Source organism: Photorhabdus bodei (assembly GCF_003287735.1).
Lineage (GTDB): Bacteria > Pseudomonadota > Gammaproteobacteria > Enterobacterales > Enterobacteriaceae > Photorhabdus > Photorhabdus kayaii.
On record NZ_NSCM01000003.1, the window covers coordinates 57672 to 115342 of the forward strand.

The 57671-nt window shown below is 42.6% G+C and carries 53 protein-coding genes and 2 tRNA genes (2 of these 55 cut by a window edge); 11 read left to right on the top strand and 44 right to left on the bottom strand.

Annotation, left to right across the window (positions count from 1 at the left end):
- From rbfA to rlmE, 11 genes are all read right to left on the bottom strand, one after another.
- Positions 1-245, bottom strand: the 5' portion of a protein-coding gene (gene rbfA / locus CKY02_RS03645) for a 30S ribosome-binding factor RbfA (RefSeq protein ID WP_049585104.1). Its footprint begins 166 nt before the window's first position; 245 of the gene's 411 nt are visible here — the first part of the coding sequence; the start codon lies at positions 243-245; its stop codon lies off the left edge, out of view.
- A 65-nt stretch (positions 246-310) separates the two neighbouring features.
- Entirely contained in the window at positions 311-3040 is a 2730-nt protein-coding gene (gene infB, locus CKY02_RS03650; RefSeq protein ID WP_112894268.1) for a translation initiation factor IF-2, read from the bottom strand.
- 24 nt (positions 3041-3064) lie between these two features.
- The gene (nusA, locus tag CKY02_RS03655) at positions 3065-4573 is read right to left on the bottom strand and encodes a transcription termination factor NusA (RefSeq protein WP_112877192.1); all 1509 of its coding nucleotides are present in this window, start codon (positions 4571-4573) and stop codon (positions 3065-3067) included.
- Positions 4574-4594: 21 nt separating this feature from the next.
- Positions 4595-5047 carry a ribosome maturation factor RimP gene (rimP, locus tag CKY02_RS03660; RefSeq protein WP_146747385.1) on the bottom strand — a complete coding sequence of 151 codons (453 nt, stop codon included), beginning with the start codon at positions 5045-5047 and terminating at the stop codon, positions 4595-4597.
- A 211-nt stretch (positions 5048-5258) separates the two neighbouring features.
- Positions 5259-5335 (bottom strand) — tRNA-Met (locus tag CKY02_RS03665).
- Positions 5336-5393: 58 nt separating this feature from the next.
- Positions 5394-5482, bottom strand: a tRNA-Leu gene (locus CKY02_RS03670).
- A gap of 57 nt (positions 5483-5539) precedes the next feature.
- On the bottom strand, positions 5540-5878 hold the full coding sequence (gene secG / locus CKY02_RS03675) for a preprotein translocase subunit SecG (RefSeq protein WP_112894270.1): 339 nt from the start codon (positions 5876-5878) through the stop codon (positions 5540-5542).
- A gap of 176 nt (positions 5879-6054) precedes the next feature.
- Positions 6055-7392 (bottom strand): phosphoglucosamine mutase, encoded by a 1338-nt coding sequence (gene glmM, locus CKY02_RS03680; protein WP_112894271.1) that lies wholly within the window; start codon positions 7390-7392, stop codon positions 6055-6057.
- Entirely contained in the window at positions 7389-8234 is an 846-nt protein-coding gene (gene folP, locus CKY02_RS03685; protein ID WP_112894272.1) for a dihydropteroate synthase, read from the bottom strand. Before folP ends, glmM begins: the two co-directional genes overlap by 4 nt.
- A gap of 83 nt (positions 8235-8317) precedes the next feature.
- Positions 8318-10279 (bottom strand): ATP-dependent zinc metalloprotease FtsH, encoded by a 1962-nt coding sequence (ftsH, locus tag CKY02_RS03690; protein ID WP_162120054.1) that lies wholly within the window; start codon positions 10277-10279, stop codon positions 8318-8320.
- A 48-nt stretch (positions 10280-10327) separates the two neighbouring features.
- Positions 10328-10957 (bottom strand): 23S rRNA (uridine(2552)-2'-O)-methyltransferase RlmE, encoded by a 630-nt coding sequence (rlmE, locus tag CKY02_RS03695; RefSeq protein ID WP_112877186.1) that lies wholly within the window; start codon positions 10955-10957, stop codon positions 10328-10330.
- 140 nt (positions 10958-11097) lie between these two features.
- Between rlmE and yhbY the strand changes: the two genes are divergently transcribed.
- Positions 11098-11391, top strand: a complete 294-nt coding sequence (gene yhbY / locus CKY02_RS03700) for a ribosome assembly RNA-binding protein YhbY (RefSeq protein WP_112877185.1) — start codon at positions 11098-11100, stop codon at positions 11389-11391.
- 132 nt (positions 11392-11523) lie between these two features.
- On the opposite strand, the gene greA is transcribed toward yhbY, so the two are convergent.
- Positions 11524-12000 (bottom strand): transcription elongation factor GreA, encoded by a 477-nt coding sequence (gene greA / locus CKY02_RS03705; RefSeq protein WP_112877184.1) that lies wholly within the window; start codon positions 11998-12000, stop codon positions 11524-11526.
- A gap of 260 nt (positions 12001-12260) precedes the next feature.
- Between greA and dacB the strand changes: the two genes are divergently transcribed.
- Positions 12261-13709 carry a serine-type D-Ala-D-Ala carboxypeptidase gene (gene dacB / locus CKY02_RS03710; RefSeq protein WP_112894274.1) on the top strand — a complete coding sequence of 483 codons (1449 nt, stop codon included), beginning with the start codon at positions 12261-12263 and terminating at the stop codon, positions 13707-13709.
- A 54-nt stretch (positions 13710-13763) separates the two neighbouring features.
- Here dacB and cgtA read toward each other — a convergent pair whose 3' ends face one another.
- The 3 genes from cgtA to rplU all read right to left on the bottom strand — a co-directional run bounded on the left by cgtA (position 13764) and on the right by rplU (position 15652).
- Positions 13764-14939: an Obg family GTPase CgtA gene (gene cgtA / locus CKY02_RS03715; RefSeq protein ID WP_112894275.1), complete on the bottom strand. Its 1176-nt coding sequence runs from the start codon at positions 14937-14939 to the stop codon at positions 13764-13766.
- Between the two features lie 127 nt (positions 14940-15066).
- The gene (gene rpmA / locus CKY02_RS03720) at positions 15067-15324 is read right to left on the bottom strand and encodes a 50S ribosomal protein L27 (protein WP_036776537.1); all 258 of its coding nucleotides are present in this window, start codon (positions 15322-15324) and stop codon (positions 15067-15069) included.
- Between the two features lie 19 nt (positions 15325-15343).
- Positions 15344-15652, bottom strand: a complete 309-nt coding sequence (gene rplU, locus CKY02_RS03725; RefSeq protein WP_011148618.1) for a 50S ribosomal protein L21 — start codon at positions 15650-15652, stop codon at positions 15344-15346.
- 251 nt (positions 15653-15903) lie between these two features.
- Here rplU and ispB point away from each other — a divergent pair, with 251 nt between their 5' ends.
- Entirely contained in the window at positions 15904-16875 is a 972-nt protein-coding gene (gene ispB / locus CKY02_RS03730; RefSeq protein WP_112894276.1) for an octaprenyl diphosphate synthase, read from the top strand.
- A gap of 21 nt (positions 16876-16896) precedes the next feature.
- On the opposite strand, the gene CKY02_RS03735 is transcribed toward ispB, so the two are convergent.
- Together CKY02_RS03735 and CKY02_RS03740 are read right to left on the bottom strand one after the other, a co-directional pair.
- Positions 16897-17277, bottom strand: coding sequence for a DNA-binding protein (locus CKY02_RS03735; protein WP_041380418.1), 381 nt, complete (start codon positions 17275-17277; stop codon positions 16897-16899).
- Positions 17278-17353: 76 nt separating this feature from the next.
- Complete coding sequence (locus tag CKY02_RS03740) at positions 17354-17701, bottom strand: DNA-binding protein (protein ID WP_112877180.1); 348 nt, start codon at positions 17699-17701, stop codon at positions 17354-17356.
- Between the two features lie 185 nt (positions 17702-17886).
- Between CKY02_RS03740 and CKY02_RS03745 the strand changes: the two genes are divergently transcribed.
- The gene (locus CKY02_RS03745; RefSeq protein WP_011148622.1) at positions 17887-18153 is read left to right on the top strand and encodes a helix-turn-helix domain-containing protein; all 267 of its coding nucleotides are present in this window, start codon (positions 17887-17889) and stop codon (positions 18151-18153) included.
- Between the two features lie 101 nt (positions 18154-18254).
- On the opposite strand, the gene mdh is transcribed toward CKY02_RS03745, so the two are convergent.
- Positions 18255-19193 carry a malate dehydrogenase gene (gene mdh / locus CKY02_RS03750; RefSeq protein WP_112894277.1) on the bottom strand — a complete coding sequence of 313 codons (939 nt, stop codon included), beginning with the start codon at positions 19191-19193 and terminating at the stop codon, positions 18255-18257.
- Between the two features lie 454 nt (positions 19194-19647).
- On the opposite strand from mdh, the gene argR reads away from it, so the two are divergent.
- Positions 19648-20118, top strand: coding sequence for a transcriptional regulator ArgR (gene argR, locus CKY02_RS03755; protein ID WP_011148624.1), 471 nt, complete (start codon positions 19648-19650; stop codon positions 20116-20118).
- A 44-nt stretch (positions 20119-20162) separates the two neighbouring features.
- Here the strand turns inward: argR and mpl are convergent, their stop codons facing one another.
- Positions 20163-21533, bottom strand: coding sequence for a UDP-N-acetylmuramate:L-alanyl-gamma-D-glutamyl-meso-diaminopimelate ligase (gene mpl, locus CKY02_RS03760; protein WP_112894278.1), 1371 nt, complete (start codon positions 21531-21533; stop codon positions 20163-20165).
- Positions 21534-21698: 165 nt separating this feature from the next.
- Here mpl and fbp point away from each other — a divergent pair, with 165 nt between their 5' ends.
- Both fbp and ppa read left to right on the top strand, forming a co-directional pair.
- Positions 21699-22703: a class 1 fructose-bisphosphatase gene (gene fbp / locus CKY02_RS03765; protein ID WP_112894279.1), complete on the top strand. Its 1005-nt coding sequence runs from the start codon at positions 21699-21701 to the stop codon at positions 22701-22703.
- A 171-nt stretch (positions 22704-22874) separates the two neighbouring features.
- Positions 22875-23405, top strand: a complete 531-nt coding sequence (ppa, locus tag CKY02_RS03770; protein ID WP_112877176.1) for an inorganic diphosphatase — start codon at positions 22875-22877, stop codon at positions 23403-23405.
- 99 nt (positions 23406-23504) lie between these two features.
- Here ppa and CKY02_RS03775 read toward each other — a convergent pair whose 3' ends face one another.
- From CKY02_RS03775 to tamA, 3 genes are read right to left on the bottom strand one after another with little or no spacing between them, the layout of a single operon-like run.
- Positions 23505-23852, bottom strand: coding sequence for a gamma-glutamylcyclotransferase family protein (locus CKY02_RS03775; protein WP_011148628.1), 348 nt, complete (start codon positions 23850-23852; stop codon positions 23505-23507).
- Between the two features lie 2 nt (positions 23853-23854).
- Positions 23855-27628: an autotransporter assembly complex protein TamB gene (gene tamB, locus CKY02_RS03780; RefSeq protein WP_112894280.1), complete on the bottom strand. Its 3774-nt coding sequence runs from the start codon at positions 27626-27628 to the stop codon at positions 23855-23857.
- A complete protein-coding gene (gene tamA, locus CKY02_RS03785) occupies positions 27625-29367 on the bottom strand; it encodes an autotransporter assembly complex protein TamA (RefSeq protein ID WP_112894281.1) in 1743 nt (580 codons plus the stop codon). The genes tamB and tamA overlap by 4 nt, the downstream gene beginning before the upstream one ends.
- A gap of 114 nt (positions 29368-29481) precedes the next feature.
- Between tamA and msrA the strand changes: the two genes are divergently transcribed.
- Together msrA and paeA are read left to right on the top strand one after the other, a co-directional pair.
- Complete coding sequence (msrA, locus tag CKY02_RS03790) at positions 29482-30129, top strand: peptide-methionine (S)-S-oxide reductase MsrA (RefSeq protein ID WP_420800719.1); 648 nt, start codon at positions 29482-29484, stop codon at positions 30127-30129.
- Between the two features lie 154 nt (positions 30130-30283).
- Entirely contained in the window at positions 30284-31615 is a 1332-nt protein-coding gene (gene paeA, locus CKY02_RS03795; protein ID WP_112894283.1) for a polyamine export protein PaeA, read from the top strand.
- Positions 31616-31725: 110 nt separating this feature from the next.
- On the opposite strand, the gene CKY02_RS03800 is transcribed toward paeA, so the two are convergent.
- Complete coding sequence (locus CKY02_RS03800) at positions 31726-31932, bottom strand: DUF1107 domain-containing protein (RefSeq protein ID WP_011148633.1); 207 nt, start codon at positions 31930-31932, stop codon at positions 31726-31728.
- A gap of 290 nt (positions 31933-32222) precedes the next feature.
- On the opposite strand from CKY02_RS03800, the gene CKY02_RS03805 reads away from it, so the two are divergent.
- The gene (locus CKY02_RS03805) at positions 32223-32777 is read left to right on the top strand and encodes a YtfJ family protein (protein ID WP_112894284.1); all 555 of its coding nucleotides are present in this window, start codon (positions 32223-32225) and stop codon (positions 32775-32777) included.
- 96 nt (positions 32778-32873) lie between these two features.
- Here the strand turns inward: CKY02_RS03805 and cysQ are convergent, their stop codons facing one another.
- The 4 genes from cysQ to CKY02_RS03825 form a co-directional block, all read right to left on the bottom strand.
- Entirely contained in the window at positions 32874-33617 is a 744-nt protein-coding gene (cysQ, locus tag CKY02_RS03810; RefSeq protein ID WP_112877170.1) for a 3'(2'),5'-bisphosphate nucleotidase CysQ, read from the bottom strand.
- Between the two features lie 260 nt (positions 33618-33877).
- On the bottom strand, positions 33878-35251 hold the full coding sequence (locus CKY02_RS03815) for an MFS transporter (protein WP_112894285.1): 1374 nt from the start codon (positions 35249-35251) through the stop codon (positions 33878-33880).
- Positions 35252-35375: 124 nt separating this feature from the next.
- On the bottom strand, positions 35376-36479 hold the full coding sequence (locus CKY02_RS03820; RefSeq protein WP_112894286.1) for a hypothetical protein: 1104 nt from the start codon (positions 36477-36479) through the stop codon (positions 35376-35378).
- A 579-nt stretch (positions 36480-37058) separates the two neighbouring features.
- A complete protein-coding gene (locus CKY02_RS03825; protein ID WP_112894287.1) occupies positions 37059-37679 on the bottom strand; it encodes a BamJ family beta-barrel-assembly machinery protein in 621 nt (206 codons plus the stop codon).
- A gap of 270 nt (positions 37680-37949) precedes the next feature.
- Between CKY02_RS03825 and CKY02_RS03830 the strand changes: the two genes are divergently transcribed.
- Positions 37950-38666: a helix-turn-helix transcriptional regulator gene (locus tag CKY02_RS03830; RefSeq protein WP_112877168.1), complete on the top strand. Its 717-nt coding sequence runs from the start codon at positions 37950-37952 to the stop codon at positions 38664-38666.
- A 36-nt stretch (positions 38667-38702) separates the two neighbouring features.
- Here the strand turns inward: CKY02_RS03830 and CKY02_RS03835 are convergent, their stop codons facing one another.
- From CKY02_RS03835 to hflX, 17 genes are all read right to left on the bottom strand, one after another.
- Entirely contained in the window at positions 38703-39998 is a 1296-nt protein-coding gene (locus CKY02_RS03835; RefSeq protein WP_112894288.1) for an ATP-grasp domain-containing protein, read from the bottom strand.
- 10 nt (positions 39999-40008) lie between these two features.
- Positions 40009-41274, bottom strand: coding sequence for an MFS transporter (locus tag CKY02_RS03840; protein WP_240001984.1), 1266 nt, complete (start codon positions 41272-41274; stop codon positions 40009-40011).
- Positions 41275-41445: 171 nt separating this feature from the next.
- On the bottom strand, positions 41446-43143 hold the full coding sequence (locus CKY02_RS03845; protein ID WP_112894290.1) for a carbamoyltransferase family protein: 1698 nt from the start codon (positions 43141-43143) through the stop codon (positions 41446-41448).
- Positions 43144-43166: 23 nt separating this feature from the next.
- Positions 43167-43970: a dimethylarginine dimethylaminohydrolase family protein gene (locus tag CKY02_RS03850; protein WP_112894291.1), complete on the bottom strand. Its 804-nt coding sequence runs from the start codon at positions 43968-43970 to the stop codon at positions 43167-43169.
- Positions 43967-45157, bottom strand: coding sequence for an argininosuccinate synthase (gene argG / locus CKY02_RS03855; protein ID WP_112877163.1), 1191 nt, complete (start codon positions 45155-45157; stop codon positions 43967-43969). The genes CKY02_RS03850 and argG overlap by 4 nt, the downstream gene beginning before the upstream one ends.
- Entirely contained in the window at positions 45147-46355 is a 1209-nt protein-coding gene (locus CKY02_RS03860) for a PLP-dependent cysteine synthase family protein (RefSeq protein WP_238399077.1), read from the bottom strand. Before CKY02_RS03860 ends, argG begins: the two co-directional genes overlap by 11 nt.
- Positions 46356-47143: 788 nt before the next feature.
- Entirely contained in the window at positions 47144-47596 is a 453-nt protein-coding gene (gene rplI / locus CKY02_RS03865) for a 50S ribosomal protein L9 (protein ID WP_112877162.1), read from the bottom strand.
- A 38-nt stretch (positions 47597-47634) separates the two neighbouring features.
- A complete protein-coding gene (gene rpsR, locus CKY02_RS03870) occupies positions 47635-47862 on the bottom strand; it encodes a 30S ribosomal protein S18 (protein ID WP_000135199.1) in 228 nt (75 codons plus the stop codon).
- Positions 47863-47866: 4 nt separating this feature from the next.
- Positions 47867-48184 (bottom strand): primosomal replication protein N, encoded by a 318-nt coding sequence (gene priB, locus CKY02_RS03875; protein WP_112894292.1) that lies wholly within the window; start codon positions 48182-48184, stop codon positions 47867-47869.
- Positions 48185-48189: 5 nt separating this feature from the next.
- The gene (gene rpsF / locus CKY02_RS03880; RefSeq protein ID WP_011148646.1) at positions 48190-48585 is read right to left on the bottom strand and encodes a 30S ribosomal protein S6; all 396 of its coding nucleotides are present in this window, start codon (positions 48583-48585) and stop codon (positions 48190-48192) included.
- Positions 48586-48762: 177 nt separating this feature from the next.
- Positions 48763-49500 (bottom strand): 23S rRNA (guanosine(2251)-2'-O)-methyltransferase RlmB, encoded by a 738-nt coding sequence (gene rlmB / locus CKY02_RS03885; protein ID WP_112894293.1) that lies wholly within the window; start codon positions 49498-49500, stop codon positions 48763-48765.
- Positions 49501-49629: 129 nt separating this feature from the next.
- The gene (gene rnr, locus CKY02_RS03890) at positions 49630-52071 is read right to left on the bottom strand and encodes a ribonuclease R (protein WP_112894378.1); all 2442 of its coding nucleotides are present in this window, start codon (positions 52069-52071) and stop codon (positions 49630-49632) included.
- 44 nt (positions 52072-52115) lie between these two features.
- Positions 52116-52541, bottom strand: a complete 426-nt coding sequence (gene nsrR, locus CKY02_RS03895) for a nitric oxide-sensing transcriptional repressor NsrR (RefSeq protein ID WP_112894294.1) — start codon at positions 52539-52541, stop codon at positions 52116-52118.
- Between the two features lie 190 nt (positions 52542-52731).
- Positions 52732-54030 carry an adenylosuccinate synthase gene (locus tag CKY02_RS03900; protein WP_112894379.1) on the bottom strand — a complete coding sequence of 433 codons (1299 nt, stop codon included), beginning with the start codon at positions 54028-54030 and terminating at the stop codon, positions 52732-52734.
- Positions 54031-54177: 147 nt separating this feature from the next.
- Positions 54178-55188: a protease modulator HflC gene (gene hflC / locus CKY02_RS03905; protein WP_112877159.1), complete on the bottom strand. Its 1011-nt coding sequence runs from the start codon at positions 55186-55188 to the stop codon at positions 54178-54180.
- Between the two features lie 5 nt (positions 55189-55193).
- Positions 55194-56414: an FtsH protease activity modulator HflK gene (gene hflK, locus CKY02_RS03910; RefSeq protein WP_112894295.1), complete on the bottom strand. Its 1221-nt coding sequence runs from the start codon at positions 56412-56414 to the stop codon at positions 55194-55196.
- Between the two features lie 105 nt (positions 56415-56519).
- Positions 56520-57671: the 3' portion of a ribosome rescue GTPase HflX gene (hflX, locus tag CKY02_RS03915; protein ID WP_112894296.1), read on the bottom strand. Its footprint extends 129 nt past the window's final position; 1152 of the gene's 1281 nt are visible here — the last part of the coding sequence; the start codon falls outside the window, past its right edge — the gene reads right to left on this strand; it ends in the stop codon at positions 56520-56522.

Genomic DNA, 57671 nt, shown 5'->3' on the forward strand with positions numbered 1-57671 from the left:
ATAAAACCAGAAGCTTCATTTAATGCCTTAATACCATTCTTTACCACATCGGAATCATGTTCTTCAGTCAACACATTCAGAAAAGTGACGAATACTTTGGCATAAGCCAAATCACGAGAAACTTCAACGCCAGAAACAGTCGCCATACCGATTCGGGGATCTTTCACTTCTCGCTGTAAAATGATGGCAATCTCTTTTTGCATTTCCTGTGCAACGCGCTGAGTACGACTGAATTCTCTTGCCATTGTTATATCTCCTGACATTTGGGGGGCAAAAGCCCCCCAATAATGAAATTAACCAGTGGTAGGAATTAAGCGATAGATCGTTTAACTTCAATAACTTCAAATACTTCGATCATGTCACCAACACGAACATCGTTGTAGTTCTTAACACCGATACCACATTCCATGCCATTACGGACTTCGTTAACGTCATCTTTAAAACGGCGAAGGGATTCCAATTCACCTTCATAAATCACTACGTTATCACGCAACACGCGAATTGGATTATTACGTTTAATAGTACCTTCGGTCACCATACAACCTGCAATCGCACCAAATTTCGGTGATTTAAACACATCACGAACTTCTGCTAGTCCCATGATCTGCTGTTTATATTCAGGTGCCAGCATACCACTCATTGCCTGTTTAACCTCATCAATCAGGCTATAGATAACAGAGTAATAACGCAGATCCAAACTTTCATTTTCAACAACTCGGCGTGCAGAAGCATCGGCGCGAACATTGAAGCCTAGAATAATTGCATTAGAAGCAGCAGCCAGTGTTGCATCAGTTTCAGTAATACCACCTACGCCAGAGCCGATGATTTTCACTTTCACTTCATCAGTAGACAATTGTTCCAATGCTTCGCGGATCGCTTCACATGATCCCTGAACGTCAGATTTCAGAACAATATTCAATTCAGAAACTTCCCCTTCTTCCATGTTAGCAAACATGTTTTCCAGTTTAGATTTCTGCTGGCGAGCCAGTTTGACCTCACGGAATTTACCCTGACGATACAGAGCAACTTCACGAGCTTTCTTCTCATCACGTACAACCGTTGCTTCATCACCAGCCGCAGGTACGTTGGATAGGCCAAGGATTTCCACTGGAATAGATGGCCCCGCGGAGAACACTTCACGACCTAGCTCGTCACGCATTGCCCGAACTCGTCCATATTCAAAGCCACAAAGTACTATATCACCTTTGTTCAAAGTACCTTCCTGAACCAGCACTGTCGCAACCGGACCACGGCCTTTATCCAAGAATGATTCGATAACAACGCCGCTTGCCATACCAGAACGGACTGCTTTTAGTTCAAGAACTTCAGCTTGAAGTAAGATTGCGTCCAGCAATTCATCAATACCAATACCCGCTTTAGCGGATACATTGATAAACTGAGTTTCACCACCCCATTCTTCAGGCTGAACACCGTGCTGAGAAAGCTCACTCTTCACGCGATCCGGATCAGCTTCTGGTTTGTCGATCTTGTTAACCGCAACAACTACAGGCACATTCGCTGCTTTTGCATGCTGAATAGCTTCGATAGTCTGAGGCATCACACCATCATCAGCAGCAACAACCAGGACCACGATGTCGGTAGCTTTTGCACCGCGTGCACGCATTGAAGTAAATGCAGCATGCCCTGGGGTATCCAGGAAAGTAATCATGCCACTTTCAGTTTCAACATGGTAAGCACCGATATGCTGAGTAATACCACCCGCCTCACCAGAAGCAACTTTCGTAGAACGAATATAATCCAGCAGAGAAGTTTTACCGTGGTCAACGTGACCCATGATGGTCACAACCGGCGCACGCGATTCAGCAACAGCTTCACCTATATCGCGGTCGCTCATCAGCGCTTCTTCCAGCTCATTCTCACGACGCAGGATAACTTTATGACCCATTTCTTCAGCGACCAGCTGTGCGGTTTCCTGATCGATCACCTGGTTGATGGTTGCCATTGCACCCATTTTCATCATGGCTTTGATGACCTGAGAACCTTTGACAGCCATTTTATTCGCCAATTCAGCAACTGTAATAGTTTCACCGATCACAACATCACGGTTAACAGCAGCTACAGGCTTATTGAAGCTTTGTTGCAATGTACTGGTTTTACGTTGCTTGCCTTTTGTACGACCAACTGCACGGGCTTCTTCACGATCTGCTTTAGATTCAGAATGTTTATTATTTTTCTTCTGGCGAGTAGCCTTACCACTACGACTGCGGGCACGACGATCACCTTCAACTTTAGCATCATTTTCGTCTTCTGCTGCACGGGCATGACGGGAGGTAGTGACATGATAATCATCGCTATCAATGGAATCTGAATCACTTGACCACTTATCCTGATTCTCTTCAGCCATACGACGAGCTTCCTCAGCAACGCGTTTAGCTTCTTCCTCTACCTTACGACGCATCTCTTCTTCTGCTTTACGCTTAAGATCGGCAGCTTCTGCTTCACGGCGTGCTTTTTCACTTTGAGTTGTTTTATCAGTCTGTGCTGGTTTTTGTTTATGTTCGGTATGTTGATTGGTCACTTTTTCATTTTCCGCTGCCGGGCGCTTAGCTTTTTCAGCTGCTTCACGTTTGGCCTTGTCTTCTGCCTCACGTTTAGCCTGCTCTTCAGCGAGTTTCTTCGCTGCTGTTTCGGCTTCGCGTTGCGCTTTTTCTTCTGCTTCGCGCCGTGCTTGCTCTTCCGCTTCACGCTTCGCCTGATCTTCCGCTTTAGCCTGTTCAACTGCATCACGGTTCACATATGTACGCTTTTTGCGGACCTCAACGGCTACCGGTTTGCTTTTACCATCGGTGCCTGAAACATTCAACGTACTACGTGTCTTACGCTGCAATGTTAATTTATCGGGTTTACCAGCTGAACCACCTTGTTCGCGGTTCAAATGTGCCAGTAAAGCTTCTTTTTCTTTCTGGGAGACAAAATCAGTTTCGGTTTTTTTAATCCCTGCATCAGCAAATTGCTGTACCAGGCGATCAACCGAAGTCTGTATCTCTTCTGCCAGTGATTTTACGGTTACATCTGTCATGCTGTTCCTTCCTGCTACGGTTTATTACGCATCATCGCCAAACCAACAGATATTTCGGGCAGCCATGATGAGCTCGCCTGTTTTCTCATCATTCAAACCTTCAATATCAGATAGGTCGTCGATACCCTGCTCGGCAAGATCTTCCAGCGTATAGATGCCACGGGCAGCCAGGTCAAATGCCAGAGTACGATTCATACCAGTCAGATTTAACAACTCTTCAGTTGGTTGTTTATCACTGAGGCTTTCTTTCTGAGCCAGTTCCAGAGTAGTTAAAGCAGCTTTCGCACGTTCACGCAGGACTTCGATAGTTTCCTCATCAAGGCCTTCAATTTCCAAAAGTTCCTTAATTGGTACATAGGCCAATTCTTCCAGAGTTGAGAACCCTTCTTCGACTAGAACGGTAGCAAATTCTTCATCAATATCGAGATGCTTAGTGAATGTATCAATAGAAGCATGAGCTTCTGCCTGATGTTTTGCTTGTAACTCTTCAGCAGTCATGACATTTAATTCCCATTTGTCATCACCACGGTGTTTTTTCAACAACTGCGCAGCCAGGCGCACATTTTGACCATTACGGCCGATAGCCTGCGCTAAATTGTTGCTTTCAACGGCAACATCCATCGTACACTTGTCTTCGTCGACAACAATAGATGCAACATCAGCCGGAGCCATAGCATTAATGACAAACTGAACAGGATTATCATCCCACAGTACGATATCGATTCGTTCGCCGCCCAGTTCACTGGAAACAGCCTGTACTCGCGCACCACGCATGCCAACGCAAGCACCTACCGGATCGATACGCTTGTCATTCGTTTTTACTGCAATCTTAGCGCGAGAGCCCGGATCTCGGGCAGCAGCTTTAATTTCAATTAGCTCCTCACCAATTTCCGGAACCTCAATACGGAACAGTTCAACCAGCATTTCCGGGCGGGAACGACTGACAAACAGTTGCGCACCTCGTGCTTCAGGACGAACATCATACAGTACACCACGCACGCGGTCACCTGGGCGGAAATTTTCCCTTGGTAACATATCTTCGCGAAGGATAACGGCTTCAGCATTATTGCCCAAATCAAGAGTGATATTCTCACGATTGACTTTCTTAACTACACTGGTGATGATCTCACCTTGCTGTTCGCGGAACTGGTCAACAACCATAGCGCGCTCAGCCTCACGTACTTTTTGTACAATAACCTGTTTAGCGGTTTGCGTTGTAATACGATCAAACGTTACTGATTCAATTTGATCTTCGGTATAGCTACCCAAATCGATTTCAGGCTCTTCAAATCTAGCCGCTTCCAGCGTAATTTCACGAGTCGGCTGAGTCACTTCTTCAACAACTAACCAACGGCGGAAAGTGTCAAAATCGCCAGATTTACGGTCAATGCTGACACGAACATCAATATCTTGTTCATATTTTTTCTTGGTGGCTGTGGCCAATGCTGTTTCCAGCGCCTCGAAGATCTTTTCGCGTGGAAGGGATTTTTCGTTGGAAACCGCTTCCACAACAGCCAGAATTTCTTTATTCATCCTAGTTGCCTCATCCGAACTTTAAAAGTGGGGTACCAGGTTCGCTTTCTGGATGTTGCTCAGTGCGAACACTTCATCTTTTCCATCCACCGTAACCGTGATAATTTCGCCGTCGACAGTTTTGATAATGCCCAGCCATTTCCGACGGTTTTGCATTGCTATACGTAAAACCAGACTGACTTCCTCACCAATAAAACGCTGGTAATGTTCAACCGTGAACAATGGACGCTCTAAGCCAGGTGAAGAAATTTCCAGGTTATAAAGCACTGAGATAGGATCTTCGACATCCAATACCGCACTGACCTGGTGGCTAACATCAGCACAATCATCAACAGTGATACCATTCTCACTATCAATATAAATCCGCAATGTAGAAACACGTGCACGAATAAACTCCAAGCCGACTAACTCAAAGCCTAAAGCTTCAACTGGTGCTGAAATCATCGCTGTTAATTTTTGCTCTAATGTGGACAAGCCCACCCCCAAGACATAAAAAAAGGGCTAATTAGCCCAGTAGTTCTGTTGTCAAATAACAAAAAACCCCGAAATTCGGGGCTTTATGCAACTGGACCCTATTTGCTGCCAGTGGCTTCAACCACTCACTTCATGCCCCTTTAAATCAGAACCAATATTTCAAATATTGCTGAATTATTTCGTTCAAAAAGGTGCATCTTAATTCAAGAAGTGGTTGCGGGAGCCGGATTTGAACCGACGACCTTCGGGTTATGAGCCCGACGAGCTACCATGCTGCTCCATCCCGCGTTCGAAAACGTGGCAAATATTACGCCGATAGCTGCAAAAACGCAAGCTATCCGAATAATGGTACCGAGGACGGGACTTGAACCCGTAAGCCCTAGTGTGGGCACTACCACCTCAAGGTAGCGTGTCTACCAATTTCACCACCTCGGCACTACTATGAGGCTATCGCTGATTAAACAACCCCATTTCAATTCTTTCTTGTGACGATTACTGCGGAATATCACTATTTGGTGCTGCCGGGGCCGTCGGAGTCTCCATCGGTTTCTCAGCTTTAGCAGGCTCGCCAATGTTCTCCCATTTACTGCTTACACCCGTTTGGTTACTGGTCATATTTCCAAGCACCAAACTAATAATAAAAAACAGAGTGGCGAAAAGCGCAGTCATACGAGTCATAAAGTTACCAGAGCCCGATGAACCAAACAGCGTTGCAGAGGCACCCGCACCAAAGGAAGCACCCATATCAGCACCTTTACCCTGCTGTAGCATAACCAAGGCAATTAGCCCTATAGCAACTAGCAAGAAAACAACTAAAAGAGCTTCATACATATGTCGTACCTATGTCCTCGTGGGGTTTACCACGGTTTACGTGGCTACCTTATACTGCATCACCCACTCAAACAGGCTAATCACCTGACCGAGTGGGTCTGAATACTAACCAAACCACATCTGATACGCAAGGTTAATTTCAATAATCAGAATTACTTGAAGAAAAAAACAACAAATTAACCAGCGTGTTTCACTGCATCAGCAATACGATGGGCCAAAGCAGTGACTTGTACATCATCTTCACCCTCTACCATGACACGAATCAATGGCTCAGTACCAGATTTACGTAACAATACCCGTCCACGGCCATTTAATTCAGCTTCAACAGATTTAGTCGTATTCATTACGCTTTCCGATTTAAGTGGATCGTGTGAACTGGAGAAACGAACATTTACCAGCACCTGCGGCAAAAGTTTCATACCACTACACAGATCGTGCAAACTCATATGGTTACGTACCATAGCACTCAGAATCTGAAGGCCAGCAACAATGCCGTCACCCGTAGTTGTTTTATCCAGTAAGATAACATGACCAGAGTTTTCGGCCCCTAAACGCCAGCCTTCTTCCTGCAATTTTTCCAGCACATAACGGTCACCCACTTTAGCACGCAAAAATGGGATACCAAGCTGCTTCAATGCTAACTCCAATCCCATATTACTCATCAGCGTACCAACAACGCCACCACGCAGTTGTCCTTGTCTCAATGCTTCACGGGCAATAATATAAAGGATCTGGTCGCCATCAACTTTCTGTCCCAAATGGTCAACCATAATAACGCGATCACCATCACCATCAAATGCCAAACCAACATCTGCTTTCTCTTCTACAACACGTTGTTGCAACAAACGAACATCGGTAGCACCGCACTTTTCATTAATATTGATACCGTTTGGTTCACAGCCAATCGTCACAACATCAGCCCCTAGTTCTCTGAGTACATTTGGAGCAATGTGGTAAGTCGCACCGTTAGCGCAATCAAGTACAATTTTCAATCCATTAAGACTTTGCTCACTTGGAAATGTACCTTTACAGAATTCGATATAACGACCAGCAGCATCAACAATACGATTTGCGCGCCCTAACTCTGCGGATTCCACACAAGTCAGTGGCTTTTCCATTTCAGCCTCAATCGCTTCTTCCACATCATCCGGCAGTTTCGTACCATCAATAGAGAAGAATTTAATACCGTTATCATAATAAGGATTATGAGAAGCAGAGATAACAATTCCAGCTTCAGCACGGAAAGTTCGGGTCAGATAAGCAACAGCAGGTGTTGGCATAGGACCAGTGAACGAAGCAGATAAACCAGCCGCAGCTAAACCTGCTTCTAAAGAAGATTCCAGCATATAGCCAGAAATACGGGTATCTTTACCGATAATGATCTTACGAGAACCATGACGAGCCAGTACCTTACCCGCAGCCCAACCAAGCTTTAACACAAAATCTGGCGTAATTGGGCTATCGCCCACTTTGCCACGGATACCATCAGTACCAAAATATTTTCGGTTACTCATAATTTCTTTTCTTCCTTTGCTGAAAGTGTTGCTCCGACAATGTGCATTGCCTGCACGGTTTCTTTGACATCATGTACCCGGATAATTTGCACTCCTTGCATAGCAGCGATAACTGCGCAAGCTACACTACCGATAACCCTTTCTTGTGGTGGCACATGAAGCAACTGACCTATCATAGATTTACGTGACATTCCTGCTAGCACAGGTAAACCAAATTGATGAAATTGGTTTAAATGTGCCAGTAACTGATAATTATGCGTCAAGTTCTTGCCAAAACCGAAGCCAGGATCAAGAACAAGTTTATCTTTTGTTATCCCTGCCATCACACAACGTTTAATTTGCTCAGTAAAAAATTGGTTCACTTCTATTAACAAATTTTCATAATGTGGAGCATCCTGCATAGTACGTGGTTGGCCTTTCATATGCATCAAGCAAACGGGTAAGCCAGATTTAGCTACGCTTTCCAAAGCACCAGGCTCTTGTAATGCACGAATATCGTTAATCAAATGGGCACCAGCTTTTGCTGACTCACTCATCACCAATGCTTTCGAGGTATCAACAGAAATCCAGATATTAAATCGTTGAGCTAAAGCCTCAACAACCGGAACAACACGATCCACTTCTTCTTGTTCACTAACTTCATCAGCTCCCGGACGGGTAGATTCCCCACCGATATCAATGATCGCAGCGCCTTCATTAATCATCTTCTCAGCATGTTGTAAGGCCATATCCAGAGTATTATGAGCCCCACCATCAGAAAATGAATCTGGAGTCACATTCAAAATACCCATTACTTGTGGGCGGGAAAGATCGAGAACATTGTCTCTGGCTCTGAGTTTCATGTTCGGTTACCTTCAATGTCAAAACCCCAGGACTTACCTGGGGTTTCATGAATATCAAATCAGACTACGAAACAATGGAACAATTACTGATCTTTATTTCCTGACTGCCCTACTTGCTCACCACCTTGCGCCAACGTATTGATATCATCAGTTGGTTTTGCAGCCTGTGGAGGAGGTGTATTACCTGTTGAGCGACTGTTATTACTGCTGCCGCTATCACTTTCCCATCCTGCTGGTGGACGAATATTTGTACGATTCATTAAGTCATCAATCTGGGGAGCATCAATAGTCTCGTACTTCATCAATGCATCTTTCATCGAATGCAGAATATCAAGGTTGTCCATCAGAATCTGACGAGCACGTTGATAGTTATGATCGATAATTGCCTTAACTTCCTGATCAATAAGACGAGCAGTTTCATCAGACATATGTTTAGCTTTAGCAACTGAACGGCCAAGGAACACTTCCCCTTCTTCCTCTGCATAGAGTAATGGGCCAAGTTTTTCCGAGAACCCCCACTGAGTTACCATGTTACGGGCAATTGATGTCGCCACTTTGATATCGTTAGATGCACCAGTAGAAACGCTGTCTGGGCCATAAATAATCTCTTCCGCCAGACGACCTCCATATAAGGTTGAAATCTGGCTTTCCAACTTCTGGCGACTAGCGCTGATCTGATCGCCTTCCGGTAGGAAAAAAGTCACACCCAAAGCGCGACCACGCGGAATAATGGTAACTTTATGAACAGGATCATGCTCAGGAACCAGACGGCCAATAATGGCATGGCCTGCTTCATGATAAGCAGTTGATTCTTTTTGCTCTTCCGTCATCACCATAGAGCGGCGTTCTGCGCCCATCATGATTTTGTCTTTCGCTTTTTCGAATTCAACCATGGAAACTACGCGTCTGTTACCACGGGCAGCAAACAAAGCAGCTTCGTTCACTAGGTTAGCCAAATCAGCACCAGAGAATCCCGGAGTACCGCGAGCAATGACAGAAGCATCAACATCAGTATCCAGAGGAACCCGGCGCATATGAACCTTCAGAATCTGCTCGCGACCACGTACGTCTGGCAAACCAACAACAACCTGACGGTCAAAACGACCAGGACGCAACAACGCAGGATCAAGTACGTCGGGACGGTTAGTCGCGGCAATAACGATAATACCCTCATTGCCTTCAAAACCATCCATCTCAACTAGCATCTGGTTCAGAGTCTGCTCACGTTCATCATGACCCCCACCCAAACCAGCACCACGCTGACGGCCCACCGCATCAATCTCATCAATAAAGATGATACAAGGTGCTGCTTTCTTCGCCTGCTCGAACATATCACGAACACGGGATGCACCAACACCAACAAACATTTCAACAAAGTCAGAACCAGAGATAGTAAAGAACGGCACTTTCGCTTCACCAGCAATTGCTTTTGCCAGTAAAGTCTTACCCGTACCCGGAGGCCCAACCATCAGAATACCTTTCGGAATTTTTCCACCTAACTTCTGGAAGCGGCCTGGTTCTCGCAGATATTCCACCAGTTCACCAACTTCTTCTTTCGCTTCGTCGCAACCAGCAACATCAGCAAAAGTGGTTTTAATCTGATCTTCTGTCAGCATACGGGCCTTGCTTTTACCAAAAGACATTGCCCCTTTACCGCCACCACCCTGCATCTGACGCATAAAGAAAATCCAGACCCCAATAAGCAGTAACATCGGGAACCAGGAAATGAAAATAGAAGTTAGCAGACTTGGTTCCTCTGGGGGTTCACCAACCACTTTTACGTTTTTATTCAGTAACGTATCTAGCAGTTTTTCATCCTGTACTGGTAGGTAAGTGGTGTATCTGCTGTTATCTTTCCTACTAACGTTAATTTCACGACCTGTGATACGAACTTCGCGCACCTGATCCTGGGCTAATTCATTGATGAAGGTAGAGTAATCCACCCTACGACTATTGGAATCGCTGGGACCAAAACTCTGGAATAACGACATCAGCACAACTGCGATAACTAACCAGAGAATCAGGTTTTTCGCCATGTCACTCAAGGGATTAACCTCATATTACAACTGTGTTAACAAATAGCATTCAGGGTACTATAGTTTCCGCCCTGTCGCTACAATGTATACTTCACGCGATCGGGCCCGCGAAGCGTCTGGCTTACGAATTTTCACGTTCGTAAATAGGGAGCGCATTTCCCTCAGGTATTCATCAAAGCCCTCTCCCTGAAACACTTTGACAATAAAACTCCCCCCAGGGGCCAGCACATCACGACACATATCTAACGCCAATTCAACCAGATACATGGATCGAGGAATATCGACCGCAGGTGTTCCGCTCATATTGGGTGCCATATCCGACATGACGACCTGGACTTTGTTATCACCAACTCGCTCAAGCAATGTTTTCAATACAAGTTCATCACGAAAATCACCCTGAAGGAAATCGACGCCAACAATGGGATCCATCGGTAAAAGATCACAGGCAATCACTCGCCCATTATCACTAATTTGACTCACTGCGTACTGAGACCATCCACCAGGAGCTGCGCCTAAATCGACAACGGTCATGCCAGGCTTAAAAATTTTGTCACTTTGTTGAATTTCATCAAGTTTAAACCAAGCGCGAGAACGAAGCCCTTTTTTCTGTGCTTGCAGAACATATTTATCACTAAAGTGTTCTTGTAACCAGCGACTGGAGCTTGCCGAACGTTTTTTATTGGCCATTGTCCTTTCCAACTATACTACGAATAAAGAGCCAGATATCTATTGCTCCATACACCAAAACCACAACACACTATTTATGGTGATAGAGATGAGATGGCGGTAGAATGTCTCGTTTTCAATCCTAACTAAGCAAAAAAACAATGGCCCTTAACAAAAAACAAGTACAACACCTGAAAAGTCTCGCTCACCCGCTAAAACCTGTCGTCATGATTGGTAATAACGGCCTGACCGAGGGTGTGTTGGCCGAAATTGAACAAACGCTGTCACACCATGAGCTTATCAAAGTCAAAATCGCAGGCGAAGATCGCGAAACCAAAAATTTGATCGCCGATGCAATTGTCCGCGAGACCGGTGCATATAATGTGCAAATTATCGGTAAAACTCTAGTTCTTTACCGCCAATCGGAAGAACGCAAAATTATTTTACCTAAATAATCAAACCACATTTATATAAAATGCGGTGCGCATATTATGATAAAAAAGGCCATATTCGGCCTTTTTTACTTTTCCACGATCCTTATGTAACTTTACCTAACGTAAATCAATAGCAACAGGCCAATCCCGAAGTTAAATATATTCAACTTTCAGGATTTCATATTCAACTTCACCACCTGGTGTTTTGATAATAACAACGTCATCAACTTCTTTACCTATCAAACCACGGGCAATTGGTGAATTCACTGAGATTAAATTTTCTTTAATATCCGCCTCATCATCACCCACAATCCGGTAAGTCTGCTCTTCATCAGTATTAACATTCAAAACCGTAACTGTAGTCCCAAAAATAACACGTCCAGCCTTGGGCATCTTTGTGACATCAATCACTTGTGCATTAGAAAGTTTAGCTTCGATTTCCTGAATACGGCCTTCGCAGAAACCTTGTTGTTCACGAGCAGCATGATACTCAGCGTTTTCTTTCAGATCACCATGTTCACGCGCTTCAGCAATGTCTGAAATAATTTTTGGACGACGTACGTTCTTTAGATAATCTAGCTCTTCGCGCAACTTATCCGCGCCACGTACCGTCATTGGAATCTGTTTCATTTATTAATCCTCTAAATCTTTTCTGAGCAAAAAACCAGCATCATCCTGATGTTTTCAGATAACAGCACAATGAGCACACCTTATCGGGCGGGCTTACAGACAATAAACAATAGTGCAAACCATAGGACTACCCAGAGTTCACAATCATATTTTACATATTAATATATCATTCTAACGTAGACTTGGTGATGGGTCATCGTTTACTTTTCCCCACTTTGCGCCTTAGTATTGTGGTATGTCTACATCCATATGCGAAATTTATGTCCTTCTTTAAAATTGCCGGCAGATTAATTTGCGTTACCGCTCTGTATCTGGCTACACCCAACGCAAACGCCACACCTGTTGAGGAATATACGCAATATCTGCCTGATGGTACTAATCTGGCGTTAATCGCTCAAAAAGCGGGTAGCAGTACCCCGTTAATTGATTATCACGGGCAACAAATGGCTCTACCAGCAAGTACGCTGAAAGTTGTCACAGCTCTTGCAGCATTGTTACAACTGGGTAAAGATTATCGCTTTATCACCACACTGGAAAGTCACGGAAAAATTTCAAACGGCGTCCTGAGAGGGAATTTGATTGCTCGTTTTGTCGGAGATCCGACACTGACCCGTCAACAACTTCGCAATATGGTCACAGTTCTGAAACAATCTGGCGTGGATAAAATTGACGGCGATCTTCTGATAGATGTTTCCACCTTTGCTAGCCACGATAAAGCTCCCGGTTGGGTATGGAATGACATGACCCAATGTTTCAGCGCTCCCCCTGCTGCCGCAATTGTAGATCGAAATTGTTTTTCAGTTTCGCTATATAGTGCTGAACGCCCCGGTGATACTGCATTTATCCGCGTAGCATCCTTTTATCCCGTAAATATGTTCAGCGAAGTTAAAACGTTGGCAAAAGGCTCTCCTGAAAGCCAGTACTGCGAACTGGACGTCGTTCCCGGAGAACTGAACCGTTTTACTCTTACCGGATGCCTTACTCAACGCAGTGAACCGTTGCCACTGGCTTTCGCGATTCAAAATGGTACCAGCTATGCGGGGGCAATCCTCAAAAATGAATTGCAAATTGCAGGAATTGAAATCACAGGTAATCTTAAACGCCAAAGTTTACCAACTGAACCGGGAAAAGTTCTGGCTCAAAATCAATCAGCACCATTACATGATCTGCTGAAAGTCATGCTAAAAAAATCTGACAATATGATTGCTGATACCGTATTTCGGACAATAGGCCGACAACACTTTGATATACCAGGAACCTGGCGTTCAGGCTCTGATGCGGTAAGGCAAATATTAAAACAAAAAGCGGGTATCGATCTAGGAAATACCGTGATGGTGGATGGCTCAGGATTATCCCGCCATAATCTGATTACTCCAGCAACCATGATGGAAGTATTACAGTTTATTGCTCAACATGATCAAGAATTAGATTTTATTTCCATGCTGCCATTAGCGGGTCGTGATGGCACATTAAGATACCGAGGAGGGCTGGATGAAGCAGGAGTAAACGGAAAAGTTTCGGCTAAAACCGGTGCCCTGCAAGGAGTTTATAACCTAGCTGGCTTTATAACCACTGCTAGCGGTCAACAAGTTGCTTTCGTGCAATTTATTTCCGCTTACGCCGTACCGCCAAAAGAGCATCGCAACCGTCGGGCCCCTTTGATTCGATTCGAAAGCAGGCTGTATAAAGATTTATACCAACACAACTGATAAAATTGGCGCCACAAAGATGGCGCCCTTAGCTATGATGAGAAAGTGAAAAAATCAGTGTTTGTAAATAACTTCAACGCCTTCATCGTCATCTTCGTCCCAATCGTCATCCCAGTCATCGTCTACTTCCGAAACCTGTTCCAATTGCTTCTTATGGTAGTCATCCCACATGAATTCAACTTTCTCAGGCTGAGCTTCACCTTCTGTTCTGCTCATATTACGAGGCTGAGTTTTCATAAACTCCATAATATCCCAGCAAAGCGCTTTAACACCCAGACGATTTATCGCTGAGATCATATAAAAGTCGCCTTCCCAACCCAATTCATCAGCAATAGCTTGGGCACGCTGTCTAGCTTCTTCTGGCTCCAACAGATCAACTTTATTGAACACCAACCAACGTGGTTTTTCTGCCAATTTTTCACTGTATTGCTGTAGCTCGTTGACAATAATCCGGGCATTTTCAACAGGATCTGATTCATCAACAGGACAAATATCGATTAAGTGCAGCAATACCCGGCAACGTTCCAGATGTTTCAAGAAGCGAATACCCAAGCCAGCGCCATCAGAAGCACCTTCAATGAGCCCTGGAATATCAGCCACAACGAAACTTTGTTCGTTATCCATCCTTACTACACCCAAGCTTGGTACCAGAGTGGTAAATGGATAATCTGCAACTTTTGGTTTAGCGGCAGAAACAGCACGGATAAAGGTGGATTTGCCTGCATTTGGCATCCCTAGCATACCAACATCTGCCAACAACATCAGTTCCAGCATCAATTCACGAGTTTCACCTGAAGTCCCCATCGTTCTTTGACGAGGGGCCCGGTTAACAGAAGATTTAAAGCGGGTATTGCCAAGCCCATGGAATCCACCTTTTGCTACCATTAGACGCTGTTCATGACGAATCATATCGCCTAAAACCTCACCGGTTGCTACATCACGGACACGGGTCCCAACAGGGACTTTAATCGTGGTATCCTGACCACGCTTGCCTGTACAATCACGGCTTTGGCCATTTTGTCCACGTTCTGCCCGAAAGGATTTTTCAAAACGATAGTCAATCAGTGTGTTGAGATTTTCATCTGCTAGCAGATAAACATCCCCACCATCCCCACCATCCCCACCGTCTGGCCCACCTTTCGGAATATATTTTTCACGACGGAAGCTGACACAACCATTGCCACCATCCCCTGCAACAACCAGTATTCTGGCTTCATCTACAAATTTCATATTTTTTCTCCGTATGATAGCCATTACAGTGCTGGACGGCCGTGTTACCCAGAGATGGCGTACTTTAGAATATAAAAAGCCCCGCAACACATGCAGGGCTTCTGATTCGGTTTATAACTCGAAAAACTTATTCAGCTTCGATGCTGATAAATTTGCGGTTTTTCGGGCCTTTAACTTCGAATTTAACTTTCCCGTCAGCTAATGCGAACAGGGTGTGATCACGACCACAACCAACGTTATCGCCAGCGTGGAATTTAGTACCACGTTGACGAACAATGATGCTGCCTGCTAATACAGACTCGCCACCAAAACGTTTTACACCCAGACGTTTGCTTTCAGAATCGCGGCCATTACGAGTTGAGCCGCCAGCCTTTTTGTGTGCCATTAATCTGCTCTCCTAAATCTTAAGCGATGCCAGTGATTTTAACATCGGTGAACCACTGACGGTGGCCTTGCTGCTTACGGCTGTGTTTACGACGACGAAACTTAACGATTTTAATTTTCTCGCCACGACCGTGGGCAACCACTTCAGCTTTGATTTTAACGCCTTCAACGACAGGAGCGCCGATTTTGATGTCATCACCATTAGCGACCATCAGAACCTGGTCAAACTCAACAGTTTCACCCGTTGCGATGTCCAGCTTTTCCAGGCGAATTGTTTGACCTTCGCTGACTCGGTGTTGTTTACCACCACTTTGGAAAACCGCGTACATATAAACTCCGCTTTCCGCACGCCCCCTTAAATATCATTCCAGAGCGCACTATAAATATTCATAATAGGGCGCGAATTCTACGCAAAAAAGCCTAAGAAGACAAGAGCAGAATTAGAGCAGATGATAAAAAAACACAGTTGCTGAATTGTCATTTATTTAGACTGTTTTTCGAGTACAATCAAGACACAGCAATAACTATTTTAATGTTAATATGAACACAACTCCGCATTAAAACCCATAGCCGAAAAAATATGAATTTAGAATCCATTATCAAGCTAACCGCTGATGATATGGCAGCGGTAAATGAAACCATTCTTAGTCAGTTGAATTCTGACGTTACTCTTATCAATCAGTTGGGCTACTACATAATCAGTGGTGGTGGAAAACGCATTCGCCCAATCATTGCCATCCTGGCTAGCAGAGCATTGGGTTATCAGGGTGATAAGCATATTACTGTTGCTGCATTAATTGAATTTATCCACACAGCGACTCTGTTACATGATGATGTAGTGGATGAATCAGACATGCGACGTGGCAAAGCGACTGCCAATGCCATGTTTGGTAATGCAGCAAGCGTGCTGGTTGGTGATTTTATATACACGCGCTCTTTCCAGATGATGACAGAGCTTAACTCCATGCGAGTTCTTAAATTGATGTCAGAGGCAACCAATGTTATCGCTGAAGGCGAAGTTTTACAGTTGATGAACTGCAATGATCCAAATATTTCTGAAGATGATTATATGCGGGTGATTTACAGTAAAACAGCCCGATTATTTGAAGTTGCCGCACACTCTTCCGCAATTCTATCTAACGCCACCCCAGAGCAAGAAATGGCTTTACAAAATTACGGACGTTATTTAGGTACTGCATTCCAGTTGATTGATGATTTACTGGATTATAATGCTGATAGCGATACATTAGGCAAAAACACCGGTGATGATCTTAACGAAGGTAAACCGACATTGCCCTTGCTACACGCTATGAATCATGGCACTCCAGAACAATCAGCACTTATCCGTGAAGCAATTGAAAAAGGTAATGGCCGCCATTTACTCGAAACCGTACTGACAACCATGAAACAGTGCGGTTCACTGGAATATACCCGTAAACGAGCAGAGGAAGAAGCAGATAAAGCAATAGCTGCTTTGCAGGCACTGGAAAACTCCCCATACAAGCAAGCACTCGTGGGGTTAGCCCATATTGCAGTACAACGCCTTTCTTAATCGATAGAACGAAACCTGGGGTTAATCTGACTCCAGGTTTTTTTCTGCGTCTTCAACACCTACATCAATATAACCAATAAGTTTTGCGAGCCCCTCCCGAAGAATAAATTTCACAATTTTTTCCCGCTCAACTTTAGTTAATTGATAGTAAGCCTCAATCCAAATTAAGAATGGGTCTTGTCGTTTGTTTGTATAATCAATAGTACTTTCCCCTACGGATAGCACATTAAGTACATCTTCAGGCAAACTATTTATATGATATTCAAGAGCCTTGCCCTGAACACCCCGTTTACGTCTATATTCCCATCCTTCCCGCCTCGCCATCAGATTTATCCCCTGTGGCGAAGAAGGAAGTCCGGCAATACCAACCAGCTCTTTAGCTGAGTACCATTCTTTTTTCATACTTTTCTTCTCACTTTGCACCGGGATAATGAAGAAGAATCCAAGTTAGTTGGCATTTCTAATTTCCAAAAATGGGCTAAATAACAGAAAGTTTTTCTAAAAAACTTCTGATACCATCCCGTAAAATTATGGCTATCACAGCCTGTTTCTCAGATTCTGATAACTGATGAAAAGCACCAACCCAAATCGACAAAGGATCTTGCTTCTGCACCTGATACTCAGAAGATGATTCATGAAGCTCCAATGCTGCAATGGTCGTTTCCGGGAAACAGGAGTAGTGATACTCGACTGCTTTACCTTGTACACCTTGTCTTTTCTGACGTAACCACTCCTCTCGTTTTGCTCTGGCATTAACTCCTTGTGGTGATCCAGGTAACTCACCCACGCCGATTAACTCCTTGGCCGAATACCACTCTTTTTTCATCACGTTTCTCTATTTTTGTAACCAAGTTCAAAAAAGAAGTTTTTAAGAAAAAATTTGGAAATACTTTTGGAAAAATAATGCTATTTTATTTCTCAATAACAGGTTTAAGTTCGTTATTGCTCTCATGCATACCTGTTATTTATACCACTAACATAGCATCAAATTTAATAAAAAAAGGATTAAAAATGATTTCAAGGAAATCTGATTGGCATCCTGCCGATATAATTGCAGCTTTACGCAAGCGGGGAACAACCTTAGCTGAGGTATCACGCAGAGCAGGGCTCAGCTCATCGACCCTGGCGAATGCACTATCTCGTCCGTGGCCAAAGGGAGAATGGATAATTGCGAATTATCTGGAAATACACCCTTCAGAAATTTGGCCAAGTCGTTATTTTGATCCAAATACTGGAGAATTATTAGAAAGGAAAGTACGCGAACAAACAAATAATTAGCTAACGAATTATATTAGCTGAACAAAAACCGCCGGTAATTCGCTATACCAGCGGTTTTATTGTTTCATAGATATATATTTTTTATTTATAAAATATATTAATTAGTTATTAATAAATTTTTCGCCTAATTCTATATCTTTTCTCAATACATCTAGCATGCCTTCCAGTGCTTTCTGTTCAAAATCACTCAGCTCACCAACGTTCAAACGCTCTTCTACGCCATTTTTACCCAAACGAACTGGCTGGGCAAAGAAGCGAGCATATTTACCATCACCTTCAATATAAGCACATTCTACAACATCACTTTCACCTTGTAAGCCACGGACCAAAGAGAGGCCCAGACGAGCCGCAGCTTGCCCCATAGACAGAGTTGCAGATCCTCCACCCGCCTTAGCCTCAACGACTTCAGTACCGGCATTCTGAATACGCTTAGTTAAGGCAGCCAGCTCTTCATCAGTAAAGCTCACACCAGGGATCTGAGACAACAGAGGTAAGATTGTCACACCAGAATGACCACCGATAACGGGTACTTCGATTTCCTGTGGTTTTTTACCTTTCAATTCAGCAACAAAAGTATTAGAGCGAATAACATCCAGCGTTGTAACACCAAACAGGCGGTTTTTGTCATATACACCTGCTTTTTTCAGCACTTCGGCTGCAATAGCCACAGTTGTGTTGACTGGATTAGTAATAATCCCAATCAGTGATTTCGGGCAAGTTTTAGCCACTTGTTCTACCAGGTTACGAACGATCCCCGCATTAACATTAAACAGATCTGAACGATCCATACCTGGTTTACGGGCAACCCCAGCAGAAATCAATACAACATTTGCTCCTTCCAACGCTGGAGTTGCATCTTCACCAGCAAAGCCTTTAATTTTCACTTCCGTTGGAATGTGGCCCAGATCAACAGCCACCCCAGGTGTCACTGGAGCGATATCATATAAAGAAAGTTCTGAACCTGAAGGAAGCTGGGTTTTTAGTAGAAGAGCAAGAGCCTGACCAATACCACCGGCTGCACCGAGAACTGCAACTTTCATCCTGATACTCCTTAAATCGTTTATACTTTAAAATGCTGTGAATTCATCTAGTTAAGAACCATAGATTACTTCGTTTTTGAAAACAATCGGTTAACAACCAAATTGTGGACTTACGCTCTAATAGTGGGACGCAAAAGTCGCCGTATTCTAGGCAAAATGCTTATCTGTTAATGAGATAACGGACACTATTTTGAGAATTTCCTTATGATTTTACGAAACAATTGGCTAAATACCTTACACCCAACAACAACGCCAAACAACATCATTTGATTAACAATATATTTACTTGATAACCGGCTAAAAAAGCAAATTTCCATATTCATATTTTATGAATTTCTATATAACATAAGACCAGCTTTGCACGGTTCAAATTGGCTATAAAATCATTATTATTGCATAAAAATTCATTTATATGCATAATACAAGTTTCATAGCTGATTGAATATGGTGAAATATGCGCACTCCCTCTAAACAGGAAGACTTAGTAAAAGCTTTCAAGGCGTTATTGAAAGAAGAAAAATTTAGCTCTCAAGGTGAAATTGTCACTGCTTTACTGGAAGAAGGTTTTGAGAACATTAACCAATCCAAAGTCTCTAGAATGCTGACTAAATTTGGTGCTGTTCGCACCCGTAATGCTAAAATGGAGATGGTTTACTGCCTGCCTGCTGAGCTTGGTGTTCCTACTGCCACTAGCCCACTAAAAAATCTAGTATTAGACGTTGATTACAACCATCCTATAGTTGTGATTCGCACAAGCCCTGGTGCTGCCCAACTTATTGCTCGTCTGCTAGATTCTCTTGGTAAATCAGAAGGTATACTCGGCAGTATTGCAGGTGATGACACCATCTTCGTTACACTCACCAGAGATTCCACAACAGAACAGCTGCGTGGAGCCATCCTTGGGTTGTTCGAACAAGAGCTTTAAATGAACGCGCCAACATGGCGCGATTCATTTTCCCGCAGCTATTCTCAGGATTGATAAGCTTTTTTATTCAGCTTAGAGAGTAATTTTTCATGAATATCACCAAACCCTCCATTACTCATAACCAGAATATGATCCCCCTGCTGCGCCTTATCAACAATCATATGCACCAGTGAATCTATATCAGCGCTCCAATACGCTGGCTGAACACAGTGATCTGCAATTTCTGATACGTGCCATTTAATGTTAGCTGGCTGGAATAAAAATACTTTATCAGCACGCCCTAATGCTGGGGCAATCTCATTCTTACTCACACCCATTTTCATCGTATTTGAACGCGGTTCCAGTACGGTAATAATACGGGCTGTTCCTCCAACCTTACTACGCAGGGCTTCGAGTGTTGCCAGAATTGCTGTCGGGTGATGAGCAAAATCATCATAAACAGCAACACCGTTTTCCTCACCACGTAGTTCAAGGCGACGACGGGCATTAATAAATTCACTTAAAGCACAACAGGCATCTGCGGGCTGGACACCAACATGATGTGCAGCAGCAATTGCAATCAACCCATTGCGCATATTATGTTCACCCACCAGCGACCCGTTCACTTCTCCGACAACTTTACCACCATAAAACACCTGATAATGACGGCTGTCTGTACTGATCTTTTTTGCCTGCCAGTTACCGGTTTCACCCACTAGTTCCAACTCACTCCAACAGCCCATAGACAAAACCTGTTTCAGGTTAATATCGTTATCCGGGACAAGAATCTTACCACTACCCGGAACGATCCTGACAAGATGGTGGAACTGCCTCTGAATAGCAGCCAGATCGCCAAAAATATCGCCATGATCGAATTCCAGATTGTTCATGATCAGCGTACGTGGGCTGTAATGCACAAACTTAGATCGTTTATCAAAAAAAGCGCTGTCATATTCATCAGCTTCTATTACGAAAAACGAGCTTTCCCCGATCTGAGCTGATGTTTCAAAATTCCCCGAAACACCACCGATTAAGAAACCTGGTTTATAACCACAAGCTTCCAAAATCCAGGCTAACATACCCGCAGTTGTTGTCTTGCCATGCGTCCCTGCAACCGCCAGCACCCAACGTTCTGACAAAACATAATCATGCAGCCATTGTGGGCCAGAAGTATAAGGGAGCCCACGCTCCAGCACAGCTTCTACACAAGGATTCCCACGGCTCATAATGTTACCGATGATGACCATATCTGGCACAGAATCCAACTGTGCCGGGTCATATCCCTGAATCAGATTAATCCCATGTTTTTCCAGTAAGGTACTCATTGGTGGATAAACATTGGCATCAGAACCAGTCACTTCATGACCAAGAGAACGAGCCAAAATTGCCAGTCCCCCCATAAAAGTGCCGCAGATACCAAGAATATGAATACGCATTGATTTCCTATTCCATAGCATGAAGTTAGCCACTATTTTAACCATCAAAAGCAAGATAAGAAATGGAATAGCCTATGAATCATCCCTTTCTTTGGCTAAACTGCCCGCGTAAGAGTGCAATGGACACTCTAAAACCACTATCAAATCACATTCAGGACTTTCGTCATGAAAACATTAGGCGAATTCATCGTCGAAAAGCAGCACGATTTTTCTCACGCTACAGGTGAACTCACTGCATTGCTTTCCGCTATTAAGCTCGGAGCAAAAATCATTCACCGTGATATCAACAAAGCCGGTTTAGTGGATATTTTAGGAACCAGCGGTGTGTCCAATATCCAAGGCGAGGTGCAGATGAAACTGGACCTGTATGCTAATGAAAAACTCAAAGCAGCACTGAAAGCACGCGGTGAAGTTGCGGGGATCGCTTCAGAGGAAGAAGATGATATTGTTATTTTCGAAGGAGACCGCGCTGAAAACGCAAAATATGTTGTTTTGATGGACCCATTAGATGGTTCTTCAAATATTGATGTAAACGTTTCCGTCGGTACTATCTTCTCTATCTACCGCCGTATTACCCCCATCGGCCAGCCAGTGACTGAAAAAGATTTCCTGCAACCAGGTCATCGTCAAGTCGCCGCCGGGTATGTTGTTTACGGTTCTTCAACTATGCTGGTCTACACCACCGGCTGTGGGGTACACGCCTTTACTTACGATCCTTCTTTGGGAGTATTTTGTCTTTCCCATGAGAAAGTTCAGTTCCCATCCAATGGCAATATGTATTCCATCAACGAAGGGAATTACATCAAATTCCCTATGGGGGTAAAGAAATACATCAAATATTGCCAGGAACAAGATGAAGCAACTCAGCGCCCTTATACCACCCGTTATATTGGTTCGCTGGTTGCTGATTTCCACCGCAATTTACTGAAAGGCGGCATCTACATTTACCCAAGTACCGCCAGCCATCCATCAGGAAAATTACGCCTGCTGTATGAGTGTAATCCAATGGCATTCCTGGCTGAACAAGCCGGCGGTAAAGCCAGTGATGGAGCTAATCGCATTCTGGATATCATCCCATCCAAACTGCATCAACGCGTCCCTTTCTTTGTGGGCAGTAAATCGATGGTAGAGAAAGCCGAGAGTTTTATGGCTGAGTTCCCAGATGAGTAATTTCATCGGTTAATGACGGATAAGCGGCGGGATTTTTCGTCGCTTTTTTAATTTTAACTAATGAGGTTAAAATACCCCTGCTTACTTGTCAGAAAAATGGAGAGTACTTTAAAAAATGTTTTGGCTATAATACTCCCCACTCTATTCTGGTTTGAAATAAAGGAAACTTTCATGAGCCTGAACTTAGTACCGGCAGGAAAAAAACTGCCTGAAGATATCTATGTCATTATTGAGATCCCTGCAAATGCAGATCCGATTAAATATGAAATTGATAAAGAATCTGGTGCGCTGTTTGTAGACCGTTTTATGTCTACCACGATGTTCTATCCATGCAACTATGGTTACATCAACAACACTTTATCTCTGGATGGTGACCCGGTTGATGTTCTGGTTCCCACACCATACCCACTACAACCAGGTTCTGTGATCCGTTGCCGTCCGGTTGGCGTTCTGAAAATGACTGATGAATCAGGTGAAGACGCGAAACTGGTCGCAGTTCCACATAGCAAACTAACCAAAGAGTATGATCACATTAAAGATGTGACTGATTTACCAGAACTACTGCGCGCTCAAATCACTCACTTCTTTGAGCGCTATAAAGATCTGGAAAAAGGTAAATGGGTTAAAGTTGATGGTTGGGATAATGTCGAAGCTGCTAAAGCAGAAATTATCTCCTCTTTCGAACGGGCCGCTAAGAAATAACTTTTCTCTGTTTAAATAATTAAAAAACCTCTGGGGAACATCACCGGCAGAGGTTTTTTAATACCATACTCCCTTTTTATGACAAAAAAGGATTTTTATTTACTCTTCCACATGGCGCTTCAACCAGTCACCACTTTTTATCCGCCGTAAACCGGTTATTGGAAACTGATAAAGATATATCCATGCATTGCCATACGGTGTCTGAATCAATTCCCTTACATACTCCCGCGAATTATCTTTCAAATCATCTAATTCTGTCAGTATAGTAGAATTGATTCGATATACCTCACATTCAATACTTCCGTCACCACGGATAACGGCAGGATAATGCCCAAGGTCATATAGCTCATAGCCTTCCAGCCGATGATCACCTAACCATTGAGCATCGGTCATCCAATGATGATTGCCCTGTTTGCGCCGTAAGCTGCCATAAACAATAATTCGCATTTTTAAAACTCAAACTGATAGAGCAAATCCAATGTCTGATCAATACCAGACACCGCTTCCAGATACAACCTAGGCATTAACCTATAGCGTAAGGTTAATGTTGCTAGTGAATCAAATATACCAACGCCATACTTAACTTGCAGATCTTTTGTAATCTTTCCGCTAACAATTACCTGTGATTTATCACCAACTCCCTGAGTATCCAGTGCTAAGTCGGAAACACCAAATATTTCACCGATCTTACCCACCAACTGACCACTCTGTGCAACCCCCAAACCTATTAATATTGCCGTCATCTGTGAGTTGTCCGAGTTACTATTCTCTAACCCTTCACCACGCAACAGATAAGAAAGTGCTTCCAATTGTGATCTAACAGGCTCTGAAAAAATTTCTACTTTTGGCTGATCCGCCAAGCCGCTCACCCTTACCCCTGCAATAACCCGCCCATCGGTAGAATCTGGGTTACGGATAGCCTCAATGTTAAGTAATGGCTGATCAGGTGGGCCTGAGAACATAATCAGCCCTTTACGAACGATCAGATCCTGTCCATAAGTATGGAAACGACCATCAAGAATATCAACTTGACCATTCAAACCCAGGCCTTGTTTATCTTGAACAACCATCAGATCGCCTTTAAGTTGTGCTTTAAGGCCGAAGGCACTAAGACGAACATCATCTCCTATATGAATCATCAAGTTACTTTGAATCGGGATAGACGCTTTTTTCTGTTGTAATGGCTGAAGATTCTCATTCAATATAACTTCATCCGATGAAGCCTCAACTGTCGATTCTGGTAGCTCCTTCACGGTAATACGCGCCCAAGGAATACCAACGCTACCATCCAATTTCAGCAACTGAGGAGAAGCCTCAAACACCAGAGCAGGGCTAACATCAATTTTCACCATTGGTGGAAAAACTACTCTTAACTTGTCGCCGTTAGCCGTTACTCGTGCATGCCATGCATCCACATTACGCCAGTCTGCATCACCATTTAGGTTAAGCTGCCCCTTCGGCGTTTTAATAACACCATCAAGAACGGAACGTATTCCATCAAAATTCACACCAATTTGCCCTTGAGTAATATCAAATGGGATCCAATGACCTGAAACTTGCAATGCACTCAAGTTCAACCGACCAAACAATAATGGATTTTTGACATTCCCCCCCAGACGCAGGTTAGCATTCAAATGACCTTCAGCTTTATCACCTTTCCCTAGAATCGGCTTGATTAACGCCAGTGAAATATCCTGAACATCAACATTGCCCGACAGCTTACGACTCCCAGTAAGATCAGCAACCTGTACGCCACCGTTGAATCGGCCATTTCCCATAATCTTAAATAACCAATTCAACTCTGCTGTGCCATTCTTCAAGCCTACATTGAGTGTCAGGGTCTGGAAATCTACCGGTAATGCAGTGCCATCAACCATCTGCCTAACATGCACCCCATCACCACGCAAATTCACGTTGGCCTGAGGCAATCCGCTTTCCACGTTCCATTTAACGTCGGCATTGCCACTGAATACACCTTTCAAATGTGTTTCAGGCCCCAGTAATGGCTGAATCATAGCAAGATCCAAACGTTCAAGAACAATGGATGCACTACCGCTGGCGCCAGCTTCAATGGATTCAGGTACGCAGAGCTGCGCATGTGGATTCAGCCAACAGTGAGGGCCCACAGTGACTTTCTGCTGCTGATTAAGATAATCAAGAGTTATCGCTTTAGTTAAACGCCATTCTCCAACCGGGGTGTCAAAACGGGTATTGTTAATGCTCCCTTTCCATCGCTGTTGCTTACGATCAAAACTACCATTCAATGCAAGTTGACCAGCAATCGGTTTGCCGTCAATCTTCAATTGCAAGTCGTGCTGTTTCTCATTGCCCTTAGCATCCAACGTAAAATTACGGACAATCAAATTCGCTTGTTTCAACTCACTGATTTTAACAGCAAGATTCCCTTGGATCTGTTCAGCAGAACGTACATCCCCTTTCACATTCACTCGATCAATGCGCAAATCCTGCCATTTCAACCCGTTAGCATTGAGATCAACCAAAAGCTGAGGTGCTTGTATATTACCACGTAATTTCAACGTTCCATTCACGACACCGCCAAGCCCCGGAAATATACCATCCAACTTCGGTGCACGGATATCGCCATCCAGTTTCCACTGTTTGAACAATTGTCCCTGGAGATTCATTTTATTGCGCCCTAAAGCCAGCTCGAATTGAGGAATATTCCACTGACCGGCCGCGTTACCAGAAAGCTTACCTTTGGCTTTTATTAAGTTCCGTTTTACGTTACCGTCCAGCGTAATTTCCGGGATATGAAGCTGCCAACTACCACCGTGTAAACTACCCCGGGTAACTATTTTCCCATCGATTTTGGCTGGCCATTCCGGCCACTGTTTAGCGGTATTGATCCCGGAGAGTGTCAGCACCGCATTCCAACTTACCGCCTTACTCCAATCTGCCACACCTACCAGTTCACTCTTTCCCTGCAAAGCAGACAGGCGTAAACGGGTCAACTTAAACTGTTCTTCATTACCTTTGGCATCTAATACAAGTAATGCTGGCGGGATTTCACTACCGTTAATACCGGAACGCAATGACAAATCATAACCACTGGCCTTACCATTGAGGCGCATTTTTATGCTATCAAGCTGATATTCTGGCTTCCCCGTTAAAGGCCAACTCAGTTGCTGGCTTTCAAGCGTCACCCTCACTGGCAAACCTACCTTAGCCAGTTCCGCTTGAGCATCAAGTTTAGCACTGACAGGACCAGACAAATTCAGCCCTAAGCTGAGTTGCTCCAGTAAAGCGCCATTAAGCTTTACATTAACCTTTTGCCCTTGGATCTCTTGTCGACTTAGCTCACCTTTTATTACCAGTTTTATCGGCCATTGCTGTGCCAGAGTCGCGGAACCATTAATGGCAAGAGAACCTTGCGGCATTTTAACATTCAATTTATTGAGCTGAATCTGCTGCCCCTGATTGCTAAGTTGCAGTAAAAACTCATTGATTGTGATATTGGTATCACCCGTCAGCCGTAATTGCTTACCACTTATCCCTGCAACAGTCATATCCAGTGGAATAGGCACTTCTGGTAATGTTGTCAATAGCGGTTGAGAGAATAATTTTTTCAAAATTTCTCCCAACGATTTTTCCGGTTCGGTCCCTCGTTTCGCTTTCTCCTCTGCTTCCGCTATTTTCAGCCGTTCAGGGGGAGTTTTTGGCAGTCCCACCAGCAACCCATTAATTTTCGTTGGCTTAAGCGTTAATGCCTTTTGCTGCCACTGAGCTGCGGTTCTAAATTCATCAAGGGCAAATACCACGCCATTTACAGTGACAGTGGCATTTTTAACGGACAACAAATCAAGTGAAATCGGATATGGTGTCCTCAGTTCAGTTAAAGGTGCTGACTTTGGCGACGATTCTCCCGCAGGTAGCAATCGTTTGGTATTAATTGCAACTATTACGCCTTCTGTCGTCAATGCATTAATACATAACTGACTGTTTTTAAAGCAGGAAAGACGAAGCGAAAGGTGGAGTTGATTCACATTGACATCAACACCGGGCATTTGATACTTAACGCCTTTCAGGGTCAAATCACGCCAACCGCCACTGACGCTGGCTATATCTAGTCCCGGTACCCAGCGAGCAGCACTGTTAATCATAAAATGCAGGCCAGATTGCGTTCCTACCAACCCGGCAACAACAATAACCAACAAAGTCACCATCAGCAGAAAAGTAATACTGACCTTTTTAATCCATCTCATAATTCAGATCCTAACCCGATGTAAAACTGGATATTACGGGATTCTGAATCCCCTATTGGTCTGGCAAGGTCAAATTTAATGGGTCCGACCGGAGAAGCCCAACGCACACCAACACCCACGCCGGTTTTAAAATTGCTCTTTCTAATGTCATTAATGGCTTCACCGGTATCAACAAAAACAGCACTCCACCAATTACCCGTTACGTTATATTGGTACTCAAGTGAACCCACAACCAGTGCGGATGCACCGGTCAATTTTCCTTTATCGTCTTTAGGGGAAATTTTCTGATATCTGTAACCACGAACACTGTGATCACCACCAGCGAAAAAGCGTAAGTCGGGTGGAACCTTCTCGAATGCATTGGTTTCTATCCAACCCAAATTACCCCGAGCAACAAAACGGTGATTATCCCAATAAGTTCTGATCCAAACGTTTTGCGCCTGTAACACCAAGAAATCAACATCAGAACCCCAAAAAGTATCAGAGATATCAATAGAATAGCGCTGGCTATCGCCCCAATAAGGCATCGTTCCTCCACGCTGGCGGATACGGCTGACGTTCGCCCCTGGGTACAATAACATTGCCGTATTGGTGACATTAGCCTGAGTAAAGTGGCTGAGACTCCAACGCATATTGATCCCATACTGCCAACCCGTTGAAAGATCCCAATTACGGGAAAGATTCACTGTCGCGGTATCTGATACGGTATCGTTGATATCTTTACGCTTATACCCCGTCTGCAATGCGTAATATTGCTCTAACGGATTCATCTTCAGCGGCATTTTATAGGTAGCATCAATAACCTGTTCAGGTGCAGAAAGGTTGATGCTGGTGCTAAGGCTGTGTCCACGGGAATTAAGCCACGGTTTTGTCCATTTCGCCTTTACCCGTGGCCCTACATCAGATCCATAACCCCCACCCAGTTCAACATAGTTTTTGGAACGTGGAGTTAATACCGCTTCAAGAGGAAGCATTCCGTCACCATTTTTTCTAGCGGTATTAAAATCCGGTGAGACTACTGCTGAATTAAACCAGCCAGTTTCTGCTAACCGCCGATTCAATTCGGCCAATTGTTCAGAGGTATAAAAATCCCCTTCTTCGAATGGAACTAGATGATTCAAATAATCTTCGCGGATCTGTGAACCACGATAACGCACCTGACCAAAGTGATAACGCTCACCGCTATTAAAAACAAAGTCCCAGAATGCCTCATGTCGTTCTTTGGCAACACCCAATTGGCTCTTTTTCATAACCGCGTCAAAATAACCTTTCCTAATAGCGAGTCCGGTCAGAGAACCTTTAAGGTTTTCATATTCATCATGATTGAGAATCGTTCCTTTCTTTGGGCTTTTGCTTTTAACAAGTTTGGCATAATCTCCATCTGTCTTAGCCCCACCTTCCAAAACAACATTAACATCGGCAATTCTCACAGGTTCGCCCGCAGTAACTTTTGCCGTTAATACCGAGCGAGCTGGCGGTTTATTTTCCTGATAGGTAAATTCGATAATAGGTTCATAATAACCAAGCGGGCGCAAGCCTTCACGAATCGCTTTATCTACACGAGATCGAAAACGGCCATCTGGCGCAACTTCGTCAGTGCTGATAGTGGAGAGATGAATTCGGGCATTTTTTTCCAACTTACCTGTTAATCCTTCTATTTTCAGACGAAGATTAGCACTATGAGCAATGGGAGTTACGATAGACACACAAAGAAAGCATAAAACGGGGTATCTCGACACGCGAACTCCTAACCTGATCGGAATAATTTAACTATAATCAATTTATCTTGAGTAAAGTTTACAATATATACAATCTATCAATATCTGAAAACTTAATAATTACGGGAGTGAATTGTGCCAACTTCAGCTAATAAAAGCCTATCTATTGATCCTCATAGTGCATTACCAGGCAGAACTGAGCCACTTAAGGTTTCACCTAACCATGCTGTTACCGATCATACGATAGAACCTGTTCCAGAAAATATGGAAGTTGCCTATTTTGGCATGGGATGCTTCTGGGGCGTAGAACGCCTATTCTGGCAACAACCTGATATTTACACCACCTCCGCAGGTTATAGCGGCGGTACAACATCGAATCCAACTTACGAAGAAGTTTGTAACGGCCTGACCGGACATGCTGAGGTTGTTAGAATTGTTTACGATCCAGCAAAAAACAGCTACGAAAACTTATTAAAACTTTTCTGGGAAAACCACGATCCAGCTCAAGGGATGCGCCAGGGCGGGGATATTGGCTCTCAGTATCGCTCCGCGATTTATACCGTGTCACCTCAGCAACATGAATTGGCATTAGCCAGCCGTGAACGTTTCCAAAAAGCAATGCAACAACAAGGCGATAACCGTCCTATTACAACGGAGATCACAGAAGCGGGGCCATTCTATTTCGCTGAAGACTATCACCAACAGTATCTATTTAAGAATCCTGAGGGGTATTGCGGGCTAGGCGGTATTGGTGTTTGCCTACCCAAAATGAACAAAAACTAGCCGCCACATTTAATTAATGTTATAATTACTAAGCTAATCAATAGCTTTCTAAGTGTTTGTTGTCACTTTTTATTTTATATGATTTTTATTGTTTCCTCCGGTGCTTTTCTAATGACAACCTACCCTACCACCGGAGGTAGAACATGGATTCCTTATGCTAAATAGTCTCTTAATAGTATTTCTATTGTGCGCGATAAGCGCCTTTTTTTCGTTATCTGAAATCTCTCTTGCTGCCTCCAGGCGAATCAAACTAAAACTGATGGCAGATGAAGGTAATGTCAACGCAGCCCATGTCCTCAAATTACAAGAAGCGCCGGGAATGTTTTTTACCGTGGTGCAAATCGGCCTAAATGCAGTGGCAATTTTGGCAGGTATTGTCGGTGAATCCGCATTCTCTCCTTCATTGAAAACGTTTTTCATGAAATTTATGCGCCCCGAATGGGCAGACCAGTTGGGCTTTATCTGCTCATTTACCATTGTGACCAGTATATTCATTTTGCTCGCTGACTTGACACCAAAACGTATCGGCATGATTAAGCCTGAAGCAGTCGCCGTGAAAATCGTTAACCCAATGCGTTTCTGTCTGACAGTTTGTCGTCCACTAGTTTGGCTATTTAATGGCCTGTCTGATCTTATCTTTAAGCTCTTTAAAATTCCGACAGCGCGTAATGAAGATATCACATCCGATGATATTTTTGCGATTGTGGAAGCAGGGGCTGTTGCTGGTGTGTTGCGTAAACAAGAGCATGAACTGATTGAAAACGTGTTCGAGCTCGAATCCCGCACAGTGCCTTCTGCCATGACCTCAAGGGAAAATATCATTTACTTCGATAAGAATGAAAGTGAGGAAAGTATCAAACAATGGGTTTCTAGCCAGCCACATTCCAAGTACCTAATATGTGATAGAGATATTGATCACGTTATCGGTTATGTGGATTCCAAAGATCTGCTTAACCGTGTCTTAAGTGGTCAAAGCCTAAGCTTCAATAAAGGTGTCCAGATCCGCAACGCGCTGATCATTCCAGATACCTTGACACTTTCAGATGCACTGGAAAGTTTTAAAGCAGCGGGTGAAGATTTCGCTATTATCCTGAATGAATATGCGTTGGTAATGGGTGTGATTACCCTTAATGATGTTATGACCACACTAATGGGTGATTTAGTCGACCAAGGACAAGAAGAGCAGATCATCATCCGTGACGAAAATTCATGGTTAGTAGAAGGAGGAACACCTATTGATGATGTACAGCGTGTACTGGATATTGATAATTTTCCTGATTCAAGTAACTATGAAACCATTGCAGGTTTCATGATGTTTCGGTTGCGTAAAATTCCAAAGCGTACTGATTCAGTTAAGTTTGCTGGTTACAAATTTGAAGTTGTCGATATTGATAACTACAAAATCGATCAGCTATTAGTCACAAAAATCACTGATACTCTCACCACGACACCAACGCAAAACCTGCCTATCAGTGATGATAAATAAAAACGGCCTATTCTTGAGCTAAGGCCGTTTAGTATTCTCATGTTAAGCGCCACTTATTGTTATTTTGTGGCGCAGATTACACCAGTATGCACCCGATGCTTTTTCGTTATCTATCCTATTTCGGCCTGCAAACGTAGCACTTGCTGATTGACTTCGCTCATTACACTAAAATGGCGCTTATCTCTCACCTTCGGCGGTAAAATTTTGCCGCAATCGAATTCAAAAGCCCCCATATCTTTAATGTATAAACGTCCACGGAATAAAGTTTTAACGTAGAGAGCAATTTTCAGTGGGTTATATCGGTGAAAAATTTTCATCTCTGCTTTTTTCCTCCTAAATACTTTTTACGGTTACGTTTGGTGAACCAACTCCATACACCATACCGTTATGTAGAATAATAGACTGAATTTATCCGATTTTGTTCCCTCCATTTTTAGTTTTATGCACTGAATTTACATAAAATGACAGATATTTAGATATACATAACTATGTAACTTTATCTCTTACTTAATGTTAAAAATTTGATCTTCTTTAAAGAGATAAATCAGTTAATACCCGCTATGCTAGAGATCCATGCATTGTCACATTAACCTACAAAGGAAAAATTATGATAAAGAACTTTATGCTATATGCTGCGCTACTTTGTTCTCCTGCTTTAGCATTCGCCCACAACATCACTCTGGAACAACAGGTTCCTGCGATCAGTGTTTCTGATAAAGGTGAGTTGTTACTCAACAATAACAAGTTTAGCTACCAAAATTGGGATAGTGGAAAACTGATTGGTAAAGTGAGAGTCATACAACATATTGCAGGTCGTAGTGCAGCTAAAGAGATGAATGCTCCACTGATAGAAGAAATAAAACGCGCTGATTTTTCAAAAGAAAAATACCAAACAACCACCATCATCAATATCAATGATGCAATATTCGGCACTGGACCATTTGTCCGCAGCAGTATTGAAGATAGCAAAAGAGAGTTTCCGTGGTCTCAGTTTATCGCTGACAGCAACGGTGTGGTCAAAAAAGCTTGGCAGTTGGAAGCTAAAAGTTCTGCCATTATTGTCCTGGACAAAAATGGCGTAGCGAAGTTTACCAAAGAAGGTGCGTTAAACGGTAGTGAAATCAAACAGGTCATTGAATTAGTCCGTAAGGAACTACAGTAAAAACATCCGTGGTGATAACGACTTACAGGTATGTTTTCGTTTGCCCTTATCACCACAATTCCGCTGAAAAACAAATCTACTAGAAAACAACCACGATTAAAAAATCGTTACTCTAAATCCCGGATTCAGGAATGATTCACGAGGCGTATAATCTAGCGTCTGGCCTTTCCAGTTGGTCACGTGAGCACCAGCAGCAATGGCTATAGCATGACCCGCCGCAGTATCCCAGATATGAGTGGGTCCAAAGCGAGGATAAAGTTGCGCTTTTCCTTCAGCCACCAAACAGAACTTCAGTGAAGACCCCACAGAAACCGTCTGATGTTCACCTAGCTGATTGAGATAATCTTCTAATTCTGTATCCATATGAGAGCGGCTAACGACGACCATTGGTGGATTAGCATCACGAATCTTAATCGGCAAACATTGACCTCCACAGACTTTTTTCCATGCCTGCCGCCCTTGCCCGGAATAAAGCGTATCCTGCACAGGAGCATATATCACTCCCATCACAGGAACGCCCTCATCAATCAAGGCGATATTAACCGTAAATTCACCATTACGATTAATAAATTCCTTGGTACCATCCAGAGGATCAACTAACCAATAGCGCTTCCAATCACGCCTCTCTTCCCAATTAGGAAGCTCTTCTTCCGACAACAGTGGAATTTCCGGAGCGATACGGGATAATCCGGCTTTAATTATTTTATGAGCCACAATATCAGCCATAGTCACCGGTGAATCATCTTGCTTATGATCAACTTTCAGGGGATGTTCATCCTGATAAATTGTCATAATAGCCGCACCAGCTTCCTGAGCCAGTTGGCAGATTTGTTCTAGCATCACACACCTCTGCGGTTAGTCATCTGTTATCATTTTAGACTATATTACCAATTGATCTTTTTATTGGAACGGTAAGAATTTTATTACCCTTCTTAAAACAAAAACAACTGGATATACCTGCTCAAGTTACTGACAATCTGATGCAATCGCTGTGATCTTCATGTTCTCACCAAGCACTTTTGTCCAATATGATTCCGTCATCTAACCCGTTGTACCACCAACAATTCATTCCTTTAAGTTAAGCATTAAAAAACTTTGCGTTAATACCCGCGACTTCGTTGTAAACCCTGGCACACCACAAGCGCCACTAAAGACAACATGGCAGCTATCAGTAACGCCATAGCTTCCGAGATATAAATAACAGGCTTCCCACTGTGTTGCGTCAACAATGAAAAAAAAGCGACTCCTGCGGCAAACCCGGTTTGACGCAACGTGCTAGTAAGGGCTGCCGCCAATCCTGAATTTTCAGGAGCAACATTGTCCATCACCAGCCTTGCCATCAATGGATTAAGCACCGCTGCCCCTGTACCTAACAGCAACAATCCAACCCCCAACAACCAAACATTCCCATCAACAACCGGACTAAAGATACCAGCCAACAGCACCAATCCAACCGTTAACATCAGGAATCCCTCGGTAGCTTGAAGATTGAAACGCTCGGCAATCCTCAATAAAGGTACCAAGGTTAACGGCAAAGAAAGCAATAGCATTGTCATAACCAGATACAATGCACCAAAGCCCAATTTCACCGCGAAATATTGCGGCAACACCACAAATAAGCTCCAATAGGCGATAGAAAAAATAATCGGCAGAACCAATGAGATAAGAAAGGCACCATTTTTAAGCTCAGGTAAACGTGTGAAACTACGTGCAGAAAAATGGTGACACAGCCAAACGCTTACTGCCCCCAGAATAAGCAGCGTTGCCTTGATGATAGTGCCATTTTGGCTCGGAAGCATTTGATCGATATATTGATACATGGTGACCAACAGCAGAATTGCCGTCACTGGTAAGGTACTAAATAACGAAACACGGCTTAACGTCCCACCGGCAGACAAGGTGCGGCCTTTTCTTTTCAACATCAAGAATACAACCAGCCCCCCTAAAGGCAAGTTGAGCAACAATATCCATGACCAATCTAACGTCCTGATTATCAAGCCCCCCAGAGGTGGCCCCAAAGAAAAACTGAGCCCAAGTATCATTGACCAGGTTTTGAAAACCTGTGAACGATTACCACTTCCCACTGGAAACAAGAGATTCAGCAGTGCCATCGCCGCTGTATTCAAAAAAGCGGCGGCAATGCCTTGAATTAAACGAACAAAAGTAAAACTGCCAAGAGAAACACAACTAACGGACATATAAGAAGCAACAACGAACACCAACAAGGCGGAAATCAGTGTTCTCATGGCTCCCAGACGATCAGTGATTATTCCGGCTGGTAATAGGAAAGCGGCAAAGCCTGCTGTATAAGAAATGCTGAGCCATGCTCCTTCTTTAACACCAAAACCAAGTTCAGTCGCGATCACCGGGATAGCAATCCCTAAGCCAGTTGTATCAAAACCAATCATAAAGGTGACGATCATGATGGCGATAAATATAGCTCTGTATTTCGTATCTTGATTAGAAGAATTCATATAGCCCTATAATGTGAGAGGGTGAATAATAGCCACGCTTTTCCATACATAATTAATGTTTCAGACAACAATAATTCAGGGATCACTATCATCTGAAACATATGACAATATCGTGTCAATTTACCTAAGCAAGAATTGAACCTTCAAGATATTTGACCACATTGCGATCAATCAAGCATTCACACTGTTCATCCATCACACTAAGCGCTGTTATCCACATTTCCTCCATACGTGCCCTTGCCATCTCAGGACCCTTTTCATGCGCCAATAGTGCTAACATGTAAGTTGTGCCAGAAACCGTATAACCAGCCATTTTGATTCGGGAACATTTCAGTGATAGCTCAAGAGGAGATGCATTCATTTCCGCCAGGCTTTTGGCAACAAAGGCGTTTTTCTGGGCCATATCCTTAACATCGGGAGAATTCAAAAATTGTTTGCAGGCAATTTCATTCTTAATCAGGTAACGCAATGAGCTCATCAGATGGAAACTTTCCATCGGTTTAATCACCGAGACATCAGTACCATGCCAAATATCGAGGAGTGCCCACAGATCCATCTCTTTGACATTACCTTGCATGATTTTCTGGCCGGTATTATGGCCTACAGCATCCAAATAAACATAGGCAGTGCTGGTCTCACTATTTTGGGAGAACGAATAAATTTTCGTATAATCCCCCGCTTTACTGATCCCCTTTTTCGTCAACATCACCTCCTCTGGTAAACGCCCCAACGTAACCACTCCATGAACATGATTACGCGAAAGGATAAAACCCACTTTTTCCAGTAAATTATGAGTCTGTTCCTTATCAAAATTACCGTTATTATCCCGCACACCCCATTGCCCATCCTCTGTTAACGCCAGACCAAAAGGATCGACAATCATCTTTACTGGCACGGAACCAATCGAAGTCAATATATTTTGCAGTGTTTCTTCAAATAATATTAAGCCCGCTTCAATATTATTATTTCTATTTGCCGACGAGATAAATCTTAGAGAAATATATTCTACTCCGAGTGTATTAGCGTGAATTATTCGGTTGACAGCGCTACGCCAACCATAAGCAAAATAACCAGGTATCCCCTTTGTCGGATTACTTTCTTCTTCTCCCAGATCAATACTAACATCAATGGCTTGTGCCATTCTTTTCGGGGAAATTCGGTATAGACTTTCAGAATTAATACGACGAGAAAAATAGGGTGTTAATGGCGATATTTCAATTGCATTCATTTTCATTTCCTTTATATCAAGATAACATTCCTGGCTTATTAATCCGCCAGACCTTTTCATAATCGTTGATGCAATGAATTATCCATACTATTCTTCAATATATTTAATAAATCAACATTATCTTTATAATAAAAACAAACAAAACATTGTTTATTTGTCATTAAAGTTATTAGAAATAAAAAATACTTTAAAATGCTGACACTCAGACAAAGGTAAAAGTAAACAAGTGTTAACAAGGGAAAGGAGAAAGTGGAACCCAGACTTGCCAGTACGAAACAGCACTATGATCACGATTAAGATCAGAAAGAACCCAAAGGCTGGTGGCAACAACACGGAATATCAGGAAAATAGCGTTACCAATAGCATTACCATCTATTTTTTAGGTAAAAGCGAAAACTGGCCAAGCCAAAAAACCTATTTTAAAGAAACAACCTAGGCATTGAGAAAAAGCCAGTTCATCGGCAACATCCTAGCTGAAATTTTCGATGGTTTGAAAATATCCCCCATTTTTCAAATGGGTTTGTCAGTAGTCTGAGACGGATATACCGGCTATTTTTTAATCCTACTTCTAGATAAAACTTACAGAATATCCAACAATTCCACCTCGAAAATCAGAGTGCTATATGGGGGAATCGATGCACCAGCACCACGCTCGCCATAAGCCAAATTATAAGGGATATAAAGTTCCCATTTAGAACCGACAGGCATCAACGTCAATGCTTCAATCCATCCAGCAATCACCCCATTTACAGGAAATTCAGCCGGTTCACCACGCTGTACTGAGCTGTCAAACACGGTGCCATCAATCAGACGACCCGTATAATGAACACGCACGTGGTCAGTATGGGCAGGAATTGCACCATCACCCTGTTTTAGTACAGAGAACTGTAAACCAGATTCTGTCGTGCTTATACCGTCACGCTGAGCGTTTTCTGCCAGAAACTTCTGACCCTCTTCTGCCATAGCTTGCTGACGTTCACGACGCACACCATCTGCACGTTCATGCATTTCACGTAAGGCTCGATGCAATATATCGACCGGCACCGCTGGAGAATGATTTTCCAGCGCATCACATAACCCCGCTAACAACGCTTCAGGTTCCAGACCTTGCAGGCCAGACTCCAGTAATTGCTGACCAACCTGCAAGCCAACCCCATAACTAGCTTGTGCTTCGATAGAGTCAAAAGAAAGTTTTGCCATGAAAATACCTGTGATCAAATTAAATTAGACCTGCAAGCATAACAGCGCTATGCAGCAGGGTAAACCGAAGATGTCACCAGGAAAATACATGTCGCCCAAATATATAAGAGCTAATAATAGATATAATTCTAAGTAGCATATTTATTTCTTAAAGGTTACAATATAAAAATTCAATTTTTAAAAATTTTTACTCATAATTGATTATATGAATAAAATATTTTTTATATAAAATTAATTTTATTGCAAATATTATATAATGAGGAAAATCTTATGAATAAACCATTTAATGAGATTTTATCAGAAATTAAAAAGTCCAAAACCATGCCTGAATTAGAAAAGAGGTTGTTAAACGCGATAAACTATCTGGGTTTTGAATTCTACTCAATTTATCAGGAAGAAAAATATCCATTCACGACAAAAAAATATGTTCTAATAACCAACCTAAATATAGAAACTGCAAGCAATTATAATCAAGATAATAATCACGACAGCGACCAATTAATGAATGGTGATTACACTTTCTCTATTCCGTCAGTTTGTAATGATAAAATATCAAAAGCCGCTGATTTTATGATTAAAAAATCAAATTCAAATAAAAATGAAGTTAAAAATAGTCTTTCAATAAAAATTAAAGGTTATCATGGAGAAAGATCAATTTTTTCAGTTGCCAGAAAAGAAGGCTCTATTTCCCACAATGAAATACTTAATAAAGCAGGAGTATTAGGCATATTGGCAAATGAATGCATAAAAACATTTAATAACCTAAAAAATAAAAAGGATAAAATCATTGTTCCAACGCTCTCTACCAGAGAAGTTGAAGTCATAAGATGGACTTGTGAGGGAAAAACTTCTGCTGAAATAGCCGATATACTGGATATTTCAACAAGAACAGTTAATTTCCACATTAACAATGTTATGGAGAAATTAGTGGTTCCCAATAAAGTTGCAGCAGTTGCTAAAGCAATAGCATATAATCTAATCATATAATAATTAGAGCCAAAATAAGGCTCTAACCATACGAAATTATAAAACATAATTAGACAATATACCCCTCCATGCATCATTAATTTCATTCATCAGGGATTCACATTTGACGTGTTCATCATTAATATGCACACAAACGTAACCACAGAAATCATTATTGCTTTTTGGTGTTTCATAAACCGGTGAATTCTTATCTAAATTAATTTTTATTGCAATAATTTCGTAACATAATCTACTCAAAATATTATCAACAGACGCTAATAATAGTTCATTAACTTCTGTTTGATCGAATTTATCATTAATCGTGCCATCTTTACCTGCCAGCAAATTAATCAAAAATGCTCTTCCCTTTGCTTCAGGCAATATCATTCGATCACTAAATCCTTTGACTAAATGGTCAACCCAAATTTCCTGCAAGCTTATACCATATACCCGGTTAGCCATATCCCAAATACGCATACCCGCTGGTCTACGATTAGTTTCAACCAGAAAAGTTTCTCCCGTTTTACTATCTTGCTTAATCTCATTATGGAATGCGCCAAGAGTCTGCCCTGAAATCAGATTCATTGCCTGCCCTGCTTTATGTAATGCAATCATATTTTTGCCATCACATTGCGCCGGAACTATTTGCCCTATTTCAACAGGAAATTCCCCTTTCTGGGAAACTTTTTGCGTTAAAAATGCCATACAACCAATACCATCGTACGAATATTCTGTATCGAAAATAATAAGTTCTTCTGCAAGAGTTTGATTACCACCAGATTGCTCAACAGATTGAGTAAAAGCCGTTGGGATTTTACTTCTATCTTTAACCGCTACCACGCCTACATTTGCCCGACCACAATTAGGCTTAATAATCACACCATACGGAACAGAATCATAAAACTCTTCTAGTTCTTTAATCTCATTAATGAAAGTATATCGAGGCGTCTTAATATGTTGTGCCGCAAGCAACGGTAATATTCGAGTTTCTTGTTGGCGAAATTGATACTTCTCAATACCTGCGAAGCTTAATTCGGGATCATCACCATAAACGTTTAATTTCTTCGCGATAACAGCAGCATACCCAGATACCGCATCCATAAAAGGAAGAATACCAGCACATGTCATATTAAGTTCAGCAAGAATTGTCATCACACTATCAACATAATTTTCTGTTCGTACAGGAATATGATAGACAAATGGTGTGACATTTTTTTCCTCACCGGACAACATATCGCTAATAATCACCAACTCAAGGGAGTAATTATATCGAATATAGTCACGAATATTGACGATTTCATTCAGCCTTGCCGGAAGATAATCAAGCACTAACAAATATTTTTTCGAACTCATATTTCCTCCATTATTGACTATTATGCAGATTAAATTTAAGCGAACGATAAGGATTAATAATGATAAACATCAATAAAACAAATGCAGAGAATATCAGATAAATACTATTGTAGGAAAAATAGTTCAGTAAATTAGCACAAATAAAACTGGTTAAAGGTGTCGCTAACTGATTCAAAACCAGCACCACACCAAGATACTGAGAAAAACGCTGCTTCGGAATAAGACTTGCTCGATAAGAGCGGGAAAAAAGATTAAAACAACCTTCCGAACCAATAACCAGTAAGAAACCTAATGTGTAAACCACAAATAACGGCCCAGTCGCAAATAGTGTCAGACCACATAACGCAATCAGAAAAGCCGTTACACCAACGATACGCACATCAAAAATCCGGCACAATTTTGGCGCAATAAAAAAAACACAACAATTCACCAGCCCCGCATAAGCCAAAAGCTGAGCATAACTCCCTTTCGGCTGTGAAAAAACACTGGTAATAACATAAACTGCCGTTGACAAAATAGCACCTTGCATCACATTCATCAGGAACGTCAGACTAATGACGCGTAACAAGGGTGGGTTTTCCATCAAGAACTTAAAAATGGCCGGCAGATTATACCCTTCTCTATTAGCGTGTTCTTCAATCCGGTTTTTCCTTTGTAGCTGAAACCATATCAAACTACTAATCAGGAAAGGAAAAAATGCAAATGCAAATACCGCATAAACACTAAATTTATAAACCAGCACACCGACAACCGCCGGGGCTGCAATATAGGTAAACTGTTCAACAAATTGTAAACGAGAGTTAACAGAAGGTAATTCTATTGCACTCATGTTTTTAGAGACAAAACCTTCAAGATTGACATATCCCGCCCCACTAAAAAAGGATAAAACACATGAGAGAGAAATAATGATATATACGATGCTATTATCAGAATATATAAATGAAAGGATAAAAAGAAATAAGCAAACTAATGATCGAAGAATATCACTCAGGAATAACATAACCAGAGTATGCATCCTGTCCCCCATCCAACCAGAAATGGGGAGAGAAATCACTCTGAATAACCGTTCAAGCCCAAAAGCAAAAGATGAAAGTGAAGCGCTATTAGTTGAGGTATATACTAATACAGGCACAGCAAACATAACAAATGCCTCTGAAAAAACAGAAAAAAAGCGAGCCAGTATGATCCTATGTATCATTAATATTACCTCAACCTTATTATACCCGTTATCTTTCAAGTTGCCTCTTTGTTGGCTGCACTCGCTCACCCCAGTCACATAGTTATCTATGCTCCCGGGGATTCACTCCCTTACCGTCACGATGCATCTTGAAATCCATAGGGTATATCTATCCCATTAGGCTATTGTATTTATCAATTTGAAACTGAGCAATGCCCAAATTGATTTCATCAATTACACCTACTGGGATAGATGTTTACTATGCAATAATTAATGAATCGATTTAATCAAATAATTCCCCAAAACTAAATAATCAATATTAGTTTTCATGAAAGTTTTAATAGCATCTTCCGGTGAGCAAACAATCGGTTCGCTATCATTATAAGAAGTGTTCAGCAACAAAGGCACACCGGTTTTCCGATAAAATGCCTCAATCAACTGGGCATAATCTGGATTTGATGCACTATCTACCACCTGAACTCTGGCAGTACCATCTTCGTGAACCACTGCCGGAATTTTCGATGCTTTATCCACTTTAGCATCCATCGCTAACAACATATATTTTGCAGCTTCCGGTAACTCCTTCCGAACATGGAACCAATCAGCAACATGTTGACGCAATACACTAGGCGCAAATGGCCTAAACATTTCACGATGTTTAACTTTACGATTCATTAAATCGCGAATATCTTTATTTCTTGGATCAGCCAACAAACTACGATTACCTAATGCCCGCGGCCCAAATTCCATCCTCCCCTGGAACCAGCCAACGACATTATTTTCAGCCAGCAAGCCTGCGACAACTTCATGAATATTCTCTTCATATGTCCAGTCCAAACCGTGGGCCTTCAAACTACGCTGGTAATCATCTTCACTATATTCCAGACCCCAATAGGTATGCGTCAGAGGATAGCGCTGATTATTTTCAAGAATATGATGCCAAATAAATAGTGCTGCACCTGTGGCAGTCCCGGCATCATGTGCAGCAGGCTGAACAAAGATATCTTCGATATCCAACTCTTCATATAATCGTTTATTCGTTATGCAATTCAATGCGACGCCACCCGCAAGGCAGAGTTTATTCGTTGCTGTTTCCTGCAAATAATGATGAGCCATATTTAACACTATTTCATCAGTTATTTGCTGGAGAGAAGCAGCAATATCATAATATTCCTGCGCTACCTCTCCACCAGGAACTCTTTTCACAATACCAAACAAAGATTCTAATTTAGAAAAGTCTTGGCTGCGGAAATTGAGAATGGTGTTATCGATAGTAAACTCACCTTTCTCATAAATTTTGACAAGTTGTTGGAACGCTGGCATAAAACCTTCAGGCTTACCATAAGCAGACATTCCCATCACCTTACAGGCATCGTATACAGAGAAGCCCAAGAATTCTGCCAATTTCTCCCACATAAAACCAATTGAATTAGGGTATTCAATGGTTTTAATTTTTTTCAGACTATTGCCATCGCCCAGATATACCCCTGCGGTATTATCCTCTCCCACACCATCAAGTGATAAGGTTAACGCTTTATCAAATGGCGAAACAAAATAAGCAGATGCCGCATGAGCTGTGTGATGAGGAACCCAATGAAATTGACCACGGAATCCCATTGATTGTAAAATTTCTGGTACTGAAGTGGTCTTACGATAAAAAATGGACTCACCCGATACACTTCCCCAATTTCCCTCACTGGTGACTTCATCAATAAAGACTGATTTTCTTCGTTCTATCGGATCAATAGAAAACCCAATATGGCTCACATCTTCCAAGCGAATACCCGCAAAGTCTAATGCAACTTCAATGGAAGCCAATGGCAGTTCATCAGGATTATCAATATTTGCTGGTTTTCCGTGTTTTCTTCTATTTAAACGCTCTTCTTCAATGGCAAAAATAGTTTCTCCATCCTTTAATAAGCAAACTGCTGATTCATGGTAAACTGAATTTATACCTAAAATATACATGACTTATTATCCTCCCATTATAATTATTTAACTTTTAATACTAAGCAGCGCAGACTACCACCACTCTTTAAGAATTCACTCATATCGCATTTAATGACATTATAACCATAATTATTTAATTGACGTTCAACCTCTATAGAACAATCATGCATGAGAATATCTTTACCTATTGGGATATTATTACAGACAAATAATTCCTTAGCGTCATGTTCTGATATTGATATCCGGCGTTCAAATGTTTCAGCAATATAATTCTGGCTCTCTTTAGTAAATGCTTCTGGATAGTAAATAACCGTATCTTTGTCAATAAACGAGAATGCCAAAGCCACATGAAAGAAAGTCTTATCCTGAATATGTAGTTCACCTTTAACTTTAAGTTCTGGATAGACTTTCTGAATTGTATTTATTGCTTCTTTATCTGAGCGAGGACCATAACCAAATATGATGTCATTATCCCAATAGATAACATCTCCAAGCCCTTCAAAATAAATACCTTCATCAACACGATGTATCTCATAACCTAGATTTTCCAGATAATCGATATAGTACTGGCTTTCCCCCTGGCGTTCAGCGTGCCGGAAATTACTAGCAAGGAATTTATTATTATGCACCATGCCACAATCACCTGAGAAAGTCATATCAGGCAAACCATTAACAGGATCGATAGTGCGAATAGTGATGCCACGTTCAGTCAATCGTTCATAAAGAAAATCCCATTGTTGCTGTGCCAATTCTTTATTGACTCTATTATTAGGGTCCATCCAGTCATTAATAACGTATTCAATATCATAAAAATCCGGTTTACACATTAATAATTCTTTAATCATAACTTTTGCCTCATCTTAGATTTAGCACTTTGCTTAGTATGGATATTAAATATTTTTGCAAATCCCTCTGCATCGTTTTGACTATATAAATGCCCACAATTATATATTGCTAAATTATCATCATAGATAGTCGTCTTTGAAGTACGGGAACAAACGTTGGCATATTTATAGCCTAATTCAAGCTTAATCTCACCATTGACATGTTGATTCATGCTATCAATAAAGTGGTTTAAATGAGTTAATAAGGGATCATACCAAAGCCCAGAATAAACTAATTCAACCCATTTTTTATCAATTATCTCTTTAAACCAATTTTCGTGACGATTACTACAATAACATTCTAAATCACGATGTGCGGTAATTAAGATATGTGCGGCAGGTGATTGATAAATTGCTCGTGTTTTCAAACCGACAATACCATCTTCAACAATATCAAAAATACCAATTGATAGTTTTTTACCAATCTTATTTAATATTTCAATAATTTCATATAACGATTTCTTTTCGCCGTCAATCGATATCGGTATACCATTCTCAAAACCTAATGACAAAAATATTGGCTCAGTGGCTGATAGTGCATGCTCAAATAATTTCTCTCTGGCATCTTCAGGAATTAATGTTTCCGGTTCTGCCAACGGACCACATTCAACACTTAATCCCCATATATTTTCACTAGTAGAATAAGGGTTATTACAACCAAATTCTTGAGGAATACCATACTTCATAGCATAACTATTTACGATATTTTCGTCGTATTTAAAATCTCTCAACGAAGCAATAGGTATTTTATTCAGAATTTCTATATTCATATCCATTCTGACTTGATCATTACCTCTGAATTGATGGGCAATATAATCAATATTGAGCTCATTGGCTACTTCAACTGCCGCCTCAGCAATCGCAGGACGGGAAAGTGCCGCACTGAGAAAATAACCATGTTGATAAATAGCATTCGCTTTTATCGCTTTTGTAAGGAAGTGTTCAGCATATTGTGCTCGATAATCTTTATAGATAAATTTATCAGCACCTGCAACCATGCATTCCAATTCAATATCGTCAATGTCTCTTACCTGCCCTTCATCAATATAAAGAGCAATTACCTCTCTATATTCAGATTTAAGACTTCTTATGATAAGAGGGTTATAGAGGCGATTATAGTAAATCACCAAAACACGATCAGAACTCATTTAATACGCACCCCATGTTTTTAATAATTTCTTCTAATTGAGGTTCTATTTTACTTTCCTCAACTAATTCTGAGAAATTATTTTCAAATAACCAAGTATCATTATAAATTGTGTCGATATAACGTTCTCCACTATCAGGAATAATGACAACAATATTATCTCCAGGTTTAAAATCATCCAGGCGATTTAATGCTGCGCTTACCGCGCAACCTCCCGTTCCACCAATTAAAATACCTTCATTTCTGGCTAACTTTCTTGCTACTCGGAATGCATCAATATCTGCAACTTTCAAGGTAATATCAATATTGGTACGATCCAGAATAGAAGGTATAAACGTTAGTCCTGCACCTTGTACCAAATATTTTCCTGATTCACCACCGAAAATAATTGACCCCTCTGGTTCAACACCATAAATTTGTATCTGTGGATTTTTCTCTTTCAAATAACGGGAAATTCCAGTAAGTGTTCCACAACTTCCTGCCGTCGCAAAACAAGCCGTCAAATTATTGCCAAAGGTTTCATACAACTCACGCCCCGTGGAACGATAATGCTCATCAGGATTAACCTGATTTTCAAATTGCATAGGGCTAAACGCATTCGGATAAGCTTTTATAATCTCTTTAGTTAAATCAATGCGATATTTGACAGTATCCGTTCCCGCTTCAAATTCTGGCAGAAAAATGATTTCCGCACCAAACGCTTTTATGTTATCGCGTTTCGCTGCCGGCACCATGCGATCCAAAACCGCAATAAATCGATAACCTTTAACGGCACACGCCATTGCCAGGCCAATTGCCGTATTACCCGATGATGGCTCAATCACCACCATTCCCGGTCTTAATTCTCCCTGAGCCTCAGCCCTTTCCAACATAGCAACTGCAATACGATCTTTGATACTCCCACCGGGGTTAATATTCTCCATTTTGAGAAAGACATTAATACCTTTAGTATATCTACCATTCAACATAACTACTGGAGTATTACCTATAGTTTGTAATATTCTTTTACCAAGATTCATACCAGTTTTATCCCTTATGTCTGGGTTAATATGAAGAACATATAATGATGACAAGGTATTTTTATCAACACATAAATAAATCAATTCAACATTTAATATACCTATTAATTTATTGATGAAACCATTCAATTTATCAATAACTATGGAGAATAAACTCATACCTATTAACAATAAGCGCATTCATTTGTGTTCTCACACAAGGGTTAATTAACAAAAATTATAATTATAAAATTACGCTTAAAAGTCTACTGTCAACTCTGACAGTTATATCAATAAAATCCCGTATAAATTTTTGATATTATTATTTAATAATAAGGATATATATTGATATCATTAAATATTCTTATGTGAAATCATATAAAATAAATTATCATTATAAAGACAAATAACCGAAATTATATAAGAATATATTTTTATATCATTATGAAATAATCATGCGTGTAATTAACTAGATTTAGACGTAGATATATTAAAATATTCTATAAAAAATCCACATATCACAATAGAATTAACAATACCGATATTATCTAATAATAAAAAATACGAATTCAATTATTTATAGATATTAATCTAATAATGAATAATATTTCCAATATAAAAACGCAAAATCAATAATAATAAAAACCGGCTAAAAGACAACATTACAGAAGAATAGATAAGAGAAACCATAATTCTATAAACGACAAATAAGGTAGTAAATGTAAAATAAATCAGATTAATGCTCAGTTGCTGGGCATTATCGGCAAAAACCTTATATACCCGTTATCTTTCAAGTTGCCTCTTTGTTGGCTGCACTCACTCACCCCGGTCACATCGTTATCTATGCTCCCGGGGATTCTCTCCCTTGCCGTCGCAAAACACCTTGAAATCCATAGGGTATAGACTTACCAAGAGAATGGTAAGTTGAGGCAATAAAAAACGCCGGCATTGCCAGCGTTTTTTACTTATTAGCATCAGTTAATCAGCGATTAAGCTTCAGCAACAACGTTAACGTTCAATTTAGCGAATACATCGCTGTGTACCTGGAAGTTAACTTCGTGTTCACCAATAGTACGCAGAACACCATTAGGCAGACGCACTTCGCTCTTAGAGACTTCAACGCCCGCGGCGGTAACTGCATCAGCGATATCACGAGTACCGACAGAACCGAACAGTTTACCTTCGTCACCTGCTTTAGAAGCGATAGTAACGGAACCCAATGCATTGATTTTCTCAGCACGAGCTTCTGCTATTGCCAGAACGTTAGCCAAGTTAGCTTCCAGTTCAGCACGGCGAGCTTCGAAGAATTCGATGTTTTTCTTAGTTGCAGGAACAGCTTTGCCCTGCGGTACTAAGTAGTTACGGGCATAACCCGGTTTAACGTTAACTTGATCACCCAGGCTACCCAGGTTTGCTACTTTATCAAGCAGAATAATTTGCATTACCTTATCCTCTCAGAGTCGTTAATGGACTGTGCCGATTACTGATGACGATCAGTGTAAGGCAACAAAGACAGGTAGCGCGCGCGCTTGATAGCACGAGCGAGCTGACGCTGGTATTTTGCACGGGTGCCAGTGATACGGCTTGGTACAATTTTACCGCTCTCGGTGATGTAGTTTTTCAGCGTAGCGATGTCTTTATAATCAATCTCTTGAACGCCTTCCGCGGTGAAACGGCAGAACTTGCGACGACGGAAATAACGTGCCATTTGGCTAGTCTCCAGAATCTATCAATTCAATCTGCTCGGCATGAAGAACCAGTTTGTTAAGACCATTGCGACCTTGATGGCAACTAATGAATCCTGAAACGGTTAATCGACTGCCGACCGTTATACTGTGAGTTAAAACTTGTAACAATTGTCCGCTGACAATAACGGGCATTCTGCACCATGCTTGCCTGCTCAGACCGGCTTCCTGTTGCTGTGAACGGTGCTCAAGCACAAACTGACAATGAGGAATGCCGGCAGGACTGACTTTTCGAATGGGGACCTTGCACACTGTGCCAGAAAGCACCAAACGATTAGTTGTCACAGTTATTACTCTTCAGAATCCCCAGCTTCTTCAGCATCCATATTGGCGTCTTCCAGAGAGTAGTCACGGCTGCGACGTTCATCTTTGGCTTTAACCATTGGAGATGCTTCAGTTACCGCGTGCTTAACGCGCATAATCATGCTGCGGATAACGGCATCGTTGAAGCGGAAGTTAGTTTCCAGCTCATCAATCACTTCCTGCGGTGCTTCAACGTTCATCAGAACATAGTGAGCTTTGTGCAGTTTGTTGATTGGGTAAGCCAGTTGACGGCGGCCCCAGTCTTCCAGACGGTGAATCTGACCTTGCGCGTTAGTGATAGTCGCACTGTAACGCTCAATCATGCCCGGAACCTGTTCGCTTTGGTCAGGATGGACCATAAAAACGATTTCGTAATGACGCATTAGAATTGCTCCTTACGGATTATTCAGCCTCCTGTCAGGGTCAACCGCGGCCCGTGGAGGCAAGGAACTTGTTTAAGTGCGGCTGAAAAATTGACGCGTAACTATACCTACCCTACATAAAAAACTCAAGGAATGAACAATGCAAAAACACTTTTGTTCATATGTGGAATAGATGAGTTATAACGAACCGCGCTGACGCACCACCTCAAACAGGCAAACTCCCGTGGCAACAGACACATTCAACGACGAGACAGAACCCACCATTGGGATACTAATCAATTCATCACAGTGTTCACGAGTCAGACGACGCATACCTTCCCCTTCCGCTCCCATCACCAGTGCCATAGGACCGGTTAGTTTACTCTGATACAGCGTATGGTCAGCTTCTCCTGCTGTCCCCACCACCCAGATATTGTACTCTTGCAATAAACGCAAGGTACGAGCAAGGTTGGTGACACGAATAAGTGGTACGCTTTCCGCAGCACCACATGCCACTTTCTTCGCCGTGGCATTAAGCTGAGCAGAACGATCACGTGGAATAATAACAGCATGTACACCTGCTGCATCAGCGCTACGCAAACAAGCGCCCAGATTATGGGGATCTGTCACACCATCAAGCACCAACAAGAAAGGGGTTTCTGCTTGTGCCAGTAAATCTGGTAGGTCGTTTTCTTGATACTGACGCCCTGGCTTCACTTTGGCAATAATCCCCTGATGCACCGCACCTTCCGTTTGATTATCCAGCCACTGACGATTTGCCAGTTGGATAGTCATCCCGATACTTTCCAGCGCATGAATCAATGGTGTCAGGCGGCGATCTTCACGCCCTTTCAGGGTATAAACTTCGATAAAACGCTGAGAATCGCGCTCCAATAAAGCTTTAACGGCATGAATACCGTAGATAATTTCACTCATAATCTTCTTATTTTCACTGTTATACATATACAGCACTGACGAATACTGTGAGCCCTATTCGATAGGCTTTACGTACTCAGGGGGAGATTAAAAATATTCAGGCTATCCTGCAACAGGATAGCCCTTTGATTATTTATCTGCGCTTTTCTTAGCCCGTTTGGCTTTGAATTTAGCGACAATTTTCTGAGTTTTGGTAGAAAACGTCTTACCCTTTTTCTTATCCCCTTTAGGCTTATCCGCAGATCGCTCTTTACGAACAGCACCATCAGGCTCAAAATGAGCTTCTTTGCGATAACCACGCCCATTTTTCTTACTGCTTTCGCGGCCAAGTTCTACTTTTCTCTCTCTATCGCGCACTGTTTTACCTACATTCCGGGCTTTGCGGGTGGTAGAAAGCAGCTTAAAGTCAATATTACGTTCATCCATATGAACTGCTTCCACACTAATTTCAACTTCATCCCCTAACCGGAAAGTTTTACCCGAGTATTCACCAACTAAACGCTGACCGATATTATCGAAATGATAATAATCATTACTCAATGTGGAAACATGCACTAGGCCGTCAATAAACAGCTCATTCAAGCGAACAAAGAAACCGAAACCTGTCACACTCGTGATGATCCCAGTAAAAGTATTGCCCACCTGATCCTGCATAAAATCACACTTAAGCCAATCGGCAACGTCTCTCGTCGCTTCATCTGCGCGGCGCTCTGTCATGGAACAGTGTTGGCCCAGTTGCAACATCTGTTCCATATCACTGTGCCATCCCCCAGTCGGTGTTCCACATTGCTCAACAATGCCTTGCTGTTTCGCTAGCTGATATTTAATCGCCCGATGCAACACCAGATCCGGGTAACGGCGGATAGGTGAGGTAAAATGCGCATAAGAATTTAATGACAGACCGAAGTGACCCCGGTTTTCCGGATCATAAATTGCCTGTTTCATTGAACGCAGTAATAGGGTTTGCAGTAGCTCATGATCCGGGCGTTCAGCCACTTGATGCATCAGTTGCGCATAATCCTTTGGTGTTGGTTGCATGCCACCGGGCAGCGTCAATCCCAATTCGCCAAAAACCGAACGCAGGTTAACAATGCTCTCTTCTTTTGGCCGATCATGAATACGGTAAAGCACCGGCTCCCCATTTTTTTCCACGAAGCGCGCCGCAGCAATATTCGCCAGAATCATGCACTCTTCAATCAACTTATGAGCATCATTGCGAACAATCGGTTCAATTCGCTCGATACGACGTTCAGCATTAAAGATAAACTTCGCCTCTTCTGACTCAAACGAGATTGCACCACGTTGCTCACGGGCATTTTCTAATGCCTGGTACAATTCATGTAAATGCTCAATATGCTGAACCAGTGGCTTGTAGTGCTCACGCAGCTCTTCATCACCCTGCAACATACGCCATACTTTGGTATATGTCAGACGGGCGTGAGAATTCATGACGGCTTCGTAAAATTTATAGGATGATAATCTCCCCTGCGCTGAAATCGTCATCTCACACACCATACAAAGGCGATCAACCTGCGGGTTCAGAGAACAGAGGCCATTAGAAAGCACCTCTGGCAACATGGGGACAACCTGAGATGGGAAGTAAACCGAGTTACTCCGGCTACGTGCTTCGGTATCTAACGCCGTTTGTGGGCGCACATAGTAACTGACATCAGCAATGGCAACCCATAAACGCCAACCACCGCTTTGCTTTCTTTCACAATAAACGGCATCATCAAAATCACGGGCATCTTCACCATCGATTGTCACCAACGGCAGAGTACGTAGATCAACACGGCCTTTTTTCGCCGATTCTGGTACCTGCTCATCCAAGGAAGCAACCTGGTTTTCCACCTGTGGCGGCCAACTGTGGGGAATTTCATGAGTACGTAGGGCAATTTCCACTGCCATGTTCGTTCCCATCTTTTCACCCAACACTTCAACAATCTTACCGATAGCTTTTGTGCGGCGCGCCGGGCGTGTAATTAACTCGACTACCACCACATTCCCCATGCGAGCACCACCGCTTTCATCTTTCGGGATCAAGATATCGAAGCTTAAACGGCTATCATCCGGCACAACAAATCCCATACCAGAATCAAGAAAATAGCGGCCAACAATCTGACTGGTCTTAGGCACCAATACACGAACGATACGCGCTTCATTACGCCCTTTGCGATTCAGGGGCAATGGTTGTGCCAGCACAACATCACCATGAATAGCCATTTTTAACTGCTCGGCAGAGAGATAAAAATCGTCTTTGTGACCTTCTACTCGTAGGAAACCATAACCATCTCTATGCCCAATTACAGTACCTTTCAGTAAATCCAATCTTTCCGGCAAGGCATAACATTGGCGACGAGTGAAAACCAATTGACCATCACGTTCCATAGCCCGTAAACGACGACGTAACGCTTCAATATCCTCATCGTTAATCAGATTCAGCTCTTGTGCCAGTTCCTGGCGACTTACCGGTACAGTATGTTTAGCAATAATGTCTAAGATGTACTCACGGCTTGGAATAGGTGATTCGTATTTTTCTGCTTCGCGCCCCAAAAAAGGATCTTGTGACATAGCTGTTCCTCCGCTGTCATCAGCAGGCTGTTTGCGCCATTTCTTCATTCGGTCAGAAGCAGCTTGTAAAGGGGGATATTATCTTCAATCATATCAGCTAAAGTATGCTTATCCAGTTCTTCTAAAAACTTTTCTATTGCCTGATTTAATACGACCTTCAGACGACACGCAGAAGTGATATGGCAAGATTCCTGACTACAGTTAACCAATGATAATGGCTCAAGAGCGCGAACGACATCGCCAATTCTGATATCCTTCGCTGGTTTACCTAAACGGATACCGCCGTTTTTACCACGAACAGCATCTACTAATCCTAAATGACTCAATTGGTTAATGATTTTTACCATGTGGTTACGAGAAACACCATAAATATCAGTAACTTCAGAAATACTGGTCATCCGGCTTTGCGGTAAAGAAGCCATATAAATTAGCGCACGCAAGCCATAATCTGTAAAACTCGTTAACTGCACATCAACCTCTGGATAATAAGATATAAACTAATATATCCGAGAACAAACTGAAAAAATAAGTATTTGTTCAACTTATATACCATGAATCTACCAAAATCATGTTGATCTCCTCATCGTTAAACAAAAAAGGCCACAATAAATAGCAAAAAACCGGGCTGAAAAGCCCGGCTTCACCTGATTATAGGTACCATCAGGCATCAAACGGATCACGCAGAATGATAGTTTCTGAACGATCCGGGCCTGTAGAAATAATATCAACCGGAACGCCGGTCAGCTCTTCTACACGTTTGATATAGTTCAATGCCGCCTGAGGCAATCTTCTATGCTCTTTCACACCGAAAGTGCTTTCATTCCAACCAGGCATGGTCTCATAAATAGGCTCAATACCTTCCCAGTCATCCGCTGCCAGAGGTGTAGTTTCAATTACACGGCCATCAGGCATACGGTAACCAGTGCAGATTTTTACTTCTTTCAAGCCATCCAGCACGTCCAGTTTGGTCATACAGAAACCTGACAGTGAGTTGATCTGTACTGCACGACGGATGGCAATGATATCCAACCAACCAGTACGGCGGCTACGCCCCGTAGTCGCGCCAAACTCTTGGCCTTTTTCGCGCAAGTAACTGCCAGTTTCATCAAACAGTTCAGTTGGGAATGGACCAGCACCGACACGAGTAGAGTATGCTTTGATGATCCCCAAAACATAATCAACATAGCACGGACCTAAACCGGAACCTGTTGCAACGCCACCCGCGGTAGTGTTGGAAGAGGTCACATATGGGTAAGTACCGTGGTCAATATCCAACAATGTGCCCTGTGCACCTTCGAACATAACCAATTCATCTTTCTGAGTTGCTTTATACAACAAATCAGAAACGTCGACGACCATATCCGTCAAAATATCGGCAACAGCCATGATTTCATCTAGGGTTTTCTGGTAATCAACCGCCGGTTCTTTGTAGTAGTTAACCAGTTGGAAATTGTGATATTCGATAATTTCTTTCAGCTTAACTGCGAATGCTTCCTTATCAAACAAATCACCAACACGCAGACCACGACGAGCAACTTTATCTTCATACGCAGGGCCAATACCACGACCGGTTGTACCAATTGCTTTTGCACCACGCGCTTTCTCGCGGGCATTATCTAATGCAACATGGTATGGAAGAATAAGTGGACAGGCTTCTGAAATGAGCAGGCGCTCGCGAACAGGAATACCACGGGATTCTAATGCGTTCATCTCTTTCATCAGCGCATCAGGCGCTAATACGACGCCATTTGCAATAATACTGATAACATTTTCACGCAGGATCCCTGATGGGATTAAGTGGAGAACGGTTTTTTCACCGTTGATAACCAGTGTATGACCAGCATTATGGCCCCCTTGATAACGAACAACATACTTAGCTCGTTCAGTCAGCAAGTCGACGATCTTGCCCTTGCCCTCGTCACCCCATTGGGTGCCCAATACGACAACGTTCTTACCCATTTCAAAATTCACTCGGTTGCTTAAAAATGGATTCTAACATCTCATCCCACACCTTTCAGTAATTTTTATCACATCCGTTATTTTTGTTAGCCACCAGACATGACAAGGCCCGCCTGATGCGGGCCTTACTGAGTGATTCAAAACTCATTAGTGCTGAACCGCACGCTTTTCAGGTGCTTTCATATAGCGGAAGAAATCAGCTTCTGGGCTTAATACCAGAACATCTTTCCCGTCTTCACTAAAGCTTTTCTCGTAAGCACGTAAACTACGGATAAAGGTATAGAAATCTGGCGCTTGACTGAATGCATCAGCAAACAGTTTAGCGGTTTCCGCATCACCAGCACCACGCAATGTAAGCGCTTCACGCTCCGCTTTTGCACGGATTTCAATAACTTGCTTATCTGCTGCTGCACGCAGCTTTTCTGCTTCTTCCAAACCTTGTGAACGATGACGACGAGCTACCGCTTCACGCTCAGCGCGCATACGCTGGTAAATCGCTTCTGAAACTTCCAGTGGTAAATTGATTTGTTTGATACGCACATCAACAACTTCAATACCCAATGCCGCCATACTGTTCGGATTGATAGCAAGCTGTTTATCTGCCGTTTCTCGCTCTACACGCGCCGCCGCTGATGCAATAGCATCATCCGCTTCAGTTGTACTCGCTGTTTCTTTATCCGTTGTACCTTTGTTCAGCGCATCACGAACATCGGTGGTCAATTGACCACGGGAATCCGTTACGATACCACGAACATCCTTACGGCCAATCTCAGAACGCAGGCGGTCACTGAATTTACGCTTTAACAATACCTCTGCTTGAGAAATATCACCATTGCCGGTCGCCAGATAATAACGGCTGAAATCGTTAATCCGCCATTTCAGGTAAGAATCAACTATCAGGTCCTTATTTTCACTGGTCAAGAAACGGTCGGCTTGAATATCCATAGTCTGGATACGAGCATCCAGGGTTTTCACCGTTTCAACAAAAGGTATTTTGAAATGTAACCCCGGCTCATAAACAATCGGTTTATTTCCTGCATCGCGCAGAACCTTACCAAAACGCAGTACAATGCCACGCTGTCCTTCCTGCACGATAAATAGAGAGGCATAGAGTGCAACTAATACCGCGACAATAACAACGACTAATGATTTACGCATGATTATTATCTCCCTACCCTGATAATGTCATTACGCAGATTATCTGTTCGGTTATAATTCGCTCCCCGGCCTGAATTTGAAGGCACCGTTGGACGGGTACCCCGCAGGCCGGAAGCTACCGTATTATCTGATTGCACTGTTCCCTCTTTTTTAACACCAGAAACATCACCACGTAACATTTGTTCTAATGGCAATACCAACAAATTGTTATTGTGATCATTAACAATAATTTTGCGAGTACGGCTCAATACTTTCTCCATCGTTTCAATGTACAGACGTTCACGGGTAATCTCAGGTGCCTCTTTATACCTAGGCAGCATTTTGGCAAAGCCCGCCACTTCCCCCTGTGCTTCCAATACTACACGAGCCTTATAAGCTTTCGCCTCTTCAATGATACGTTGCGCATCACCTTTCGCACGTGGCAAGACTTCGTTCGAATAAGCCTCCGCTTCACGAATAGACTGCTGTTCATTCTCACGTGCAGCAATAACATCGTCAAAAGCAGCCTTGACTTCTTCTGGCGGACGAGCAGCCTGGAAGTTAACATCCAACAAAGTTATTCCCATGCGGTACGGAAGAATCGTCCTTTCCAACTCACGCTGAGTATCATCACGGACAATCATACGATTTGCCGTCAAGATTTTATCCATCGTATATTTACCAACAACACCACGTACCGCGCTATCTGTCGCCTGACGCAGGCTGTTATCAGGACTTGTCACGCTATAAAGATAAGCGGCAGGATCAGTCACACGATACTGCACGTTCATCTCCACGCGAACAACGCTTTCATCCGATGTCAGCATCACGCCAGAGGTTGCCAATTCACGAACAGATTCCACGTTAACTGGAACAACTTCATCAATGAATGTAGGTTTCCAGTTCAGACCTGGCTGCACAATATGGCTAAGTTTACCCAAACGGGTAACAACACCACGTTCTGTCTCTTTAATCGTATAAAAACCGCTAGCGGCCCAGATCACGACGACAACAGCAGCGACAAGGCTAACAATACGCCCGCCAAATTTTGCCCCTTGGTCAGAACCATTACCGCCCTTGTTCCCACCAAAACCCCCGAGTTTACTGCTCAGCTTACGGAACAGATCGTCGAGATCAGATGCCCCACGGTTTCGACTACTTTTGTTCCCGCCGGAATTGCCGCTTTTATTGCTGCTTCCCCACGGGTCGCGGTCTTGTCCGTTGTTCCCGGGCTGATTCCACGCCATGTTTTAGCTCCATTCTTTTATGATTGGTTTTTCAGGCCAAGAGCCTCTTATAAACAAGCCGACTCTCAATCACATAAGTTTTCTGATATTCACCTGACAGGCACATCAGACAACATAATCAAACAAATCCTGTTCTTGTTTGCATAGACGGCGCCAGTCAACAATCGGCATTCTCACTTCGATACCAACTTTACCGTCCTCTTCTATCCACTCTTTCTCTATTGCTTGCAGTTGATAGAAGCGGCTGCGTAAACGACCTGCTTCCGGAGGCAAACGCAATTCGTAGTGTGCAATTTCACCCGAAAGACGCTCCGTTAACGCTTGTAACAATAACGGGATACCTTTACCGGTTTGCGCAGACAGCCAAACTCTAACCGGTAAGTTATCTTCGTTGCGATCAATACGCGGCGTGAAGCTGTCCAGCATATCAATCTTATTCATCACCAACAGTACCGGAATTTCATGCGCTTCAATTTCTTCCAGTACGCTGTCGACAGCGGCAATATTTTCGTCGATGCGGCTATCCGCAGCATCAACAATATGCAGCAACAATGTTGCTTGCCGGGTTTCCTGCAATGTTGCTTTAAATGCCGCCACCAGATCATGAGGCAAATGACGGATAAAGCCAACCGTATCAGCCAATACCACCGTACCAACATCATTAACTTCAATCCGTCGCAACGTTGGGTCCAGCGTAGCAAACAATTGATCAGCCGCATAAACCTCAGCAGCCGTCATACGGTTAAACAAACTCGATTTACCGGCGTTGGTATATCCCACCAGTGAAACCGTCGGTATATCCGCTTTATTTCGCGCTTGACGCCCCTGTTCACGCTGTTTCTCAACCCGGCTCAGACGACTCAGGATCTGACGGATTTTATCCCGCAATAAACGCCGGTCCGTCTCAAGCTGCGTTTCCCCCGGCCCTCTCAAACCAATCCCACCTTTCTGACGTTCAAGGTGAGTCCATCCCCGGACAAGACGGGTAGAAAGATGACGTAGCTGCGCCAACTCTACCTGTAACTTCCCTTCGTGAGTCCGCGCCCGTTGGGCAAAAATATCCAGAATCACGCCGGTGCGGTCGATAACTCGACACTGACAGAGCCGCTCAAGATTGCGTTCCTGTGCAGGACTGAGTGCATGATTAAACAACACAACATCAGCACCACTAGCCTGTACCGCCTCAGCAATCTCTTCCGCCTTACCTTCTCCAACAAAATATTTCGGATGAGGGGCTTTCCTGCTCCCCGTGACAAT

Excerpts from the sequence above, each read along its gene's own strand:
- infB (WP_112894268.1), bottom strand. The coding sequence starts at position 3,040 with ATGACAGATGTAACCGTAAAATCACTGGCAGAAGAGATACAGACTTCG.
- nusA (WP_112877192.1), bottom strand. The coding sequence starts at position 4,573 with ATGAATAAAGAAATTCTGGCTGTTGTGGAAGCGGTTTCCAACGAAAAA.
- secG (WP_112894270.1), bottom strand. The coding sequence starts at position 5,878 with ATGTATGAAGCTCTTTTAGTTGTTTTCTTGCTAGTTGCTATAGGGCTA.
- glmM (WP_112894271.1), bottom strand. The coding sequence starts at position 7,392 with ATGAGTAACCGAAAATATTTTGGTACTGATGGTATCCGTGGCAAAGTG.
- folP (WP_112894272.1), bottom strand. The coding sequence starts at position 8,234 with ATGAAACTCAGAGCCAGAGACAATGTTCTCGATCTTTCCCGCCCACAA.
- rlmE (WP_112877186.1), bottom strand. The coding sequence starts at position 10,957 with ATGGCCAATAAAAAACGTTCGGCAAGCTCCAGTCGCTGGTTACAAGAA.
- yhbY (WP_112877185.1), top strand. The coding sequence starts at position 11,098 with ATGGCCCTTAACAAAAAACAAGTACAACACCTGAAAAGTCTCGCTCAC.
- greA (WP_112877184.1), bottom strand. The coding sequence starts at position 12,000 with ATGAAACAGATTCCAATGACGGTACGTGGCGCGGATAAGTTGCGCGAA.
- dacB (WP_112894274.1), top strand. The coding sequence starts at position 12,261 with ATGTCCTTCTTTAAAATTGCCGGCAGATTAATTTGCGTTACCGCTCTG.
- cgtA (WP_112894275.1), bottom strand. The coding sequence starts at position 14,939 with ATGAAATTTGTAGATGAAGCCAGAATACTGGTTGTTGCAGGGGATGGT.
- rpmA (WP_036776537.1), bottom strand. The coding sequence starts at position 15,324 with ATGGCACACAAAAAGGCTGGCGGCTCAACTCGTAATGGCCGCGATTCT.
- rplU (WP_011148618.1), bottom strand. The coding sequence starts at position 15,652 with ATGTACGCGGTTTTCCAAAGTGGTGGTAAACAACACCGAGTCAGCGAA.
- ispB (WP_112894276.1), top strand. The coding sequence starts at position 15,904 with ATGAATTTAGAATCCATTATCAAGCTAACCGCTGATGATATGGCAGCG.
- CKY02_RS03735 (WP_041380418.1), bottom strand. The coding sequence starts at position 17,277 with ATGAAAAAAGAATGGTACTCAGCTAAAGAGCTGGTTGGTATTGCCGGA.
- CKY02_RS03740 (WP_112877180.1), bottom strand. The coding sequence starts at position 17,701 with ATGAAAAAAGAGTGGTATTCGGCCAAGGAGTTAATCGGCGTGGGTGAG.
- CKY02_RS03745 (WP_011148622.1), top strand. The coding sequence starts at position 17,887 with ATGATTTCAAGGAAATCTGATTGGCATCCTGCCGATATAATTGCAGCT.
- mdh (WP_112894277.1), bottom strand. The coding sequence starts at position 19,193 with ATGAAAGTTGCAGTTCTCGGTGCAGCCGGTGGTATTGGTCAGGCTCTT.
- argR (WP_011148624.1), top strand. The coding sequence starts at position 19,648 with ATGCGCACTCCCTCTAAACAGGAAGACTTAGTAAAAGCTTTCAAGGCG.
- mpl (WP_112894278.1), bottom strand. The coding sequence starts at position 21,533 with ATGCGTATTCATATTCTTGGTATCTGCGGCACTTTTATGGGGGGACTG.
- fbp (WP_112894279.1), top strand. The coding sequence starts at position 21,699 with ATGAAAACATTAGGCGAATTCATCGTCGAAAAGCAGCACGATTTTTCT.
- ppa (WP_112877176.1), top strand. The coding sequence starts at position 22,875 with ATGAGCCTGAACTTAGTACCGGCAGGAAAAAAACTGCCTGAAGATATC.
- CKY02_RS03775 (WP_011148628.1), bottom strand. The coding sequence starts at position 23,852 with ATGCGAATTATTGTTTATGGCAGCTTACGGCGCAAACAGGGCAATCAT.
- tamB (WP_112894280.1), bottom strand. The coding sequence starts at position 27,628 with ATGAGATGGATTAAAAAGGTCAGTATTACTTTTCTGCTGATGGTGACT.
- paeA (WP_112894283.1), top strand. The coding sequence starts at position 30,284 with ATGCTAAATAGTCTCTTAATAGTATTTCTATTGTGCGCGATAAGCGCC.
- CKY02_RS03800 (WP_011148633.1), bottom strand. The coding sequence starts at position 31,932 with ATGAAAATTTTTCACCGATATAACCCACTGAAAATTGCTCTCTACGTT.
- CKY02_RS03805 (WP_112894284.1), top strand. The coding sequence starts at position 32,223 with ATGATAAAGAACTTTATGCTATATGCTGCGCTACTTTGTTCTCCTGCT.
- cysQ (WP_112877170.1), bottom strand. The coding sequence starts at position 33,617 with ATGCTAGAACAAATCTGCCAACTGGCTCAGGAAGCTGGTGCGGCTATT.
- CKY02_RS03815 (WP_112894285.1), bottom strand. The coding sequence starts at position 35,251 with ATGAATTCTTCTAATCAAGATACGAAATACAGAGCTATATTTATCGCC.
- CKY02_RS03820 (WP_112894286.1), bottom strand. The coding sequence starts at position 36,479 with ATGAATGCAATTGAAATATCGCCATTAACACCCTATTTTTCTCGTCGT.
- CKY02_RS03825 (WP_112894287.1), bottom strand. The coding sequence starts at position 37,679 with ATGGCAAAACTTTCTTTTGACTCTATCGAAGCACAAGCTAGTTATGGG.
- CKY02_RS03830 (WP_112877168.1), top strand. The coding sequence starts at position 37,950 with ATGAATAAACCATTTAATGAGATTTTATCAGAAATTAAAAAGTCCAAA.
- CKY02_RS03835 (WP_112894288.1), bottom strand. The coding sequence starts at position 39,998 with ATGAGTTCGAAAAAATATTTGTTAGTGCTTGATTATCTTCCGGCAAGG.
- CKY02_RS03845 (WP_112894290.1), bottom strand. The coding sequence starts at position 43,143 with ATGTATATTTTAGGTATAAATTCAGTTTACCATGAATCAGCAGTTTGC.
- CKY02_RS03850 (WP_112894291.1), bottom strand. The coding sequence starts at position 43,970 with ATGATTAAAGAATTATTAATGTGTAAACCGGATTTTTATGATATTGAA.
- argG (WP_112877163.1), bottom strand. The coding sequence starts at position 45,157 with ATGAGTTCTGATCGTGTTTTGGTGATTTACTATAATCGCCTCTATAAC.
- CKY02_RS03860 (WP_238399077.1), bottom strand. The coding sequence starts at position 46,355 with ATGCGCTTATTGTTAATAGGTATGAGTTTATTCTCCATAGTTATTGAT.
- rplI (WP_112877162.1), bottom strand. The coding sequence starts at position 47,596 with ATGCAAATTATTCTGCTTGATAAAGTAGCAAACCTGGGTAGCCTGGGT.
- rpsR (WP_000135199.1), bottom strand. The coding sequence starts at position 47,862 with ATGGCACGTTATTTCCGTCGTCGCAAGTTCTGCCGTTTCACCGCGGAA.
- rpsF (WP_011148646.1), bottom strand. The coding sequence starts at position 48,585 with ATGCGTCATTACGAAATCGTTTTTATGGTCCATCCTGACCAAAGCGAA.
- rlmB (WP_112894293.1), bottom strand. The coding sequence starts at position 49,500 with ATGAGTGAAATTATCTACGGTATTCATGCCGTTAAAGCTTTATTGGAG.
- rnr (WP_112894378.1), bottom strand. The coding sequence starts at position 52,071 with ATGTCACAAGATCCTTTTTTGGGGCGCGAAGCAGAAAAATACGAATCA.
- CKY02_RS03900 (WP_112894379.1), bottom strand. The coding sequence starts at position 54,030 with ATGGGTAAGAACGTTGTCGTATTGGGCACCCAATGGGGTGACGAGGGC.
- hflC (WP_112877159.1), bottom strand. The coding sequence starts at position 55,188 with ATGCGTAAATCATTAGTCGTTGTTATTGTCGCGGTATTAGTTGCACTC.
- hflK (WP_112894295.1), bottom strand. The coding sequence starts at position 56,414 with ATGGCGTGGAATCAGCCCGGGAACAACGGACAAGACCGCGACCCGTGG.